Annotated in this window: 68 protein-coding genes and 2 tRNA genes (2 of these 70 running past the window's edge); 18 read left to right on the forward strand and 52 right to left on the reverse strand. The window is 67.6% G+C overall.

All coding sequences use genetic code 11. The features are described 5' to 3' along the window. Positions 1–422, forward strand: partial view of a LytR/AlgR family response regulator transcription factor gene (locus ACO0LU_RS12765; protein ID WP_424791730.1) — the 3' portion only. 400 nt of this gene lie to the left of the window's left edge; only the last 422 of its 822 coding nucleotides appear in the window; its start codon lies beyond the left edge, outside the window; the stop codon is at positions 420–422. On the opposite strand, the gene ACO0LU_RS12770 is transcribed toward ACO0LU_RS12765, so the two are convergent. Further along, on the reverse strand, positions 419–904 hold the full coding sequence (locus ACO0LU_RS12770; RefSeq protein ID WP_424791731.1) for a MerR family transcriptional regulator: 486 nt from the start codon (positions 902–904) through the stop codon (positions 419–421). The two genes, ACO0LU_RS12765 and ACO0LU_RS12770, sit on opposite strands and share 4 nt — an antisense overlap. Positions 905–1,032: 128 nt before the next feature. Here ACO0LU_RS12770 and ACO0LU_RS12775 point away from each other — a divergent pair, with 128 nt between their 5' ends. Together ACO0LU_RS12775 and ACO0LU_RS12780 are read left to right on the forward strand one after the other, a co-directional pair. Continuing rightward, a complete protein-coding gene (locus ACO0LU_RS12775) occupies positions 1,033–1,794 on the forward strand; it encodes an aldo/keto reductase (protein WP_424791732.1) in 762 nt (253 codons plus the stop codon). Continuing rightward, entirely contained in the window at positions 1,715–2,431 is a 717-nt protein-coding gene (locus tag ACO0LU_RS12780; protein WP_424791852.1) for an SDR family NAD(P)-dependent oxidoreductase, read from the forward strand. Before ACO0LU_RS12775 ends, ACO0LU_RS12780 begins: the two co-directional genes overlap by 80 nt. Before the next feature lie 524 nt (positions 2,432–2,955). Here the strand turns inward: ACO0LU_RS12780 and ACO0LU_RS12785 are convergent. Then, positions 2,956–3,031: transfer RNA gene (locus tag ACO0LU_RS12785), tRNA-His, on the reverse strand. A 103-nt stretch (positions 3,032–3,134) separates the two neighbouring features. After that, entirely contained in the window at positions 3,135–3,833 is a 699-nt protein-coding gene (orn, locus tag ACO0LU_RS12790; protein WP_424791733.1) for an oligoribonuclease, read from the reverse strand. Positions 3,834–4,034: 201 nt separating this feature from the next. On the opposite strand from orn, the gene ACO0LU_RS12795 reads away from it, so the two are divergent. The 7 genes from ACO0LU_RS12795 to ACO0LU_RS12825 are packed head-to-tail and all read left to right on the forward strand — an operon-like array spanning position 4,035 to position 10,164. Further along, a complete protein-coding gene (locus ACO0LU_RS12795) occupies positions 4,035–4,187 on the forward strand; it encodes a hypothetical protein (protein WP_424791734.1) in 153 nt (50 codons plus the stop codon). A 27-nt stretch (positions 4,188–4,214) separates the two neighbouring features. Then, positions 4,215–7,217, forward strand: coding sequence for a DUF4040 family protein (locus tag ACO0LU_RS12800; RefSeq protein WP_424791735.1), 3,003 nt, complete (start codon positions 4,215–4,217; stop codon positions 7,215–7,217). After that, complete coding sequence (locus ACO0LU_RS12805; protein WP_424791736.1) at positions 7,214–7,645, forward strand: sodium:proton antiporter; 432 nt, start codon at positions 7,214–7,216, stop codon at positions 7,643–7,645. The genes ACO0LU_RS12800 and ACO0LU_RS12805 overlap by 4 nt, the downstream gene beginning before the upstream one ends. Next, positions 7,642–9,204: a monovalent cation/H+ antiporter subunit D family protein gene (locus tag ACO0LU_RS12810; protein WP_424791737.1), complete on the forward strand. Its 1,563-nt coding sequence runs from the start codon at positions 7,642–7,644 to the stop codon at positions 9,202–9,204. Before ACO0LU_RS12805 ends, ACO0LU_RS12810 begins: the two co-directional genes overlap by 4 nt. Further along, positions 9,201–9,560 (forward strand): Na+/H+ antiporter subunit E, encoded by a 360-nt coding sequence (locus ACO0LU_RS12815; RefSeq protein ID WP_424791738.1) that lies wholly within the window; start codon positions 9,201–9,203, stop codon positions 9,558–9,560. Before ACO0LU_RS12810 ends, ACO0LU_RS12815 begins: the two co-directional genes overlap by 4 nt. After that, complete coding sequence (locus ACO0LU_RS12820) at positions 9,557–9,814, forward strand: monovalent cation/H+ antiporter complex subunit F (RefSeq protein ID WP_424791739.1); 258 nt, start codon at positions 9,557–9,559, stop codon at positions 9,812–9,814. Before ACO0LU_RS12815 ends, ACO0LU_RS12820 begins: the two co-directional genes overlap by 4 nt. Beyond that, a complete protein-coding gene (locus ACO0LU_RS12825; RefSeq protein ID WP_424791740.1) occupies positions 9,811–10,164 on the forward strand; it encodes a cation:proton antiporter in 354 nt (117 codons plus the stop codon). The genes ACO0LU_RS12820 and ACO0LU_RS12825 overlap by 4 nt, the downstream gene beginning before the upstream one ends. A gap of 42 nt (positions 10,165–10,206) precedes the next feature. Here the strand turns inward: ACO0LU_RS12825 and ACO0LU_RS12830 are convergent, their stop codons facing one another. Together ACO0LU_RS12830 and ACO0LU_RS12835 are read right to left on the reverse strand one after the other, a co-directional pair. Beyond that, positions 10,207–10,830 carry a nitroreductase family protein gene (locus ACO0LU_RS12830; RefSeq protein ID WP_424791741.1) on the reverse strand — a complete coding sequence of 208 codons (624 nt, stop codon included), beginning with the start codon at positions 10,828–10,830 and terminating at the stop codon, positions 10,207–10,209. After that, entirely contained in the window at positions 10,827–11,774 is a 948-nt protein-coding gene (locus ACO0LU_RS12835) for an NAD(P)-dependent oxidoreductase (RefSeq protein ID WP_424791742.1), read from the reverse strand. Before ACO0LU_RS12835 ends, ACO0LU_RS12830 begins: the two co-directional genes overlap by 4 nt. A 226-nt stretch (positions 11,775–12,000) precedes the next feature. Between ACO0LU_RS12835 and ACO0LU_RS12840 the strand changes: the two genes are divergently transcribed. Next, positions 12,001–12,591, forward strand: coding sequence for a DUF1697 domain-containing protein (locus ACO0LU_RS12840; protein WP_424791743.1), 591 nt, complete (start codon positions 12,001–12,003; stop codon positions 12,589–12,591). A gap of 184 nt (positions 12,592–12,775) precedes the next feature. Here the strand turns inward: ACO0LU_RS12840 and aceB are convergent, their stop codons facing one another. After that, positions 12,776–14,440 (reverse strand): malate synthase A, encoded by a 1,665-nt coding sequence (gene aceB / locus ACO0LU_RS12845; protein ID WP_424791744.1) that lies wholly within the window; start codon positions 14,438–14,440, stop codon positions 12,776–12,778. Next, a complete protein-coding gene (aceA, locus tag ACO0LU_RS12850; RefSeq protein ID WP_424791745.1) occupies positions 14,440–15,783 on the reverse strand; it encodes an isocitrate lyase in 1,344 nt (447 codons plus the stop codon). The genes aceB and aceA overlap by 1 nt, the downstream gene beginning before the upstream one ends. 135 nt (positions 15,784–15,918) lie before the next feature. On the opposite strand from aceA, the gene ACO0LU_RS12855 reads away from it, so the two are divergent. The 5 genes from ACO0LU_RS12855 (at position 15,919) to ACO0LU_RS12875 (ending at position 20,145) form a co-directional block, all read left to right on the forward strand. Beyond that, positions 15,919–17,382 carry a helix-turn-helix domain-containing protein gene (locus ACO0LU_RS12855; RefSeq protein ID WP_424791746.1) on the forward strand — a complete coding sequence of 488 codons (1,464 nt, stop codon included), beginning with the start codon at positions 15,919–15,921 and terminating at the stop codon, positions 17,380–17,382. Positions 17,383–17,494: 112 nt separating this feature from the next. Beyond that, the gene (locus tag ACO0LU_RS12860; protein WP_424791747.1) at positions 17,495–18,475 is read left to right on the forward strand and encodes an LLM class flavin-dependent oxidoreductase; all 981 of its coding nucleotides are present in this window, start codon (positions 17,495–17,497) and stop codon (positions 18,473–18,475) included. 196 nt (positions 18,476–18,671) lie between these two features. Next, the gene (locus ACO0LU_RS12865; protein WP_424791853.1) at positions 18,672–18,869 is read left to right on the forward strand and encodes a DUF3322 domain-containing protein; all 198 of its coding nucleotides are present in this window, start codon (positions 18,672–18,674) and stop codon (positions 18,867–18,869) included. A gap of 383 nt (positions 18,870–19,252) precedes the next feature. Then, complete coding sequence (locus tag ACO0LU_RS12870) at positions 19,253–20,056, forward strand: tyrosine-type recombinase/integrase (protein ID WP_424791748.1); 804 nt, start codon at positions 19,253–19,255, stop codon at positions 20,054–20,056. Between the two features lie 15 nt (positions 20,057–20,071). Then, positions 20,072–20,145 (forward strand) — tRNA-Arg (locus ACO0LU_RS12875). A gap of 1 nt (position 20,146) precedes the next feature. Here the strand turns inward: ACO0LU_RS12875 and ACO0LU_RS12880 are convergent. From ACO0LU_RS12880 to ACO0LU_RS12940, 13 genes are all read right to left on the reverse strand, one after another. Continuing rightward, positions 20,147–20,941 (reverse strand): tyrosine-type recombinase/integrase, encoded by a 795-nt coding sequence (locus ACO0LU_RS12880; protein WP_424791749.1) that lies wholly within the window; start codon positions 20,939–20,941, stop codon positions 20,147–20,149. A 314-nt stretch (positions 20,942–21,255) separates the two neighbouring features. Continuing rightward, a complete protein-coding gene (locus ACO0LU_RS12885; RefSeq protein ID WP_424791750.1) occupies positions 21,256–21,408 on the reverse strand; it encodes a hypothetical protein in 153 nt (50 codons plus the stop codon). A gap of 134 nt (positions 21,409–21,542) precedes the next feature. Next, positions 21,543–21,818: a phage holin gene (locus tag ACO0LU_RS12890; protein WP_424791751.1), complete on the reverse strand. Its 276-nt coding sequence runs from the start codon at positions 21,816–21,818 to the stop codon at positions 21,543–21,545. Between the two features lie 2 nt (positions 21,819–21,820). After that, positions 21,821–22,672 (reverse strand): peptidoglycan recognition protein family protein, encoded by an 852-nt coding sequence (locus ACO0LU_RS12895; protein ID WP_424791752.1) that lies wholly within the window; start codon positions 22,670–22,672, stop codon positions 21,821–21,823. Positions 22,673–22,690: 18 nt separating this feature from the next. Then, positions 22,691–22,999: a hypothetical protein gene (locus ACO0LU_RS12900; RefSeq protein WP_424791753.1), complete on the reverse strand. Its 309-nt coding sequence runs from the start codon at positions 22,997–22,999 to the stop codon at positions 22,691–22,693. An 8-nt stretch (positions 23,000–23,007) separates the two neighbouring features. Beyond that, complete coding sequence (locus ACO0LU_RS12905; RefSeq protein ID WP_424791754.1) at positions 23,008–23,232, reverse strand: hypothetical protein; 225 nt, start codon at positions 23,230–23,232, stop codon at positions 23,008–23,010. Further along, entirely contained in the window at positions 23,229–23,525 is a 297-nt protein-coding gene (locus ACO0LU_RS12910; protein WP_424791755.1) for a hypothetical protein, read from the reverse strand. Before ACO0LU_RS12910 ends, ACO0LU_RS12905 begins: the two co-directional genes overlap by 4 nt. Continuing rightward, a complete protein-coding gene (locus ACO0LU_RS12915) occupies positions 23,522–23,665 on the reverse strand; it encodes a hypothetical protein (RefSeq protein ID WP_424791756.1) in 144 nt (47 codons plus the stop codon). Before ACO0LU_RS12915 ends, ACO0LU_RS12910 begins: the two co-directional genes overlap by 4 nt. A gap of 1 nt (position 23,666) precedes the next feature. Further along, complete coding sequence (locus tag ACO0LU_RS12920; protein ID WP_424791757.1) at positions 23,667–24,167, reverse strand: hypothetical protein; 501 nt, start codon at positions 24,165–24,167, stop codon at positions 23,667–23,669. Then, complete coding sequence (locus ACO0LU_RS12925) at positions 24,164–24,724, reverse strand: carbohydrate-binding protein (RefSeq protein WP_424791758.1); 561 nt, start codon at positions 24,722–24,724, stop codon at positions 24,164–24,166. Before ACO0LU_RS12925 ends, ACO0LU_RS12920 begins: the two co-directional genes overlap by 4 nt. Beyond that, positions 24,721–25,875: a hypothetical protein gene (locus ACO0LU_RS12930; protein ID WP_424791759.1), complete on the reverse strand. Its 1,155-nt coding sequence runs from the start codon at positions 25,873–25,875 to the stop codon at positions 24,721–24,723. Before ACO0LU_RS12930 ends, ACO0LU_RS12925 begins: the two co-directional genes overlap by 4 nt. Continuing rightward, on the reverse strand, positions 25,872–28,346 hold the full coding sequence (locus tag ACO0LU_RS12935) for a fibronectin type III domain-containing protein (protein WP_424791760.1): 2,475 nt from the start codon (positions 28,344–28,346) through the stop codon (positions 25,872–25,874). The genes ACO0LU_RS12930 and ACO0LU_RS12935 overlap by 4 nt, the downstream gene beginning before the upstream one ends. A gap of 1,052 nt (positions 28,347–29,398) precedes the next feature. Beyond that, positions 29,399–32,338, reverse strand: a complete 2,940-nt coding sequence (locus ACO0LU_RS12940) for a tape measure protein (RefSeq protein ID WP_424791761.1) — start codon at positions 32,336–32,338, stop codon at positions 29,399–29,401. 43 nt (positions 32,339–32,381) lie between these two features. On the opposite strand from ACO0LU_RS12940, the gene ACO0LU_RS12945 reads away from it, so the two are divergent. Then, on the forward strand, positions 32,382–32,576 hold the full coding sequence (locus ACO0LU_RS12945) for a hypothetical protein (RefSeq protein WP_424791762.1): 195 nt from the start codon (positions 32,382–32,384) through the stop codon (positions 32,574–32,576). Between the two features lie 355 nt (positions 32,577–32,931). Here the strand turns inward: ACO0LU_RS12945 and ACO0LU_RS12950 are convergent, their stop codons facing one another. The 14 genes from ACO0LU_RS12950 to ACO0LU_RS13015 all read right to left on the reverse strand — a co-directional run bounded on the left by ACO0LU_RS12950 (position 32,932) and on the right by ACO0LU_RS13015 (position 42,654). Beyond that, entirely contained in the window at positions 32,932–33,564 is a 633-nt protein-coding gene (locus tag ACO0LU_RS12950; RefSeq protein ID WP_424791763.1) for a hypothetical protein, read from the reverse strand. Positions 33,565–33,672: 108 nt separating this feature from the next. Continuing rightward, positions 33,673–34,197, reverse strand: a complete 525-nt coding sequence (locus ACO0LU_RS12955; RefSeq protein ID WP_424791764.1) for a hypothetical protein — start codon at positions 34,195–34,197, stop codon at positions 33,673–33,675. A 3-nt stretch (positions 34,198–34,200) separates the two neighbouring features. After that, the gene (locus ACO0LU_RS12960; RefSeq protein ID WP_424791765.1) at positions 34,201–34,368 is read right to left on the reverse strand and encodes a hypothetical protein; all 168 of its coding nucleotides are present in this window, start codon (positions 34,366–34,368) and stop codon (positions 34,201–34,203) included. 69 nt (positions 34,369–34,437) lie between these two features. Continuing rightward, the gene (locus ACO0LU_RS12965) at positions 34,438–34,866 is read right to left on the reverse strand and encodes a hypothetical protein (protein WP_424791766.1); all 429 of its coding nucleotides are present in this window, start codon (positions 34,864–34,866) and stop codon (positions 34,438–34,440) included. Continuing rightward, a complete protein-coding gene (locus ACO0LU_RS12970) occupies positions 34,863–35,255 on the reverse strand; it encodes a hypothetical protein (protein ID WP_424791767.1) in 393 nt (130 codons plus the stop codon). The genes ACO0LU_RS12965 and ACO0LU_RS12970 overlap by 4 nt, the downstream gene beginning before the upstream one ends. After that, the gene (locus tag ACO0LU_RS12975; RefSeq protein ID WP_424791768.1) at positions 35,243–35,692 is read right to left on the reverse strand and encodes a DUF6093 family protein; all 450 of its coding nucleotides are present in this window, start codon (positions 35,690–35,692) and stop codon (positions 35,243–35,245) included. The genes ACO0LU_RS12970 and ACO0LU_RS12975 overlap by 13 nt, the downstream gene beginning before the upstream one ends. Further along, positions 35,677–36,078 (reverse strand): Gp19/Gp15/Gp42 family protein, encoded by a 402-nt coding sequence (locus tag ACO0LU_RS12980; protein ID WP_424791769.1) that lies wholly within the window; start codon positions 36,076–36,078, stop codon positions 35,677–35,679. The genes ACO0LU_RS12975 and ACO0LU_RS12980 overlap by 16 nt, the downstream gene beginning before the upstream one ends. Before the next feature lie 20 nt (positions 36,079–36,098). Next, positions 36,099–36,425, reverse strand: coding sequence for a hypothetical protein (locus ACO0LU_RS12985; RefSeq protein ID WP_424791770.1), 327 nt, complete (start codon positions 36,423–36,425; stop codon positions 36,099–36,101). Positions 36,426–36,442: 17 nt separating this feature from the next. Continuing rightward, a complete protein-coding gene (locus ACO0LU_RS12990) occupies positions 36,443–37,354 on the reverse strand; it encodes a major capsid protein (RefSeq protein WP_424791771.1) in 912 nt (303 codons plus the stop codon). A gap of 50 nt (positions 37,355–37,404) precedes the next feature. Further along, positions 37,405–38,025 (reverse strand): hypothetical protein, encoded by a 621-nt coding sequence (locus ACO0LU_RS12995; protein WP_424791772.1) that lies wholly within the window; start codon positions 38,023–38,025, stop codon positions 37,405–37,407. Positions 38,026–38,086: 61 nt separating this feature from the next. Then, complete coding sequence (locus tag ACO0LU_RS13000) at positions 38,087–39,046, reverse strand: hypothetical protein (RefSeq protein ID WP_424791773.1); 960 nt, start codon at positions 39,044–39,046, stop codon at positions 38,087–38,089. A 3-nt stretch (positions 39,047–39,049) separates the two neighbouring features. Beyond that, complete coding sequence (locus tag ACO0LU_RS13005) at positions 39,050–40,561, reverse strand: phage portal protein (protein ID WP_424791774.1); 1,512 nt, start codon at positions 40,559–40,561, stop codon at positions 39,050–39,052. A gap of 22 nt (positions 40,562–40,583) precedes the next feature. Next, complete coding sequence (locus tag ACO0LU_RS13010; RefSeq protein ID WP_424791775.1) at positions 40,584–42,200, reverse strand: hypothetical protein; 1,617 nt, start codon at positions 42,198–42,200, stop codon at positions 40,584–40,586. Beyond that, positions 42,193–42,654, reverse strand: coding sequence for a hypothetical protein (locus ACO0LU_RS13015; protein WP_424791776.1), 462 nt, complete (start codon positions 42,652–42,654; stop codon positions 42,193–42,195). The genes ACO0LU_RS13010 and ACO0LU_RS13015 overlap by 8 nt, the downstream gene beginning before the upstream one ends. Positions 42,655–43,494: 840 nt before the next feature. On the opposite strand from ACO0LU_RS13015, the gene ACO0LU_RS13020 reads away from it, so the two are divergent. Then, complete coding sequence (locus ACO0LU_RS13020) at positions 43,495–43,704, forward strand: hypothetical protein (protein WP_424791777.1); 210 nt, start codon at positions 43,495–43,497, stop codon at positions 43,702–43,704. Positions 43,705–43,946: 242 nt separating this feature from the next. On the opposite strand, the gene ACO0LU_RS13025 is transcribed toward ACO0LU_RS13020, so the two are convergent. The 18 genes from ACO0LU_RS13025 to ACO0LU_RS13110 all read right to left on the reverse strand — a co-directional run. Then, a complete protein-coding gene (locus tag ACO0LU_RS13025) occupies positions 43,947–44,915 on the reverse strand; it encodes a hypothetical protein (protein WP_424791778.1) in 969 nt (322 codons plus the stop codon). Continuing rightward, positions 44,912–45,178, reverse strand: a complete 267-nt coding sequence (locus tag ACO0LU_RS13030) for a hypothetical protein (RefSeq protein WP_424791779.1) — start codon at positions 45,176–45,178, stop codon at positions 44,912–44,914. The genes ACO0LU_RS13025 and ACO0LU_RS13030 overlap by 4 nt, the downstream gene beginning before the upstream one ends. Continuing rightward, complete coding sequence (locus tag ACO0LU_RS13035; RefSeq protein ID WP_424791780.1) at positions 45,171–45,470, reverse strand: hypothetical protein; 300 nt, start codon at positions 45,468–45,470, stop codon at positions 45,171–45,173. The genes ACO0LU_RS13030 and ACO0LU_RS13035 overlap by 8 nt, the downstream gene beginning before the upstream one ends. Before the next feature lie 89 nt (positions 45,471–45,559). Beyond that, positions 45,560–45,793, reverse strand: coding sequence for a hypothetical protein (locus tag ACO0LU_RS13040; RefSeq protein WP_424791781.1), 234 nt, complete (start codon positions 45,791–45,793; stop codon positions 45,560–45,562). Continuing rightward, the gene (locus ACO0LU_RS13045) at positions 45,790–46,041 is read right to left on the reverse strand and encodes a hypothetical protein (RefSeq protein WP_424791782.1); all 252 of its coding nucleotides are present in this window, start codon (positions 46,039–46,041) and stop codon (positions 45,790–45,792) included. The genes ACO0LU_RS13040 and ACO0LU_RS13045 overlap by 4 nt, the downstream gene beginning before the upstream one ends. Before the next feature lie 331 nt (positions 46,042–46,372). Then, complete coding sequence (locus ACO0LU_RS13050; protein ID WP_424791783.1) at positions 46,373–46,552, reverse strand: hypothetical protein; 180 nt, start codon at positions 46,550–46,552, stop codon at positions 46,373–46,375. Continuing rightward, the gene (locus tag ACO0LU_RS13055) at positions 46,549–46,971 is read right to left on the reverse strand and encodes a hypothetical protein (RefSeq protein ID WP_424791784.1); all 423 of its coding nucleotides are present in this window, start codon (positions 46,969–46,971) and stop codon (positions 46,549–46,551) included. Before ACO0LU_RS13055 ends, ACO0LU_RS13050 begins: the two co-directional genes overlap by 4 nt. 169 nt (positions 46,972–47,140) lie before the next feature. Further along, the gene (locus ACO0LU_RS13060; protein WP_424791785.1) at positions 47,141–47,518 is read right to left on the reverse strand and encodes a hypothetical protein; all 378 of its coding nucleotides are present in this window, start codon (positions 47,516–47,518) and stop codon (positions 47,141–47,143) included. After that, on the reverse strand, positions 47,511–47,930 hold the full coding sequence (locus ACO0LU_RS13065; RefSeq protein ID WP_424791786.1) for a hypothetical protein: 420 nt from the start codon (positions 47,928–47,930) through the stop codon (positions 47,511–47,513). The genes ACO0LU_RS13060 and ACO0LU_RS13065 overlap by 8 nt, the downstream gene beginning before the upstream one ends. Next, on the reverse strand, positions 47,923–49,209 hold the full coding sequence (locus tag ACO0LU_RS13070; RefSeq protein ID WP_424791787.1) for an AAA family ATPase: 1,287 nt from the start codon (positions 49,207–49,209) through the stop codon (positions 47,923–47,925). The genes ACO0LU_RS13065 and ACO0LU_RS13070 overlap by 8 nt, the downstream gene beginning before the upstream one ends. Next, positions 49,206–50,099 carry a hypothetical protein gene (locus ACO0LU_RS13075; RefSeq protein WP_424791788.1) on the reverse strand — a complete coding sequence of 298 codons (894 nt, stop codon included), beginning with the start codon at positions 50,097–50,099 and terminating at the stop codon, positions 49,206–49,208. Before ACO0LU_RS13075 ends, ACO0LU_RS13070 begins: the two co-directional genes overlap by 4 nt. Then, positions 50,100–50,279: a hypothetical protein gene (locus ACO0LU_RS13080; RefSeq protein WP_424791789.1), complete on the reverse strand. Its 180-nt coding sequence runs from the start codon at positions 50,277–50,279 to the stop codon at positions 50,100–50,102. Positions 50,280–50,425: 146 nt separating this feature from the next. After that, positions 50,426–50,632: a hypothetical protein gene (locus tag ACO0LU_RS13085; protein WP_424791790.1), complete on the reverse strand. Its 207-nt coding sequence runs from the start codon at positions 50,630–50,632 to the stop codon at positions 50,426–50,428. Next, positions 50,629–50,781: a hypothetical protein gene (locus ACO0LU_RS13090; protein ID WP_424791791.1), complete on the reverse strand. Its 153-nt coding sequence runs from the start codon at positions 50,779–50,781 to the stop codon at positions 50,629–50,631. The genes ACO0LU_RS13085 and ACO0LU_RS13090 overlap by 4 nt, the downstream gene beginning before the upstream one ends. 58 nt (positions 50,782–50,839) lie before the next feature. Further along, positions 50,840–51,109, reverse strand: coding sequence for a hypothetical protein (locus ACO0LU_RS13095; RefSeq protein WP_424791792.1), 270 nt, complete (start codon positions 51,107–51,109; stop codon positions 50,840–50,842). Beyond that, positions 51,106–51,402, reverse strand: a complete 297-nt coding sequence (locus tag ACO0LU_RS13100) for a hypothetical protein (RefSeq protein ID WP_424791793.1) — start codon at positions 51,400–51,402, stop codon at positions 51,106–51,108. The genes ACO0LU_RS13095 and ACO0LU_RS13100 overlap by 4 nt, the downstream gene beginning before the upstream one ends. 3 nt (positions 51,403–51,405) lie before the next feature. Further along, positions 51,406–51,696, reverse strand: a complete 291-nt coding sequence (locus ACO0LU_RS13105; RefSeq protein ID WP_424791794.1) for a hypothetical protein — start codon at positions 51,694–51,696, stop codon at positions 51,406–51,408. A 43-nt stretch (positions 51,697–51,739) separates the two neighbouring features. Then, positions 51,740–52,623, reverse strand: the end of a protein-coding gene (locus tag ACO0LU_RS13110; protein WP_424791795.1) for a DNA methyltransferase. It continues 1,642 nt past the right edge of the window; 884 of the gene's 2,526 nt are visible here — the last part of the coding sequence; its start codon lies off the right edge, out of view; it ends in the stop codon at positions 51,740–51,742.

The following is a 52,623-nucleotide window of genomic DNA, read 5'->3' on the forward strand; positions in this document are numbered from 1 at the left end:
ACGACGGCGCAGCGGCCTCTCCGCAGCGGCACCGGGAGGGGGTGGCCGCCCGGGCGCCGAGCCGGGAGGGACCGCCACCCGTGACGCCGGACCTGGTGCGGATCCCGGTGCAGAAGGACGGTCGTACGGTGCTGGTGAGTGGGGATGCGATCGTCTACGCCGCCGCATCCCGCGGGTACTCCTCGCTCAAGTTGGTCGAGGAGAGCGTGCTTGTGTCCTTCTCCCTCAATGAACTGGAGCGTCGGCTGCAGGGGCACTTCCTGCGGGTGCACCGGTCCTACCTGGTGAATCTTCGCTATGTGCGCGAACTGGTACCGGACTTCCGGGGGAGCCTGGTGCTGTTGATGAGCGATCGCCAGCGCAGCCGGGTGGAGGTCTCGCGCCGACAAGCACGCGAGTTGCGCCAGCGATTGGGGATCTAGGATCCTCCGGTACCGGTACGGTCCCGGGCCCGCAGGTCATCGAGTGGTGGCAGCAGATCCGTCACGGCGGGCCACTGGGCAGGTGGCTCCGGGATCTCCCGGCCCTGCTCCGCGGCGGTGTAGGCGGAGACCTTCCAGTCGATCACGCCGAGGTCGCCCTGAAGTTGGGAGATCTGGTCCACCACTCGCGCGCGGTGGGCGCGGAGGATCTCGATGCGCCCGGCCCGGTCGGTGTCAGTTCGTACCAGGGAGACGAAGTCCCGTACCTGGCTGACCGGCATCCCGGTGCGACGCAGGCGGATCACCACATCCAACAGCCCCAGGGCGGCGGCGTCGAAGGCACGGTGGCCCCCTGCGGTGCGGGGTAGGTCGCCGAGCAGACCGCTGCGATCGTAGAAGCGCAACGTCTCCACCGGTATCCCGGTGCGCTGGGCCACCTCGCCGATCGACTCCCGCTCCAGGGGGGCGTGCATCTCGCTCATGCACTCATCGTGCTACCTGAAGTGCACTCCAGGTCAAGGTCTCCTCGAGCGGGGTTCGGACCGGTTCACGATGGATCGCAAAAAGATGCTTGACCTTGAGTGCGCTCCAGATTGCACAGTTATCCGCCATGGACACCACGACGATGAACTCTCCACTGGTATTCGGCGCGATGCTTTTGGGTACCCGAATCGATCAGGAGCGGTCCTTTGCACTGCTGGATCGTTTCGTGGAGCGCGGCGGACAATGGGTCGATACCGCGAACTGCTACACGTTCTGGCTCAGCGGCGCCGGTGCCGGCGGGGCCAGTGAGGAGATGCTGGGCAGTTGGCTGAGCGCGCACCCGGGCCTGCGGGACCAGATCCGCCTGTCCACGAAGGTGGGCGCCGAACCGCTGTGGCCCGGTTCGTGGCCGCAGCAGCGTGAAGGCCTCTCCCGGCGCGCGATCCTGCAGGGGTTGGAGACGAGCCTGCAGCGGCTGGGGGTGGCGGAGGTGGACATGTTCTGGCTTCACCAGGAGGACCGCAGCACCCCGATGGCAGAGACTGTCGAGGCTCTCGGCGAGCTGACCTCGACCGGGAAGGTGAGGCGGGTGGGTGCCTCAAACCATCCGGCCTGGCGGGTGGAGCAGGCCCGTGGCCTCGCCCGTGCCGGCGGCACTGATGCCTCGCAGGAGGTTCAGTACTGCCAGCCGGGACGGTCGGGAATAATGGGCCGGGCACGAGCAGCAAGGGGAGAGCGCGATGACAGTGTCAGGCCTGAGGGGAAAGGTTGCGCTGGTCCACGGTGCAGCTGGATCGGTGGGAAGCGCAGTGGCCCGGGCCTTCGCTGCCTCCGGTGCGTCCGTCCACCTCACCGGGCGCACCGCAGCGAAGGTAGCCGCGGTTGCTGAATCCATCGCAGCCACCGGCGGACGAGCGCGCGCTCATGGCTTGGACGTCACGGATTCGGGTGCGGTTGAACGACTTACCCGAGACGTGCTCGCTGCCCACGGTCGGATCGATGTGCTCTACAACGCGGTGACGTACCAGGAGGCGCAGGGAACGCCGCTGCACGCTCTCGACGTCGGCGCCCTCGAGCGCACCCTGGTCACGCTCGCCAGGGCACACATGAACACGGTGCGCTGCGTCGTCCCGACCATGATCGACCGTGGATCCGGAGTGATCCAGACCACGGTGGGGCACGGGCCGCCATTCCCCCTGATGGGCTCGACGGCGATCGCGTGGCACACAGTGGAGGGCCTGTACCGCCAGTTCGCCGTCGAACTGGGGGAGTTCGGCATCCGCGTGCAATGGTTCCGCACGGGCGGATTCCGGGAGTCCATCCTGCAGGCGCGCGATTACGGCAGTAGTTACACCGGCGAAGCCGAGGCCTCCAAGGTGCTCACCGAACTCGAGCGCGGGACCATGCTGGGCCGTCTCCCGTCGGTCGAGGAGGCGGGTGCCTTCGCGGTCTTCGCGGCCGGCGAGTCCGGCGCGTCTCTCACCTCGGCGGCGATCAACCTGACCGCGGGGGCGGTCTCGGACTGAGGATGGCGAACGGCGTCGCCGGGTTGTGACGCCGTCATGCGCCGCTGGCCTCAGGCCCTCCCTGATCAATGTGGTGGCCGACGCGGGGGGCTGGATGGTGCGTAATGCTCGCGGGCGAACGCTGAGACGCAGCGAGCCCCGGCGCCGAAACGCTGGGGCTCGCATTGGGGTGACCGAGAAGCACGTCATCCGTGTGCAGACCTTGCGGAAGCGACTCCAGAAGGCCGGCATCAACACGCATGCCCGGGTCCGACTGCTGAGTTCAGCTCAAGTGGAAACTGCTCGAAGCGCCATCGCCGACGGCGCCGGCCTTCGCGCGGATGAATGTCTCGCACACCACGCTGCTGCGCAACCTGAAGCAGGGGCAGAGTTGAACGGATCACCATTGCGCACTACTTGCGGACGCTCAAACCCCATCCCAAGCGCGCGGGATCACCATCGCGCACCACCAAGAGAAATCATCCCTGAACAGGTGCTTCAGGGAAACACTTTGCCCCCGGCTCGGAAGCCGGGGGCAAAGTTGCTGGGGTGAGTGACGGGACTTGAACCCGCGACATCCGCGACCACAACGCGGCGCTCTACCAGCTGAGCTACACCCACCAAGGTGCCGAGGATCACCCGGCGCCGACCAGTGTACCCAACCGCAATCGATGAACGCCCCCGCCAAGGCGCTACCGCAGCGTTGGCTTCATCACCCTCCGGTTCACTCGCCAGCGGGGGATACCGGCTCCCGCACACCGGCTCGCGGGCTCAGGCCGGTCAGCCCGGTCAGGGTGGAGGACTCCGTGACGGCCTTGGCCGCTGCCTTGGCGGCGACGGAGTCCGGTCCGGGGTGGTCCGGGAAGAGGATGGCGCGGTAGTAGCGCAACTCGTCGATGCTCTCGGCGATGTCGGCCAGGGCGCGGTGGCCACCATCCTTGGCCGGGGCGTTGAAGTAAGCACGGGGGTACCAACGCCGGGCGAGTTCCTTGATCGAGGACACGTCGATGATCCGGTAGTGCAGGTGCGCGGTCAGTTCTGGCATGTCCCGATCGAGGAATACCTTGTCCGTGCCCACCGAGTTCCCGGCCAGCGGTGCCTTGCGAGTCTCGGGTACGAAGGTGCGCACGTATTCCAGCACCTGTTCCTGGGCCTGGGCCAGTGTGAGGCCCTCGTTGAGCAGGTCCAGCAGCCCCGACTCGGTGTGCATCTGCACCACCACCTCGGGCATGTTCTCCAAGGCCTTGGGCGGGGGTTTGATCACCAGGTCCAGGCCCACGTCCAATGCGGTCAACTCCGAGTCGGTGACGATCACCGCGATCTCCACCAGCGCGTCGTTGACCGGATCAAGACCGGTCATCTCGCAATCGATCCACACGATCGGATCCTTGACCACCGTCGGGGTGTCCTTGCGTTCACTCACGCCGGCCACCCTATCGTCGCGCCCTGTCACAAGCACCGCGGCACCGATGGCCTCTCTCCGAATACCTCCGCGCCCGCAGCGGTGGGGTGCACGCCGTCGTCGTCCATCCCATCGGCGAACCGGTCCCCGGCACGTAGCCCGGCGGCGGCACCAGGGCGGGGGTTCGCTCAGCCACCCCGCCGCGGCAGCTATCATCGAACGATGCGCTCCGTGACCACCCCTGCCGGAACGGGTTTCAACCCGGTGCATCGGACGCTCCCGCCGGGGGTGGGCACCAACGGTCAGGTCTGCACCTGGGGCGCCCAACTCGCAGGAGCCGCACCACCCGAGTGGTGGACATTGAGCCGCGGCTAGGAGCGCCCAACCGGGCCCGAAGGCCGCTTGCGAACCCACAACGAACCGAGTGAGGTCCTGGTGTTGGTGACGATCCTGGCCGGCGCGGCCCTGCTGGCGCTGGTGGCGCCGTTCGCCGGCCGCGCCCTGGGCGCGGGCGCCGGCTGGCTGCTGGGCGCCGGGCTGGCCGGACTGAGCGCGGCGGTCGCGGCACTGGCCCCCCAGGTGTTCGGTGGGTCGCCGGTGGTGCAGACCGTGCCCTGGATGCCCACCCTGGATGTGCACCTGATGCTGCGCCTTGACGGGCTCTCGCTGGTATTCGCGCTGCTGGTGCTGGGGATCGGCGCGATCGTGCTTGCCTACAGCGCTCGCTACCTGGGTAGGGGGCCCCATGCCGGCTTCTACGGTTGGATGAGCGCCTTCGCCGCCGCGATGCTGGCGCTGGTGCTGGCCGACGACGTAGTCGTGATGTTCGTGGCGTGGGAGATCACCACCCTGTGTTCGTTCTTCCTGATCGCACGCTCCGGCCCGAGCGCACGCGAGCCCGCCATCCGCACCTTGCTGGTGACCGTGGCCGGCGGCTTGTCCCTGCTGGCCGCGGTGGTGGTGATGGTCGTGGCCACCGGCACCACGAGGCTCAGCGCGATCCTCGCCGATGGGATCTGGGCCGAGCATGGCGTCCTGACCACCACGGTGTTGGTGCTGGTGGTGCTGGCGGCGTTCACCAAGTCCGCCCAGTTCCCCTTCCACGCATGGTTGCCCGATGCGATGGCCGCAATCACCCCGGTCAGCGCGTACCTACACGCCGCCGCGATGGTCAAGGCGGGGATCTACCTGCTGTTGCGCTTCTCCGCCGCCTTCGCCCAGGTGCCCATCTGGAACGTGCTGCTGATCAGCGCGGGACTGACCACCGCCGTGCTGGGGGCGGTGGTGGCGTTGCGCCAGCACGATCTGAAGGAACTGGCCGCCTACTCCACGGTGAGCCAACTGGGTCTGCTGGTGGCCGTGATCGGGGTGGGCACGCGGGAGGCGATGGTGGCCGGTGTCGTGCACACCGTTGCCCACGCACTGTTCAAGGGGTCGCTGTTCATGCTGATCGGTGTGGTGGACCGCCAGGCCGGCAGCCGGGACCTGCGCCGCATCGGCGGGGTAGTGCGCGCGATGCCGCTCACCGCGGTCGCGTTGGTGGCCACGGTGGCCTCGATGGCCGGCATCCCGCCGCTGCTGGGATTCGTCTCCAAGGAGAACCTGTACGAGGCGTTCCTCAGCGTCGAGGGACCCTGGGGCCCGGTGTTGGCCGGGGTGGCCGTGGTGGCCTCGGTGTTCACGGTGGCCTACTCCGGACGGATCCTGTGGGGGCTGCTGGCTCGGCCGGCCTCCCCGGCCTCACGCTCCGACTCGGTGGCGGCCGCTGCGAATGATGCAGCCGCGCCGGCCGGTTCCGCCGGGGGCGCCGAGCCACGTTCTGAGAGGAAGCCGCGTGAGGCCGCGGTGCCGTTCTGGCTGATGGCCGCCCTGCCCGGCCTGGCCGGGTTGGTGCTGGGTGTGGCCCCGTTCCTGCTGGACACCCTGGTCGCTACCGCCGCCGGGGCTGCCGCGGGTACCGGTATCGAGGTGGACCTGGCCCTGTGGCACGGGCTGAACGTGGCGCTGGTCCTCTCGGCGATCGCGGTCGGATTCGGTGCCGTGGCGATCCGGGCCCGAGGGCGTATCGACGTGATCATGCGGGCCCGCAGTTTCCCGTTCTCGGCGCTGGGCGTGGTGGACGCCACCCGGCGGGGCATCATCAGCCTGGGGGTGCGTGCCGGTGCCCCGACGGCTTCCAACGCCCCGGCCCGGCACCTGGCCGTCCCGATGGTGATGATCGTGCTGATCGCGGTGGTGGGCCTGGCCCGGTTCGCCGGGTTGCCGCAGGTGGTCGGCGTCCGCAGCCAGCCGCTGGACTGGCTGCTGGTCATCCTGATCCTGGGCGGTGTGGTTGGTGCGGTGCTGGCCCCCACCCGGGTGGGGGCGATCGTGGTCACCGGTGTGGTGGGGTTCTCTACCACGCTGTGGTACTACGTCCTGGGCGCGGCCGATGTGGCGCTGACCCAGTTGCTGGTGGAGATCCTGACCGTGCTGGTGATGGTGCTCGTGCTGCGCCGCCTGCCGGAACGGTTCCGGCCGGCATCCAGCAGGCGCCGCGTCGGTGCGGGCGCCCTGGCGCTGGCGGCCGGGGCGGCCACCACGGTGGGGGTGCTGGCCCTGACCGGACGCCGCCCGCTGTCCCCGGCCGGGGAGTTCTACCTCGGGCAAGGAGAGGACCTCTCCGGGGGGCAGAACGTGGTGAACACGATCCTGGTGGACTTCCGCGCCCTGGATACCCTGGGCGAACTCACGGTGCTCGGTGTGGCCGGGGTGACGGTGGCCGCGATCCTGGCCGCCCGGGACCCGCTAGCAACCCAGCGGTCGGACCCACCGTTGCGCCACGGCGGCGGTCTGGCCGACTCAGCCCACAACACCATCTTCATCCGCACCCTGCAGAAGTGGGTCGGTCCCGCCGTCGTCGTGTTGTCGGTGCTGTTCCTGGTCCGGGGGCACAACCTGCCCGGTGGCGGGTTCATCTCCGCCCTGATCGGCGGGGCGGGGTTCGGGCTGAGCTACCTTGCTGCCCCGCGGGACAAGCAGTTCCGCCTGCCATCGATGGCGCTGATTGGCTCCGGCGTGCTGGTCGGGACCGGGATCGGGCTGGTGGGCCTGGCCGACGGCTCCTTCCTGCGGCCGCTGCACGCCTACCTCTTCGACGTGCACCTGACCACCGCGCTGGTCTTCGACGTCGGTGTCTATCTCGCCGTCATCGGCGTGGTGCTCGCCTCGATCAACCTGCTCGGCTCCGAGAGCCCGCCCACCAGAGCGTCCGAGCCCACTACCGGGCCGCAGGACCCGCCCCGCGGAGCCGCTATGGAACCCGGGTCCGCGGTAGCCACCGGGAGCGCGCGCTCCGGCCGCCCGGAGGCAGGGAACGGTGGCGAACCCGCACCTGTCGCCGCCGGGGAGGTGGATCGGTCATGACGTTGGCCCTGACTGCCGGCCTGCTGATCGCCGGAGCGGTGTACCTGATCCTGCAACGGGAGATGTTCCGGGTGATCCTCGGCTTCATCCTGTTCTCCCACGGGGCGAACCTGATCCTGTTCGCCGCCGGTGGCACCAGCCAGCGTGCCGAACCCATCGGCGGGGACCTGGACCCGGCGACCGTGGCCGACCCACTCCCGCAGGCGTTCGTCCTCACCGCGATCGTGATCGCCTTCTCCATCACCATCGTGATGCTGATGCTGGCCGTAGCCGGACGCCGGGCGGACGACACCCACGACTCCATCCCCGATGATGCCGACGACGACGGCAGTGCCGAGGATGCCGACGACGGGGACACCGGGCGCGCCGGGGCCGACGCGGGGGCTGACCCCGGCGGCGCACCCGCCCAGGGGGTGCAGCCGCGATGATGACGACGCTACTGACGCTCTTCGTTGCGGTACCACTGCTCGCCGGAGGCATCCTCATCGCACTGCCGCACCGCGTGCGGCTGCACCAGGTGACCCTGCTGGTGAGCCTGGCGGGATTGACCGGCTTCGCGGTCGCGGTCGTGGCCGCTACCTCCGGCGGCGCCGTGCTCGCCCACGGGGTCGCCGGCTGGCCGTTCGGCATCTCGATCCCGTTCGTGGCCGATGCGTTCTCAGCGCTGATGCTGACCGTCACCGGGCTGTTGGCATTGGTCTGCTCCTGGTTCGCGCTGCTCACCCAGGTGGGACGCTCGAAGTTCCTTGCCCCCATGGTGCTGGTGCTGGTGGCCGGGGTGAACGGTGCGCTACTGACCGGGGACCTGTTCAACCTGTTCGTGTTCATCGAGGTCATGCTGCTGCCCTCCTACGCCCTGTTCGTGCTGGCGGCGCCGGGGCGCGGGGGGCTGCGCCAGATCTCCGGGGCCCGGCTGTATGTGACGGTCAACCTGCTCACCTCCACCGTGTTGCTGGCCGCGGTCGCACTGATCTACGGGGTGGCCGGGACGGTCACGATGGCCGAACTGGCCGGCCTGGCCGCCGAGAACGGGACCGTGGCGATCGGGGCGACCGTGGCCCTGCTCGCCCTGTCGATCAAGGCGGCGGTGGTGCCGGTGCACGGGTGGCTGGCCCGGGCCTACCCCGCCACGCCGCCGGCGATCAACGCCCTGTTCTCCGGACTGCACACCAAGGTGGCGATCTATGCGATCTACCGGATCTACGCGGTCCTGTTCGACGGCGACGAGCGCTATCTGTGGGTCGGGGTGGTGGCCTTCACCCTAACCATGGTCATCGGGGTGATGGGCGCGGTGGGGGAGACCCGGGGCCGCACCGTGCTGGCGTTCCACATGGTCAGCCAGATCGGCTACATCCTCATGGGCGTGGCCCTGTTCGGACCGCTCGGGCTGACCGCGGGCATCTTCTACCTGCTGCACCACATGATCGTGAAGGCCTCACTGTTCCTGTCCGTCGGTGCGGTGGAGGCGACCTACGGCACCGACCGTCTCGGGCAGGTCGGTGGGGTGGCCAGGCGCGACCCAGTGCTCGCGGTGGCGTTCTTCATCGCGGCGCTGTCCCTGGCCGGACTGCCCCCGTTCTCCGGATTCGTGGCCAAGTACAGCCTTATCCTGGCCTCCATCGATGCCGGGCAGGTGGCCGCGGCCGTTGCGATGGTCGTGGTCAGCCTGGTCACGTTGCTGTCGATGCTGAAGATCTGGTCGGGCATGTTCTGGGGCAAGGCCGACGACGACGGGCCTGCCCGGGTGGGCGCTGCACCTGGCCCTGAGGTGCCTGAGCCGGCCACCGCCGGTGGTGGGACGGCGACGAAGACGCGTTCCGCCGTCGTCGGTCGTGTCGGGCTGCGCCTGACGCTGCCCGCACTCGCGTTGGCTGCGGTGACCTCGGCACTCGGTGTGGGTGGGGAGGCGCTGCTGTCGTTGGCGGAGGTGGCCGCGGGCAACCTGTCCGACACCTCCGCCTATGTGGAGGCGGTGCGGGACTCATGAGTTGGTTGACCTGGCCGGTGCGCGTCGTGGTGTTCTTGTTCTGGTTCGCGTGGGCGGTGATCACCGCCAACCTGGCGGTGGTGCGCGACGTGGTCACCCCCGGGCAGGGCTCCACCCCCGGCGTGGTGGAGTTGCGTACCCGTTGCGGGTCGAACCTGGAGGTCACCCTGCTCGGGGTGATCATCACCCTGACTCCGGGCACGCTGACGATGGGAACGCACATCGCCGGTGACGGCACCCGCATGCTGTACGTGCACGGGATGTACAACACCTCGGCCGAGGATCTTGCCGGGGACCTTGAGCACATGGAGTCCTGGTTGTTGTGGGCGATGCGGCGCAAGGGGATGGGTACATGATCGGGCTGGATGTGGCCATCGTGGTCCTGGTGGCGGTGGCGCTGGCCGCCACGATCAGGATGCTGCAGGGACCGAGCAACGCCGACCGGGCGGTGGCGGCGGACCTGCTGATGTTCTCCGTGCTGGGCCTGATCGCCCTGATCGGGGTGCGCTCGGGCTCGATCGCCACCTTCGACCTGCTGCTGATCGCCTCGCTCGTCGGCTTTCTCTCGGCGCTGTCCCTGGCCCGTGCCCTGACCCGGGGGAGGCGATGACCGTGTGGGAGGTTATCGGGCAGGTGCTCATCCTGGCCGGCACCGTGCTGTTCGCGGTGGCCGGTATCGGAATGTTCCGGTTCTTCGACGTCTACACCAGGATCTCGGCGGTCGGCACCGCCGCGGGGCTTGGCGTGGCGCTGGTCGTGGTCGGGGCCCTGTGTCTGCAGCCAGGGCTGTCCAACACGGTGAAGGTGGCCGCGATCGTGGTCTTCCAACTCACCACCTCGGCGGTGGCCACCTCGGCGATCGCAAGGGCCGCCTACCTGTCCCGGGCACCCCTGCGGCGGCTCAGTTTCGACCAGTTGACGCCCACCGAACCGGACACCCCGGCGGGCGAGGAGGACTGATCGCCCCCTCACAGGGCAATCGGGCCCACCGGCGCCATGTGCTCACTCGGCCAGGTGACCCAGCGGCATGATGCCCAGGACGGTGTGGCCGGTGGGCAGCAGCGGTGCGGCCGCATCCGCCATCGCGGGCGCATCCAGCCCGCCGATGAACACGGTGCCATGCCCGGTGGCCGAGGCCCACAGGTAGAGGTTCTGGGCGATCAGACCCGCCTCGAGCCAGGCGAACCGCTCGCCCTGGCCGCCCCCGAGCTCGGCGAAGTAGCCCTCGGCATGCTCGGTATGTGTGCTGAGTAGCACCAGCATCGGGCAGGGGGCGAGCCAAGGGGCATCCACGGTGGCCCCTGCGAGCCGTTCGCGGTGATCACCGGCTGTGCGCATCGTGAGGCGGTGCACCGCGCCGTCGTACTCGTAGGCCCCGGGGGCCAGACCGCGTACCCGCCCGATGATCGCCGTCACTGCCACCAGGTACTGCCCGCGTGCGCTGGCGTGTGCGGCGCCTGTGACCCTGCTGGCGGCGTGCCGCAGTGCGCCGCCGACGTCCGCGATCCCCAGCGCGGCCTCCGGGAAGGACTTCACCGACCTCCGGCGGGCCAGGAGCGGGGTCAACGGGGTCTCGGGTCCGCAGGGGAGGGGGACGCTGAGCGTTCCGGCATCAGTCCCGGTCACGATTCGGTCCCCACCCGCGCGTTCGGGGCGTTGTTGTACCCGGTGCGGAACAGTTCGAAGACCACCGCGTGGTCCTGCTCGCCCCAGCCGCGCCGTTCGACCTCGAGGAAGAGTTGGGTGAGGAGCGCGGTCATCGGGCTGGGGGCGGCCTCGGCCATGAACGTCTGCATCGCGTAGCGCAGATCCTTGAGTTGGTTGGCGGCACTACCGCCCAGGGAGTAGTCGCCGGTGAGGAACTTCTCCTGTTTGAGTTCGAGCACGGCACTGTTGGCCAGCCCGCCGGAGAGAATGCTCACGGCGTCTTCGAGGTCCAGACCACCACGCTCGGCCATCGCCAGCGCCTCGGACGTCGCGGCCAGCGCTCCGGCCACGATCACCTGGTTACACAACTTCATCAGCGAGCCCGCCCCGAGCTCCCCCATCCGCAGCACGGTGCCACCGACCGTCTCCAGTACGGGCCGGACGGCCTCGGTGTCCGCTTCGGAACCGCCCATCATGATGCTCATGGTTGCCTCACGTGCGCCCATGTCGCCGCCGCTCATCGGGGCATCGACCACCCCGACGTCGTACTCGGCCAGATCCGCGGCCAACGCCCGGACCTCACCCGGGGAGGTGGTGCTCATCACGACCAGGCGCGGACGGTCCAACCCCGCCAGGCCGGCCAGCAGCCCTTCCGGCCCGAACAGCAGCGTGCGCAGTTGGGTCACGTCCGGCAGCACCGACAGCACCACGGGCGCGGCCGCGTCATGGGGTGTTCGTGCCCGGGTGGCGCCGACGGATTCCAGGTCCGATGCCGGTCCGGGCGAGCGGTTCCAGACCGTGACGCCGTAACCGGCGCCCACCAGGTTGCGCGCCACCGGCGCCCCCATGACACCCAGCCCCATCACCGCCACCGAGGCTTGGCCGGCCCCCGATCGTGCTGCTCCGGTGGGCGTGGTACTCATCGATGTTCTCCCGGCTGACGGTCAGGGCACTGGCTCATTCCCCCATTGTGCCCGGGCCACGGCGATCGTCACTGGCGCCGGCTCGGCGGCTCACACATCGCCTGACCGCTCTCAGAGCCGGTGCAGCCCGAACCGGAAGCCGACCCGGGAGTATCAGCGAGGACCTGCGTTCACGCAGCGGCAAGGGTCCGTGCCCCGCACGCCGGAAGGGGAGTAGTTTGGGCCGGTGACGTCCTACTGCGCGCTGTTGCGCGGGATCGGCCCGAGCGATCCGAACATGCGCAATGACCGGCTCCGCGGGGTGTTCACCCGGCTGGGCTTCGCGGACGTGGCCTCGGTGATCTCCAGCGGCAACATCCTCTTCCGCACCGACGAACCCCACGACGCCGCTCTGCTGGAGGACCGTATCCAAGCCGCGCTGCAGCAGGACCTGGGCATCGAGGGGGGAACGATTCTGCGTACCCGCGCCGAACTGCAGGCCCTGGTTGACCTGGACCCGTTCGCCGGATTCACCCACGGCAAGTCCACCTACCTGACGGTCACCTTCTGTAAGCACCCACTGGACCCGGCATCCGAGCCCTTCCCCGAGCCGGACCTGCCCGGCGCGCGCGTGCTCGGCTACGACGACGATGCCCGGGCAGTCCTGGCTATCACCGACACCACCGGGGTGAAGACCCCGGATTTGATGAGTTGGCTACAGCGCCGCCTGGGCACCGGCATCACCACGCGCACCTGGCTGACTGTCACCCGGATCCTGAACAAGCTGCCGCAGGAGGACTCCAGGCCCGCAGGTGTGGGCCCTCCGCGCGGTACCTAGTGGGGCGCTGGGGGGTCCGGGGATAATGGGGACAGGGTAGGGAAAGTCGGGCCCATTCGATCCACAGGTGCTCCCACGCCTGGGTGCCGGGGTCCTCCTCGAGATCAGACCCAGGGCGCGGCCGTCGGCCCCGGCCGAGGCAGGCGGTGGCCGACGGCGTGGCTCGCCCGGGCGAGCTCGGTGCTCACAGGTAGCGGGCGTAACCGCGCAGGGTGAAGAACTCCTCGAACTCCTCGCCCAGTGCCACCTCCCGGAAGAGTTCGATGGCATCGTCGAGACGGGTGGACGATCCGTCACCACCGCCGCCGGCGATCTCGCGGGAGATCCGGGCGGCTTCGTTGCCCATGATGCGCTCCACCAGCTCGGTGGTGACATCCAGGCCCTCCTCCAGACGCACGCCCTGGTTCACCCATTGCCACACCTGGGTGCGGGCGATCTCCACGGTGGCCGCGTCCTCCATCAGGTGGTCGATCGCGACCGCGCCCTGGCCCTGAAGCCAGGCCTGCAGGTACCGCAACGACACGGCGATGTTGGAGCGCAACCCCTCGTAGGTCACGGCGCTGCCGGCGGTATGAAACTCCAGCAGGTCACCCGGGTCGAGGAAGTCCTCGCGCTGCCGCTCGAGCTGGTGGTCCCGGCCGCGCAGCGCCGGGCCAAAGGCGTCCCGTGCGGTGTCAACCAGCCCCGGGTGGGCCACCCAACCGCCGTCGAAGCCGTCCTCGGCGTCGCGGGCCTTGTCCGCGCGGACCCGCTGCAGCGCCGAGAGCGCCGCGGGCCGGTCGGTGCGGCTGGGCAGGTAGGCGCTCATGCCACCGATCGCGTGGGCGCCACGCTTGTGACAAATGGCGACCATGCGCTCGCAGTAGGCCCGCATGAACGGCGTGGTCATCGTGACCGCTGCGCGGTCGGGCAGGACGGCCTCGCGGCCCCTGCTGCGCAAGGTCTTGATGATGGAGAAGATGTAGTCCCACCGTCCGGCGTTCAGCCCGGCGGAGTGCTCGCGCAGTTCATACAGGATCTCTTCCATCTCCAGTGCCGCCGGCAGGGTCTCCACCAGCACGGTGGCGCGCACCGTGCCACGGGGGATGCCGTAACGGTCCTGGAGGAACAAGAAGATCTCGTTCCACAGCCGCGCCTCCAGGTGCGACTCCAGTTTTGGCAGGTAGAAGTAGGGGCCCTGGCCGCGCTCGATCAGAGCCTGGGCGCAGTGGTGGAAGTACAGCCCGATGTCGACCAGTGCCGCTGCGGGGTGCTCGCCGTCGATGAGCAGGTTCTTCTCGGGCAGGTGCCATCCGCGCGGGCGCATCATCACGGTGGGCGGGTTCGGCCCCACCCGGTAGTCCTTGCCGTCGGCGTTGGTGAAGTCCAACTCGCCGGTGGTGAACCGGATCAGGTTCAGCTGTGCCTGCATCAGGTTCGACCAGGTGGGGGAGGTAGCGTCCTCCAGGTCCGCCATCCAGACATCGGCCCCGGAGTTCAGGGCGTTGATCGCCATGGAACGACTCACCGGTCCGGTGATCTCCACCGTGCGGCGGTACAGCCCCGGTGCCGGCGGGGCAACGTGCCAGGTGGGGTCCTCGCGGACCGTGCGGGTCTGCTCCAGCAGGCCGAGCGCCTCCCCGGCCGCGATGCGCTCCTGGCGCTCCGCCCTGGCCTTCAGCAAGGTCCGACGACGACGGTCGAACCGGCGGTGCAACCACGCCACCGTGTCCAGGGCCCCGGTGGTGAGGACGGTCCCGGCCTCGGGCACCGACGGTCCGGTGATCTGCACCGACGGCGTGGCCGGGCTGGCGCCGGGGTGTGCGGCCGACGGCGTCTGGGTGGTGGGCGACATCGTGGGGGTGCTCATCAGAATTGCTCCTCTTCGGTCGAGCCGGACAGCGCCAGCGTCTGGGAGGTGGGGTTGAGTGCGGTGGAGACCCGGTCGAAGTAGCCGGTGCCGACCTCGGCCTGGTGCTTGACGCCGGTGTACCCGCGCTCGGCGGCGGCGAACTCGGCCTGCTGCAGCGCCGCGTAGGCGCTCATCCCGGTGCGGGCGTAACCGTGGGCGAGTTCGAACATGGAGTGGTTCAGGGCGTGGAACCCGGCCAGGGTGATGAACTGGAAGGAGTAGCCCATCGCACCCAGTTCGCGCTGGAAGGCGGCGATCTCAGCATCGTCCAGGGCAGCCTTCCAGTTGAACGACGGCGAGCAGTTGTAGGCCAGCATGGTGCCCGGGTGCTCGGCCTGGATGGCCTCGGCGTACCTGCGCGCGAAGCCCAGGTCCGGGGTTCCGGTCTCCACCCACAGCAGGTCCGCGTAGGGGGCGTAGGCCAGCCCGCGAGCGATCGCCGTCTCCTCACCGGCACGGGTGTGGAAGAAGCCCTCTGCGGTGCGCTCTCCGGTGAGGAAGGGCTGATCGCGCTCGTCCACGTCGGAGGTGATCAACGTGGCCGCCAGGGCGTCGGTGCGGGCGATCACCAGGGTGGGCACGTCGGCGATGTCCGCGGCCAGCCGCGCGGCGCCGAGGGTGCGGATGTGCTGGGCGGTGGGCACCAGCACCTTCCCGCCCAGGTGGCCGCACTTCTTCTCACTGGCCAGTTGGTCCTCGAAGTGCACTCCGGCCGCACCGGCGGCGATCATCGACTTCATCAGTTCGAAGGCGTTCAGGGGGCCGCCGAAGCCGGCTTCGGCGTCGGCGACGATGGGGGCCAGGAAGTGCTGGCTCTCCTCGCCCTCGGCGTGGGCGATCTGCCCGGACCGCAGCAGCGCGTTGTTGAGGCGGCGCACCACTGCCGGAACGGAGTTGGCCGGGTACAGGGACTGGTCCGGGTAGGTCTGCCCGGCCAGGTTGGCGTCGGCGGCGACCTGCCACCCGGACAGGTAGATCGCCTTCAGCCCGGCCTTGACCATCTGCACTGCCTGGTTGCCGGTCAGGGCGCCCAGGGCGTTGATGTAGTCGCTGGTGTGCAGCAGGTCCCACAGCCGCTCCGCCCCGAGCCGGGCCAGGGTGTGCTCCTCGACCACCGGCCCGCGCAGGGCGATGACGTCCTCGGCGGTGTGCTCGCGGCGCACGTCGGCCCAGCGGGGCTCGGTGGCCCACCGATGGCGCAACTCCTGGGCGGGGTTCGCTCCTGCTCCGTCCGGCTGGGGGGCACCGTTCGTGTCCGTCAGGTCGGTGCCGGTGCGGTGATCGCTCGCGGTGATGGTCATCGTCGTCTCCTTGGATTCGGTGCGGACTGCCTTATCGGGGCCGGACTGGCCATGACCCGAGCCTGGACAAGATTGCGCCGTACTTCTACGCCAATGTGGGTGAAAGAACTGCGGTTCTTTCGCTATGGTGAGGAAATGTCTCTCACATCTGCGACCAGAGCGGGAAACACCGTCCTGACCGTCGGGCGCCGCATCCGGCACTTCCGCACCGCGGCCGGCTTGACGCTGGATCAGGTGGCCGCCCAGGTCGGCGTGGCCGCCAGCCAGTTGTCGCTGATCGAGAACGGGCACCGCGAGCCGCGCCTGACGCTGCTGCACGCCCTGGCCGAGGCCCTGGGCACCACGGTGGCCGACCTGCTCGATGAGTCACCACCGAGCCGGCGGGACGCCCTGGAGATCGAACTGGACGCTGCCCAGCGCGGGTCGCTGTACCGGGCGCTGGCCCTGCCCACCGTGCGGCCCGGGCGCAAGCTCCCGATGGAGGCCCTGGAGGCGCTGGTGGGTTTGCACGGGGAACTGGCTCGCCGATCCAACGAGGCCAGTGCCACGCCGGAGGAGGCCCGCCGCGCCAACACCGAACTACGCCGCGACATGCGCGTGCGGGACAACTACCTGTCCGAGATCGAGGATGCGGCCGAGGCGCTGCTGGCGGCGGTGGGCTACACCGCTGGTCCGGTGACCCACCGCACCGTGGAGCGGATGGCCGACCACCTCGGGTTCACGTTGCACTACGCCAGGGACCTACCGTCGTCGACCCGCAGCGTCACGGACCTGGAGAATCGCAGGATCTACCTGCCCCCGCAGTCCATCCCCGGCGGGCACGGGCTGCGCTCCCTGGCGCTGCAGGCCCTGGCCCACCGCGTGCTGGAGCACACCCGGCCGAGTACGTATGCCCACTTCCTGCGCCAGCGTCAGGAGATCACCTACTTCGCCGCGGCCGTGCTGATGCCGCGCCACCGCGCGGTGGAGTTCCTGACCTCGGCCAAGAAGGAGCGGGAGTTGTCCATCGAGGATCTGCGCGACGCCTTCGGGGTGACCCATGAGGGTGCGGCGCACCGGTTCACGAACCTGGCCACCTCCCAGTTGGGTATTCGGGTGCACTTCGTCCGGGTGGGGCGGGACGGGACCCTGTACAAGGGGTATGAGAACGACGACGTCACCTTCCCCACCGATGTGACCGGAGCGATCGAGGGGCAACTGGTGTGCCGGCACTGGACGTCCCGGACCGTGTTCGATCACGCCGACCGGCCGGGGGAGTTCCACCAGTACACCGACACCCCCTCCGGCACGTTCTGGTGCACCGCCCAGATCGGCACCGGCACCGGCGGTGACTTTTCGATCACCATCGGTGTGCCCTTCGCGGACGCCAAGTGGTTCCGGGGCCGGGATGCCACCTCCAGGTCGGTCTCGCGCTGTCCGGACCTGAGTTGCTGTCGTGAGCCCGAGCCTGCTTTGGCCAAGCGGTGGCAGGCCGCGTCCTGGCCGAGTGCCAAACTGCATACCCACATCATGCAGGCCCTGCCGGGCGGGACGTTCCCGGGTGTGGATGACTCCGAGGTCTACGCCTTCCTGCAGACACACGCTCCCGACCAGGGGTGATCGGACCCGTCCGCACGAGCCCGGGGGCGCGGTGGGATGAAAGCCGGGACTCGATCGGTTGTCCCCATTGGCGGTGCCAGTCGGCACCGTCTCGTTGCGTGAAAGGTGCCCGATGTCGCTGCCGCTGTCCATCCTTGACCTTGCCTCCGTTGCCCGGGACCAGAGCGTTGCCGAGTCACTGGCCGGAACCGTGGCGCTGGCCCGGAAGTCGGAGGAGACCGGCTACCAGCGGGTGTGGTACGCCGAGCACCACAACATGGCATCGATCGCGTCCTCGGCCACCTCGGTGCTCATCGCCCACGTCGCGGCCCACACCAACACCATCCGGCTCGGCTCGGGTGGCATCATGCTGCCCAACCACGCCCCGCTGCTGATCGCCGAGCAGTTCGGCACCCTGGAGACCCTCCACCCGGGCCGGATCGACCTCGGTCTGGGCCGTGCCCCGGGCACCGACCAGAACACCTTGCGTGCGCTGCGCCGCGACCCCGCCTCAGCCGAGTCTTTCCCCTCCGACGTGCTGGAACTGCAGGCCTACCTGCGCGGGCAGAGCCGGATTCCGGGCGTGGACGCCTACCCCGGCAAGGGCACCGACGTGCCCCTCTACATCCTGGGCTCATCGCTGTTCGGTGCCGAACTGGCCGCCGTCCTCGGCCTGCCCTATGCCTTCGCCTCGCACTTCGCCCCGGGGGCCCTGCACGAGGCGATCGCGCTGTACCGCAGCCAGTTCACGCCATCGGAGCAACTGGGCGAGCCGTATGTGATCGCCGCCTACAACGTGATCGCCGCGGATGATCAGGCCGACGCCGAGCGTCAGCTCCAGGAAGTTATGCGCAGCCGGGTGGCGCTGCTGCTGGCCCCGGGGACGCAGTTCACCGACGAGCAGGCCGATGCGCTGCTGAAGTCACCGAAGGCCCAGCATCTGCACCAGATGATGACCTACAGCGCCGTCGGCACCCCGGACGTGGTGGGGGAGAAGGTGGCCGAGTTCGCCGAGCAGACCGGGGCCGATGAGTTGATGATCGCCCACCAGGGGCCGCGGGTGGATGAGCGGTTGCGGTCGGTCGAACTGTTGGCGGACGTGTACTTGGGCTGACCTCCGGCGGGTCTGGAACCGATGAAGCAGCGGCAACGGCCTCCCGGAGTTACTTCTCGGTGGTCGAGCAGATTCGGTTTCGATGAACTGCTGCGCACCAGCCCGCCGGGCGCGGTCCGTGAGTGGGTGATCGCGAAGCCCCTCGGGGCAGTACCGCATCCCAGGAACGGTCCAGATGCTTGCCGCCTAACACTGGCTGGACACCGCGACGAAGTCGAGCCGGTACCTACGTCAGATCGACGCACCCGGCGTGAACACGAAGTTCGTGGAAGCACGTCGCGGTGCGCTGGCCAAATCAAGCAGGCATGTAGCCTACCTGCACGGTCTGGGGTTAGCCACCAAGACCGGTGTGTGCGGACGCGGGTCGCCAGCAGCATCCGCCCGCGCCCGGTGAATGAACTGAGTTCGGCTGCCCTACACGCCTGAGGGGTGCCGAACCGACCCAAGGCTGCCAACCAGGAACTGGCGATGTTGCGGCTATGGGTCGATGGACCGCGGAGGAATCCGACGGTCTCCGCGTCGAGAACGCCCAATCGTGCGAGGTGCTGTTCGATCCTGGCGTCAACCGCGACGCCCTCACACGCGGAGGCAAATTAAGGTGCGAGCCCCAACCCTGGATTCGGCGGGCCAAAGTTGGAGCCGGGTGCGTTGGGTGCCCCCGGCAGGACTCGAACCTGCAACCTACGGGTTGGCAGGTTCACACCGCCCGGGCGTGGGTTCCAAGATTGGTGGCAGCATGACGGCGCGTCGGCCCCGTCCCGCGGGTGATGGTGGGATATGGATTTCAACGACGCGATCAGCAAGTGGGCCGTGGCGCTTCGTGGCGCCGGCCGGCCGAGGACCACCATCCGCACCCGCACCCAGCACCTGCACCAACTAGCAGGCGCCCATACCGGGGAAGGTCCGTGGTCATTGACGACCGCGGACCTTCTTGCGTGGTGCGGATCCCAGGACTGGGCACCGGAAACGCGACACTCGGTCAGGTCGTCCCTGCGAGGGTTCTACGCGTGGGGGCACGCCGCCGGGCACACCACCCACAATCCAGCGGCGGGGCTACCGTCGATCCCGCGCCGCCCGCCTGCTCCGAACCCGTTACCCGAGGCGGCGTTGGCGTCGGCGTTGTTGGCGGCGCCGGTGCGTGAGCAGTTGATGATCCACCTCGCCGCCAGGTGTGGGCTGCGGCGGGGCGAGGTTGCCCAGGTCCACACCGGCGACGTGGTGACGGACTTGCTGGGGCACAGTCTGATCGTGCGGGGCAAGGGTGGGCGTCGGCGCACTGTGCCGTTGCCGGATGACCTGGCCGACCTGGTCCTGACCCGGGGGCCGGGGTACATTTTTCCCGGTCAGCACGACGGGCACATATCAGCGCAATGGGTCGGTGACCTGATCGGCCGTCTGTTGCCGGCGGGGTGGACGATGCACACGCTTCGGCACCGGTTCGCCACCAGGGCTTACGCGTTCGACAGGGACGTGCTCACGGTGCAAGCGTTGCTCGGGCACGCTAATCCTGGGACCACGCAACGGTATGTGCGACTTCCCGATGATGCGTTGCGGCGGACGGTGGCCGCGGTGTCGGCGTAGGATCGTGCGGATTGGGCCCCTGTAACTCAGTTGGATAGAGTACTGGTCTTCTAAACCAGCCGTCGCAGGTTCGAGTCCTGCCAGGGGCGCTCACCGGGACGCCGCGGCCGCAATCCGGTGCAGGGCATCGTCGGACAGCGCGGCGTAGTGTTTCGCGGTCTCCACACTCGCCCAGCCCACGGCGCGGGCCACGGCGTAGATGTCACCGGTGTCTGCTATGCCTTGGGTGACGTACCGGGCGCGCAGTTTGTGGAAGGTGGCGTCGATACCGAGCCGGTCAAGGTGGCGGTTGACGCGTCGCTGTAGCGTGTCCGCGCCATACGTTGGCCCTCCGGCGGTGACGACGTTGCCGGTTGCTGCGGGCAGGATCTCATCGAGCAGCCGGGGTGAGATTCCCGCTAGGCGTTCCTTGCGACCCTTGCCGCGCACGTACAGTAGCCGCTTGTCCAGGTCCACGTCGGCCCAGTCCAGGGATGCGGCCTCGGAGACGCGCAGGCCACCGTAGGCGCCCAGGGCGAGGGCTCGGCGCAGGTCGGGCGCCTCCCGTTCGTCGCAGGCGTCCAGGGCGCGTTGCAGGTCGGTGCGCCCAATGGGGCGGGGGAAGGCGTTATCAACGGCAGGGGCGTCCAGGCGCCGGGTTGGGTCGTCGGGCCGGTGATCGAACCGGGTTGCCCACTTGTAGAAGGCGCGCAGGCAGGCCAGTTCGTTCTGCCGGGTGGCCGGTGCCATGTGGTAGCGGGTTGCCCACCACGTCTCGATGTCTTCGATGGTGGCGCTGAGCGGTTCGGTGAGTTGGTCCAGGACGGCGCGGTACCTGGCGATGGTATGAGGCGAACGGTTGCGGTCATGCTGCGCCCAGTGCAGGAACTCGGTGACGGCGTTCATGGGTGGTGCTCCAATCCGTATAAGCGTACTTATGGGTCAGTGGTGGTGAAAGAAAGCGCCCCGCCCACCGGTGAAGGCGGACGGGGCAGGGTCAGGCTACGCGGGTGTGTGGCGGGGCGCGTTATGAGCGACTTATGGCACCGAGTGGGCGTGGCTCACAAGTATGTCATTCCAGCCACGGGAAAGTTATGCCACCACCGTCTCGCGGCTTGCGGTCATAACTTCCGCGGGTCAGTCCAGGTCGTCCCCCGTGCAGCAGGTCAGCGCGCCTGCCCACGTGCGCCACTCGCGGTCGCACTGCGGGCAAGGGAACATCACGGCTTCCTCGCGGTGGGGATGAGCCCGCGACTCAATGCCACCACCACGGGGTCGCGGCCGGTGTGGCGGGCCAGGTCGAGGACCATGCCCCACATCAGGGCCAAGAGGTCATCCCGGTCGCGGTCGCAGTGCGCCAGGGGGTGCATCATTCCCACCAGCAGCATTCCGACGCCGCCAGGCGTGCACCCTGGCCGGTGTACTCATACCCACACTCGGGGCACACGACCACCACCTCCCGGTCGTCTACCTGGATGCGGGGGTCCAGCGGGCGGCGCATGGCACACTACCCGCCCATCTCGTCCGGTGAGTGACGCCGCGCCTCGTCCGCACCCTTGGCTACGGCAACCTCGGCCTGCAGCGGCTCCACGGTCTTGCGGGGCCGGTAGGCGGTGGCGGTGGCCGTGCCGAGAAGAGCGGCGGCCAGTGCGCCCCACAGCGCGATCTGCTCTTCTGCGATCAGGCCGTAGGCGCCGGCCAGGGCGAGCGCGGCCAGGGTCACCGGGTACAGCCAGTCACGAAGGCGGGCGGGGATGATGGGGTTGTCGGTTGCTTTGGGCATAGTCAGTCTCCCTTGATGGTCACGGTGGTGTCGATGGAGTCGATCGCTTCGGCCACGCCGTCGCGGGCGGCCTTGCGCACACCGTCGAGCAGCTTGGCCTCGTTGAACGGCTCGCCCTTGCCCATCGCGACGATGGCGCCCACGAGTCCGGCTTGCGCGGCTTCGACTTCGGCGACCTTGCGGTAGGTGGACACGGCGAACCCGCGCATGTCGGTGGTGGTCATCTGGGTCGGGTGGGTGTGGGTCCAGATACGGCGGATGTCGTCGTCGGTGAGGGGCACGTCTTCCTCTTCCTGTGCTGGTGGTGTGGGTACTGGGGTGCCGCGCATGAGGCCCGCCACGGTGGTGCGCACGGTGTTCATGTTGATCCCGGTCGGGTCGATCTTGCGTCCGGCGGGGCGGGCGGCTTCCTTGTGGCCGATGACGGCGATGGCGGGGTTCCACCCGAACTCGGCGCATAGTGCGGCAGTAAGAGCGTGGTAGGCGTCGAGCTGCACCTTGGGCCATACCTGCCCGGTGCCGGTGTTCTCGGCCTCAATGCCGATCGAGCGGGGGTTGGTGTAGCGGGCGTGGCTTACTCGCCCGGCGTGGTAGCAGAGCCCGGCTGCGATGACGTACACGCGCCCGGAGCGCCCCAGCCCATATTGCGCCAGCGGTCCGGGCAGTCCGCCGTGACCGTCGCGGACGACACGCAGCGAGGGGTAGTCACCAGTGGCGGCGCCTGCGGTGTGGTGCCACATGACGGACTGTGCGGCGGACATAGGGCCGTGGCCTCGGGTGCGCCATCCGGCGACCTCGATCACATCCAGGCCGGCGGCGCGGGCGACTCTGGCTAGTCCTGTGTAGTACGGCATGGGTGCCCTCGCTTCTGGTCAGGTTTCGGCTCGGCGCTGCCGGCGCCGTCGTTCCCGGCGCAGCAGTGCCACCCGCTCCCACGCCACCCAGCACAACCAGGCGAGCACGGCCAGCGTCACGGCCTGCATCACGACCAGCGGAATGGGCACCACGCGGGCGAGTAGTGATACCCCGAGTAGGGCGATCATGGAGTCCGCGGTGCGGATCAGGTGGCGCCCGCCCTTGTTGTGGCCGCTGAGGCGCCACGGTTTGTACAGGAAGCGGAACGTGAGCCACCCGGCCAGGGCTACGGCGATGAGGATGTTGCCGGCGATGAGGAAGGCCATAGGTGGGTTCACCCTTCTCGAAGTAGGTCGAGGAAGAGGTCCCCGAGGTGGTTGACGACCTGTTCGTGGTGCGCCTCGTCGCTCACGACGGCGGCTTTGCCGGTCAGGGCCCGCACCACCGGCCAGCGGGCACGGGTTGCCTGTAGGTCGGAGTCGGCCTTGACTAGCGCCTCGGTGGCTTCGGCCATGCCCTGGTTGGGTTCGGCCCGGTGTCGCGGTCGTCGTGGGGTCATTCATCTGCCTTATCGCGCAGTGCCCGCAGGATCGATACGGACAGTTCCCCGAGGTCGTTGGACTTTGCTACAGCGGTCGCGAGTTCGCTGACTTGCCGGTTCGCTTCGCGGACGTTCTCCTGGGACACCTCCGCAGCCTCGCGCCACCGGTCCCGTTCCCGCAGCGCTTCAAGCAGGTGGCGTTCGGGGATGATCTTGCCGCGGTACAGCATCAGCATCGGCACCGCGACAGCCAAGATCAGCAGCCCACCCAGACCCAAGTCAGCGATACCGAGCGAGACCCCTTCGATCATGGGCTACTCCTCAAGGTCGCGGGAGGGTTGACCAGTGCGTACAGGCCTGCCATGAGCAGCAGCAGGTACACGGTGGCGTGGGCGACGGCGACGATGCGGGGTTCGTTGACCTTCAGCCACAGGGCGCGCAGGGGGGTCATATCAGGGCTCCATTTGCGTTGCGGTCCACCAGACGAGGTGCTCACCCACGTCGGTTCCGGTCAGGCGCCGCGATCCGATGCTGGCCGAAGTGGTGCCACGGGATGAGACGTAAGCGGCGTAGTTGCTGTTTTGGGAGGTCGCGACGACGAACGGGTTCTGTGTGAACCGCCCCGCCGGGAAGTTCACTGAGGCGCTGGAGGTGGCACTGCTTGAGGGTGGGATGGTGACCGCGCCCGCGGCCACCGCGAACGGTTGCCGCCTAATGTTCATGCGCGCCACGATGAGGTGAGAGGTGCCGTATCGCAGGACGCGGACCCGGTCACCAGGGCCGACCGTCACGCCGACGTCGGGTGATGCGGCGAGTGATTGTGCTTCCCCGTCGATCCTTATGCGCACGGGGTCCACACTGGTGACGGTGGCGGGGAAGATCGACATCTGGCGGGCCTGTAGCCGGTTGATCGCTGACCACAGGGGCGCGAGTTTCTCGTGCAGGAGGCTCATAGCCGGTTCCACATGTAGCCGTCGTGTGGCGCCCAGGCGGTCTGTGAGGTGTGCGCGTAGGCCACTTCCCACAGGTCGCCGTCGTAGGTCACTACGACACCTACGGCGTACTCCACGCCATCGGGTGACCACTCGGGGTAATCGTCCGGGTCCGGTTCGACCGGCTCAACATTCTCTTCGATGAGTTCCCAGGCTTCGGGCACCACGCTGGGGGAGTGGGCCACAGGGTGCTCAGCGATCACCTTGTACAGGTCACCCTCGTAGACGCGGGTGGCGCCGGGTGGCACGGCGTCGAGGTAGCCCGCGGGCTCTTTCCAGGCCATGCCGTCGCGCACGCCCTCGGCGGCTTGCAGGTCTGCCAGGGCAGCACTCACAGCCCTTTTGGACGACTCCCGTCGCTGCCTACGCCGGTGCTCGGCGGACACCTTCTCAGCCTCGGCGGCCACTTCCTCATCCGTCCAGCCCTCATAGTCCGGGTCCGGGTCGGCCACCACCGGCGCCTCCGGTTCGGGCGTGTGGTCGGCTGGGCGGTAGGTGGTCACGTCGATACCCCTCACTGTTTGACCTCTCTCAGGGTGGCGTTCACCAGGTCCACGCCGGTATCCGACGCTGCGTCCCAGGACCAGGTGTAGGACTGGAGCACGCACAGCGCGTCAATCGAGTGCTCGGGCACGCGCAGTCTCACGGCGGCGTTGAGGTCCAGCGGCAGCCAGTCGTGGGCGATCTGGTACGTGGACGTGACGGCCGACAGTTCCAGCAGGCGGCGGGCGGCGATCTGGCCCAGCACGTCTACACTGGTGGCGTCCTGGTCGTGCTCGGTGTGCGTGATGACCCTGCCGCGTCCGGGGATCGAGTAGGGGTCGTCGGGGTTGTTGTTCTCCGCGACGGCGTGCGGGGCGGGCAGTTCTTCCCCGTCGGCGTCGGTTTCGGGTTTGCCGACGAGGATGACCCGGTTGGGTACCTGCCAGTCGTCGGCGTCGTGGGAGTACTCGGCCCCGAAGATGGTGTTGTTCTCGCCGGACTCGAAGACGTGTTCGACGCCGCGCTGGTCGGGGGGAATGTACCGGTCGATGCGCCATGTGCCGTCACGGTCCACCCAGATGGAGAAGAAGTTCCCGGCGTCCAAGAGTCCGCGCCGGTCCTCGGTGCCGTTGATCACCTGCAACTTGGTGGTCCCCGGCTCGAACACCATCGGGTTCTGCAACTCACCCCCGCCATCCTCCGGTGCGGCGATCCTGGTTTCGCCCACGGATTCCAGAACCTCGGTGACGGCGGCGACGATGGTGGTGCCCTTGTCGAACGTCCACGTTTCGGCGATTTCTTCCTGGGCGAGGAGGGCCATCTTGTCGTATAGGTCCCCCGCGCCGCTGGCCCCGAACTGGTCGAAGTCGGTGCCCGGCGAGGTGGGCAGGAACTCGCCCAGCGCCTCGTCGTGATCGTGTCCTTGCTCGCACACGTACAGGTACCGCAACCGGATGCGGTGCCGGTGCCAGTCGATGGCGCCCGGGTCGTCCACCTCGATGCTGCCGGAGGATCGGATCGCGTTGTGGATCGAATACTCCACGTTGCCGGACCGCACCTTGCCGAGTGGGCGCAGGTACCGGCCGCGGGTATCCAGCAGGTCGGCCACCACCTGCTGCCGGGTGCGGGTTCCTTGGAGGCATGGGCGGCCGGCGGTGACCTGCGCGGGAAACACGGTGGCGGTCATTCGGGCACATCCTCGCCCGGGTCGTCGTCTTCGTCGCCGTGGGACTGGTCGCGGGCCTCGGTCGCCAACCCCTCGGGCTGATCGACCTCTTCCATGGACCAGGACACCTCGCCGGTGATGCCTCGGTAGGAGTCGTCCATCATGCCCATGGACGCGAACCAGCGGGCACCCAACGGGTCGCGGTAGCAGATGACGCCGCCGGTGCGTTGTAGCGTGTCGATATCTTCGGGGCGTGATGCGCCGTCCTCGTACAGTTGCTCGCGGGCGTTGACGCTGATGGACCAGGTGCGGTGCTCAGCGGTCCCGGAGCGCTCCTGTGCCCTCGGGTTGCCGGCGTATCTGCGCACACTCTTCGCCAGGCCTTGGGAGCCGGAGCGGGTGGCGTTGGCACGCACACGCACCACGTCGGAGAAGTCGGTGCCACCGTTCAAATACACCCAGCCGTGGTTACCGCCAGGGCCATGTGTCGGCACCACCAACTCGTGCTCGTCGGAGTGCATCGCGGAACCGATCACACTCACGCTGGTGGCCCGGTAGTGGTTCACCCGCCGGTCACCAGGCGCCGGAATCGGGTCCGATATGGCCGTGTCCGGTGGCACCCCGTCCGCGATCAGCAGCCACGGCCCGTCATCGATAGCCCGCCACAGTTGCACTGACTCGGTTTCCAGGCTGGTGATCGTGGCCGTCGTCGGGGAATCGTGGGGCTGGCCGTCCCATGCGTAGGTGGCTAACGACCCGTCCTGGCCTGGCCCACGCGGGTAGTCGCCGTCAAAGTACGGGCCGGTGAACATGCCGCCCTCGACGATGGCTGCACGTAGGTACCGGCCCACGGTGTCGGCGGGGATCGTGGCGTCGGTGCGGTCCCAATATTGCGCGGACTCGCCCGTCTCGGCGTCGAGCAGCACCAGGGTGAGCGTCTCGGGTAGCGCCTCGGTGGGCACGGTCGCACTCACGCCAGCGGGCACATACACCGCGTCATGGTCAATGGACCACCACAGCCCGTCACCAGTCCACCCGACCGGTGCCAGTGCGGTCACCGCGTCGGCGTACGCCTCCCCTGCCGCCACCACATCGGGATCGATGATCTCGTGCCATCCGGCGTCACGTGCGGGCCGGTGGGAGGTGGATGCTTGCGGGGTACCGTCCCATTCCCAGCCGGGGGAGTCGCCGTCGCCCAGCCAAGGGCCGGGGTCCTCACCATTGAAGGCGACCTGCACGCGGCGGACCTCAAGCGAAGGCGACGAGAACGACGTGCCCGACTGAATGAGGATCCGAACGTGTTCGGCGCCAGCGTCGAGAGAGTGTTGGGTGGTGACAAAGTGCCACTGCCCATCGGCGGGGAACCCCTGAACATTGCCCGTGCCGGTGCCGCTGTCAACGTACCGAGTAAAGTGCACCGCGGCATCCGACTCGCCGGGACGCACCTCGGTGCTGCGGACCTGCACGCGCCACTGCACGGTGGAGGCGTCGCCCGGCACTGGGGCACCGCTCTCGTTGGGCATCCGCACCTGCCCGCCATTGAGCACCACATGAGACGCGGAGACGTACTCAACCGGCCCGCTGCCCACTTCGTCCCATCCGTAGAAGCCGAGGACGGGGTTCTCCAACCGCTCCCACTCCGGGGTCCACACCCGGCCCACACCCGTGTCAGGGTCAACCCACACCACCGACGTATCACCCGGCTCCGTAGCGGACCACTGCACCGGAGCATCGGTGTACGCGGCCAGGGCGTCGAGGAGGGCTTGGCGGGCGGCAAGCGGGTCAGCCTCGGCATCGGGGTCAGCCGGGCGGCCGCGAGGGTTCGTCACCACGTTCACGTACTCATACGGCTCATGCGGCGGCGCGGTCTGCACATCCACCACAGCCGCACCCAGGTCACGGTCAAACGCAACCCCGATCTGCGGCGGTGGGGGTGGCAGGTAGGACACCGGGAAGGTGACCTCGTCCGGTTCGGCAGACCACAGCCCCTCACCGGAGCGAACCTCAACCCGGATCGTGTAGGTGGCGTCATCGGATAGGCCGCGCACCAGGAACTCGTCCCGGTCATCACTGCCGGACTCCTCGGTGACGACGTTGCTGCCACGCAGCAGCGTCAACCGCCACCCAGCCTGCCCACTGATCTCACCCTCGTCACCATCGCCCTGATCCGGGCCGGAATAACCCCAAGTGACCAGAACGCTGCTGGTGTCGATCTCGGTGCCGTCCACCGGCTCATTGATCGCCACCGTGGGCCGGGACGTAGGCGACTGGAAATTCGACGCCGAATACGGGCCAGGGTCCGGGTGCACACCCCACGTGCGCACCTGCCACTCAAACACGTCCCCCGGCTCATAGGTGCCGCCGGGCAAAGTCCATCGCGACGTGGCAGAGGCAACCGCACTCACCGTCGTCCAGTCGCCGCCCTGCAGCCGGTGGCGGACCTGGAAACGCTCCTGCCCGCTACCGTCCGTGGGGACATGCAGCCACGACAACACCCGATCCTCACCCGCGTCCCACACCGTGGGCGGGCCCAAGTTTGTTGGCGCGGACGGTGGCGCAGCAAGTTGCACCACGTTCGAGGTTCCCCACCCGGACTGGGCGCTACCCCAGTCTGTGACAATGCGGCGCACCCGGTACTGATGCGTCACCGTCATATCCGGGTCGGAATGCACCCACACTGTCTGGTGGCCATTCGCCGTCAAGTTCGCGGCCAGCGTCCACGAACCGCCGCTCTCCCGGCGCTCCACGACCTGCCGCACCTGCGACGCCGGAATGCGCACACCACCAGACCACGACACCCGGATACCACCAGCAACCGGCGTCGCAGACACAGAGGGGGTGGGCGGCGTCGTGTTCAGGCGCCCCATGTCCAACCACGGGCCGTTGCCAGCGGTGTTATTCGCCCGCACCCGGTAGTGGTAGTGGTAGTTCCCCGCCACGGTGTCGGTGTAGGAGGTGACCGTGCGCCCCAAGTTCGCCCGCCGTGTCCACGACGAAAACGAGCCATTCGCCTGGATGTGACGCCGCTCAAGGTGAATCGACTGATACGGAGCCGCCGTGGTCGAGTTATTCGTCCACTCCAACAGCGCACGGGTGTAGTTCTGCTGCGGATACACGAACGCACCCGACTGCTGCGCCGGCGGATTAATCCCACGCGCCGGCACCGACACCGACCCCGACACCGACGCCGTGGAACCGCCAACGATCGTCACACCGGACAGGGACGCGTTGAACGACCGTGACACGCTCGACCCGTACTGCCGCGACACACTGATCGTCTCGTCATACACAAGCGTCCGGTTACTGCTGGACCACGACGACGACGAACCGTGGCTGATGCTCACACTCGTGCTACGCGACGGCCACGACCCCGACACGCTAAACGAGTTCGAAGAGTCAGACGCAGACCGGCGCGTCGCCGCCCAAATCCGCAACCGCAACGTGGCGGACGCGGACGACAGCGACCGGTCAACCCGCCACTCCAGGCGCAAACCATTCTGGCCGGACAGGACCGCCGTGCCCAGTGTCGTAGACCCGAGACCCATCAGCGACCACCACCAGTCAAAGCGCGACCGGAGCGGCGGGTGCCGGACATGGAGGCGGCTATGCGCCCGTCGATCCGGCCCTCAAGGCCGTTACCAAGATCCAGCGTTCCCACGATCCGCACGCCTTCCATAGAGGGAGAAGAAACCCGCACCACCGGAGCCACGGACGGCCGCGCCGCATACGCCGGAGTTCCACCCCCAGCGAACCCACGCACGCCGGACCTAGCCCACGCACGCATCTGCTCCATCGCCGCGTGACCGCCCGCGCCACGAACCTCCGCCGCGCTCCACACGTGCTCGTTGTGGGACAGCCGGGCGGCAATCGAGTCCGACGTCTCCGAGCCGGGGCCGAAGACGGGGCCACCAGAGGCGCGCATCAACTCCGCGCCGACCTGGACGCGCTGGTTGTTCAACTGGCGGATGCGGGCCTGGGCGGCGGCGATGTTGGCGGTCACGTTCACGCTGTACGTCTGGCGGCTCGCCCAAGCGCCAAGGCCACGAACAGTGCCGCGGGCCGGGCCGTCGTTAGCGTCGAGCAGTGTGCGGGTTGTGGTGCGCTCCCACCTGCCCGTCTCGCGGTTGAAGACCTGCACAGCCCGGTTCTCGTTCAGGTCCAGCAGCGTCTCGGTGGTAGTGCGCTCCCACGCCCCGGTCTGCTCGTTGAAGATCTTGACCGCCGGGCCAGGGTCGGCGCTGAGCATGGTGTCTGTGGTAGTGCCTTCCCAGTCGCCCATCAACGCCAGGGCCTCGGCAATGGCCGGGCGGGGGTCCACGTCCAGGTTCGTGTCAGTTGTGGTGTTCGAGAAGTTGTCCACCAGCGCTTCAAAGCCGGACCGGGCGGGCATGTCATCAATGTCCACACCCGGACGGCGCGCACTCTCTACCCCGTCCGCGAACGCTTCCCCACCCTGCTCGCCCCGGTCGCGAGCAAGGCCGGCCAACTCCACGAACTCGTCGTCCGTCATCGATACCAGCAGGGCCGCGGCCTCGGCTGAGTCCATGCCGCCCGCGATCAGGGCGTCAACCATCTCGTCAGCGGCGTCCCACATGTGCCGGGGGAGCAGGTCCCGCGCCCGCTCAGTGGCGCCGATGATGTTGGACTCCCAGTTGTTGTGGGCGTCGATCTGCGCGCTCAGTGCGGCGATCCAGTCCTGCGCCGATGCGGTGGCATCCTCGGAGAATTCCTTGGCCGCCGCCGACGCTGAGTCATAGGCGTCCATCACGTCACCGAAGGACTGGCTGGCGCCGATCGCCATCTCACGCCACGCCTCGCGCAGTTCGCGAGCGGCCTCCTGGTTCTCGATCCAACCCTGGCGCATCTCTGCCAGCGCCGCGTCGGCTTCGCTGATGCCGCCACGAGCCATCTCTGCGGCATCGTCCAGCGCCATCAGGGCACCCGTGGCCTGCGGCATCAGTTCACTTAGTTGTTCAGCGGAAAGCCCCAGACCCTCCAAGAGCACTCGCACCATATCCCCGTGCCCCGAGTCCACCAGGTGGGCCAGCGCGGCGTCGGTCTCAGCGACCGCGACCTCGGTGTCCTTCATCCAACTTGGGATGCCAAACGATCCGAAGAATGCTGATATCGAGCCCGCCAGGCTCGGGTTAGCCAACCGCTCCAAGGCCTCGCCGAGATTGTTTGACTCGATGGTCACTCGGTCGAATCCCCACGTAGCCATCTGGGAGAAGATTTGGTCCATCTGAAGGTTGGCCAGGTCGTCGCCAGCGTGGTAGATGCGCTGCATCGATCGCGCAATATCTTCCATGTCCCGAGGAATCCCAGGATCATGCACGGCTGCGGAGAGAGCGCCAACCGCCGCGGTAACGCCAGCGATGACCACCCCCACGCCCGCCAGCCGGGCGATGGCGCCAGTGAACCCGCCGATCGCTCTCGACCAGACAGGGAATGACCTCGCAAGGGTCTCTAGGGAGGTCCGGAACTCCACAATCCGCGGGACCGCCAACAGCAGCGACCCCGCAGTTAGAGTCGCGACACCACCGAGCCCGGTAAGCGCCGCTCCGGTTTGGATCAACCCGTCAGGCAGGCGCATGAAGAGACGCATGGCATCGGCCAGGCTGTTCAGCCAGGTGATGAGCGCGCCGCCGCCCTCGGGGTCCACCAGCGGGGCAGCGATCGTGGCCGACAGGTCACGCCATGCAGCCTTCACTCGGTCAACAGCACCCTCGAAGGTCTCCCGGACGTTCGCGGCGGCGCCGCCGAAGTTCTCATTCAGGCCGGCGACAAGCGGGTCCCAGATCTGCTCAACCGGGATGCCACCCGGCTTCATTGCCATGTTGCGGATCTCCTGACCGGAGACACCCATCTGCTCGCCCAAGATCGTCGCCATGTCGATGCCGTACTGGCCGACCTGGTTGAGCGTTTGTCCAGTCAGGCGCCCTTGCGACTGCATCTGCGCAAGCGCGTAGACGATGCTCTCGATGTCAGAGTTCGACCCGCCGACCGCAGCGACGGCATCCTGCACTCCATCGAGGATGGGGATGACGCGACCGGCCTCGACGCCGAAGCCGATCAGTTGCTGTTGGGCGGTGATCCACACCTGGCGGGCGAACGGGCTCGTGGAGGCGAAGTGGTCCAGGCGGTCCATTTGCGCCGCCGCTGCCTCGGCGGAACCGAGCATGGTCGTGAGACCAGCCGTGGCCGTCTGTCGCAAGGTGTTGTACTGGATCCCGGTGTGAAGGACGGCGGCGCCAAGGCCGGTCACGGCCGCGCCGACACCAACCAAGGTGGAGCCGACCGTGGTCCACTCCTGGCGCTGGAGGCGGGCCGACTGTGCCACCCGGCCTGCAAAGGTGTCCGCTGCCCGCTCACCCTCGCCGGACTTCTTGACCACTTGGTCCAGCGACGAGGCAGCAGACGAGATCTCACGGTTGAAGTCGGTGACCTCGGCCCGGAGGCGAACCGCTATTGAGCGAGTGGACACGGAATCACCCCCGTCCGGCGTCGAAGTAAGGCAAACTCAAGGCATGGACACACAGAAGAAGCAGCGAAAGGGCGGGGCAGAGAAGGCGATCGCATCCGGGATTGGGGCGCTGATCGCCATCAGCGGCACCATCGCCGCCGTCAGCAACATCGAAACCGCAGCACTCGGGATCTTCGTCGCCTTATTGGGGTTCGGCGTGTTGATCTATGCGCAGTTCTCCGGACGCATGGACCGCTAACCAGCCCGCGCCTTGCCGACCTTCCCCCTGCCCCGCCGCTTCCGTGGCGGTTTCGGGTTGCGCCACACATAGGCCAACTCGCCCGGTTGCGGCTTGTGGTCATCGCCGGGGTGGTTCGCGGCGCACGCCTGGCACGTCACCGTCTTACGCTCGTACCGGCCATGATTGGCCTCGTCGTGGGCCTCGTCCATGTGCTGCCCGCATCCGCCCGGACACAGCCCCTCCTCGTACAGTTCCAGGGCCGTGGTGAGCAGGAAATCGACTTCCGGGTCGCGAGGTAGGCCAAGGTGCGCGCACGGGTACGCCCCGTATTTCCTGCCCGTGCGCAGCACCGTAAGCCAGTACGGGTGATGCCTCAGCGCCCGTGAGAGAAATCCGGCCTCACCGGAGCCTTCGCCGCCACGGTGTTGGCGCGTTGAGCGGCTGAGTAGATCGCATCCACCGCCGGCTCGTTCGCCTCCATCAGCGCTTCCAAGCCGCCGGCCGTCACGCCCTTGGGGTACACCACCTGGTCAGCGAGTTGGTGCAGCATGACCGTGCGGGCGAAGTCCTCACGCTCGCGATCGCTCGCCTTCTTGCCGGGCCGGGTCACGCCCAGTTTCTCTAGCCGCTTCTCGATCTGGCGGCGCCGGGCCGTGGAGCGACCCTCCACAATGAACAGTCGCCGGGAGGCCTCGAACTCGACCTTTGCCTCTTCATACTCAGCCACTAGTTCGTCGGTGTCCTGCCCGGTGCGCTCGGCGTCCTCGATCCGCATCACCAGCATGTCCATGCGGGCCAGCAGATCGGGGCGTGAGGCCACCCTTACGGCATGGCGGTTCGGGCGGGCGCCCTGTACGAACTCGTCGAAGTCGAAGTCTTCGGGGGTGAGGTCGGCGGGGATGTCCAGGATCTCCGGTTCGTCCGGGTCCGGTGCCGCCTGGCCCAGGGCCTCGTCCTCGATGGGTTCGGCCTTCGCTTTGCGGGAGCCGAGGGTTTCGTCAGTCATGTCAGGTCCAATCGTCAGATGCGGTCAGGTCCAGGCGGTCAGGTCCGGTTGGTGACCCCGGCGGGGCGGGGGACCTGACCCCAGCCCGCCCCGCCAGGGCGTCATTGGTCAGACGCCGACCGCCGCCACGTTGAAGTACGTCTCGAAGTCTTGAACCCCGAGCGGCACAACAACCTTGATGAACCCGTCGTTCGGGTCAGACGGCTCACGCGGCACATCGGTCTGCACGACCCCGCCCCAGCGAACCTCATCGTCGTCCTGCCAGTCCTCATCCGGGTCCGGACCCTTCCGCACGAACAGGCCCACACGAGTGCCCGGCTCCCGCACGGCAGCGAAGGTCGTCTCGCTGGACGACTCCGCATCAGGGCGGCCAGTCTCGTCCAGGTCACGCAACACGGTCACCGAGGCGTTCGCGTTGCGGCCGGCGAAGTTCGGCCACTGCCCCTTGCTGCCCAGCGGGGTGTCATTGTGCGTGGTCGAATCCGTAGCCGTGGCCTGGAAGTCGGTCTTCAAGATGTCGTTGTGGATGTCGAGCCCGGCGTTCAGGTCTGCGGCCGTGACGGTCAGCAGATCCTCGGGCGGGTCGAGCACGAGCGTCACCTTCTGCGACGCATCAGCGGCTGTGTAGGCCATCGGTCAGTTCTCCTTCTTCTTCTCGGCCCCGCCGGTAGCCGCCGGGGTGTCCACCTTTTTGGTGGGTGGGGTCTTGCGGAACGGCCGGCCGAGCACCTTGTGCCCGAGCCAGTGCTCAGGGATGCGGACCTTCTTGCCGTCCCTGCTGCGATACGCAGTGGTGTGCGCCATGTCAGCCCTCCTCGGGCATCTCGGTGAACCCCAGCGCCAGGCGGCACAGGGGACAGATAGAAACGGGGCTCAGCCGGCCCGTTGCGGGGTAGAGAGCAGGTGGAAAGCGTCAACACCAAAGATCGGGTGCTGACCCGTCGCAGTCACCCGCACATCACGGTCCTGGTCGGTCATCTCATGCCGCAGAAACTTGACCGTCGCCTTCCTGTCAGGCACCACCAGGCGCCGCGGGCCACGACCAGGTGACAGCACCTCACGCACCGCACCCAACAGCCCCAGCGCAGACGCCGGAGACGTGCCCACAGACCGCACCTGCAAGTCATGGTCGATGGAATCCAACCGCTCATTCAACGGCCGCTCACCAGGCCGCCCATACCCCGGCGAGATCAGCACATACGGGTACCGAATACTGTTCGGCTTCGGCACCGAAATGATGTATACGGTGAATCCGCGCTCAGACTCAATGAGAGCCTTCATCGCGTTCAGGTGCGCCATCATGGGCCAAGCGCCAACTCTGCCGCGAGGTCAGCCAACGCATCGGCGAACTTCGGCGCCTCACGCTCCAACGCGGCTGTTGGGTCTTCCACCGTCCCGGCTCCGAGGGAATCCCCGAAATATGCGATATTGGCGAGCGAGCCAGGGGAGCCCTTCTCTGGGCCGATCTCAGCCTCATACGCCCCACCAGGGGACCGCATGTCATACGAGATCCCGCGAGCCACCGGGGCGAAGTGCCGAGACTTACGCATCTCCGCTTGCAGGTCGTTCTTGATCTGCACCGCCCCGCGCTCCACCACCGGGCGCACATGCCGCGACAGCCGCGAGTCGATCCGGCGCATATCCTCAGCCAGAGCCCGCACCTCACTGGCGTCGATGCTCACCCTTCCCACGGCGGCACCTCCAACCCCACGTTCAACTCCGCATGAATCCGATACGCCGTCGCATGCGACTTATACGGCGCCTGCACCGTCAGCCGATACGACTGACCCACCAGCAGCGGGTCACGCGACTCCAGCACCGTCACCACGTCCTCAGGCATCACCCGAGTGGCACCCACGGGGATATCCACCCGAAGACGGTTGATGATCTGCGTCAACCCCGCAGACTCACGCTCCTGCTCAAACGCCTCATAGGTCTGCACCTTGCATTTGCCGAAGTGCGGAGCCAGGCGGGGGTCGTAGATCACGATCAATCCCGGCTCATCCTCGAACGTCTCCGGGTCCGTGACCCCGTTTCCCACTGGCCGGCGGATCACACACTGGTCGGTCATCAGCCGCTCGGCCGCGATCCGGCCCGAGTACAGGGCCGCGCTCACCGACGAGGCCACAGCGCCCTCCGGTCAGGCTCGAAGCCTGGGCGAGTGGAGAACCCGCCAGCGCCGGCGTGGGGCAGCAGCATCCCCCACTCGGACTCGGTAAGGAACAGGTCACCGCGGGCTGCATCCTCGGTCAGCCCGTAGGAGTAGTCATCGATCCGTTCGTTCTGCTTGCCGGTCGGGTTGAGCGCCTTGCGCACCACGGCGTTCGTGGTGACCATGGCGACGATCTCAACCGTGGGAGGGCCGGCCGCGATCCGCTCGTCAAGGTCGGGGATGCGGGATCGGATGATCGCCTCAACGTCACCGATCCAGGCGTTGACTTGCTTGATCTCGTCAGGGTCGGCGATGGGGCGGCCAAGCCGGTCCGCAACGTCGGTTAGATTCGCGAAAGACATGACCGCCCCACCCCCTCTACTCAGCCCGCCGGGGGCGTGTCAGACACCGCGGTCTCGCCGGTGTCGTAGTTGTGCGTCACGTAGACGGTGGTGCCGTCCGGGCCGACGCGCTCGTAAGTCTCCGAACGCGTCCCGGTCGGGGTGTTGTCCGGCACTTCGCCGGACTTCACCACCGCGTTGACCGTCTGGTGCCCATCCGCGGCCGCTGCGGCCTTGTCTGGGCGCGCACTGGATGCGCGTTCCTTCGGGTCGTAGGTGTCCGCCGGGGCGTCCCCGGGGTCGGTGGGCTGCGGCTTGGTCACATCGTTCGACAGCCGCGTGGTCTTGGGCGCTTTGGTGCGTGCCATGGTTACCCCTCCCGTTCTCAGTTGGTGGTCACGCCGCGCAGGCGTGCGGCGGCCTTACCGCCCTGGACAACGAACCCGGTGTAGAAGTCGATTCGGGTGCGCACTGCGGGCTTCTCGTCGAGTTCACCCAGGTAGTACGCCTGGAGCCCACCGTTGGTGATACCCAGGACGCCGGACACGCCGATGCCCGAAGCGAACTTCACGGCGTACAAGTCGCCGCCGTTGGTCGGGTCAACGCCGAGGATGGCGCGACCAGACCAGTGCTCGCCCGGATCGATGAAGGGCACACCGTTCCAGGTGAACTCCCGCTTGCCCGTGATCTCGGAGTTGATGTACTCCGCGCCGCCAACCTTCCGGCCCAGCGACTTCAGGCGCGAGATGATCGTGCCAGGGCCGTAGACCACATCGGGAGCACCGCCGGTGACCTGGCCGAACAGGGCATCCAGTTCGTCTAGGAACGCCTCTTCGGTGGCAGGCGCGACGGAGTCGATGACCTGCCCGCCGATGAGTCGCTTGCGCAATCCATCGAACGACTTCGGGTCAACCTCAACGTCTCCGTTGAACATGGTGTCCACGTAGGTGGCCTGCGCGGACTCCAGTTTCATGCGGACTTGATCGGCCATGAGTACCCCTCGCGAGGACTGCATGGTCTTCTCGATGAACTGGTCCACGTCGGCGTCGCCACCGAGGATCACCAGACGTTCGGTGTCCTGGTTGATCACGCCGGTGGACTCCACGTACGCCTCGTTGACGGTACGGAACGCGGTGCCCGGGAGCACCTTGTCCTTGTCGTAGGCGTAGGCGTTGCCCTCGATGTTCTCGAAGGGCAGGCGGTCCCACACCTGGGACACTTCTACAGCAGTTTCCAGCGCGCCCCGGCGGACGGGAGACGTCTCCAGGGCGGCTGCCTGTGCGAGGGTGACGGCCATGGCCGATCACACTCCTTTCATTGTTGGTGCCGCCCCGGATGGGTCGGCGGTTACTTACGGGTGTTGCTCATGGCGTCATCGAACGCCTGGGCCATGCGGGGAACGCCGGGCAGCGCCTCGGCGCGGACGGGTTCGCCCCGGGCGCCTTGGGTGAGATCCGGCTTCGGAATGCCCGAACCCTGGCCACCGTCCTCGCTGGGAGCGAGTCGCTTGGCTAGGACTTCCATCGCCTCGGCATCCTTCGCGGTGCCAAGAAGTTCGAGGTCTTGCTCGTCGGTGATCTTGTGCTGGTTCGCCAGCCGCAACAGCGCGGACTCGTGCCGCATCGTCGCAACTTGATCCTGCAACTCAGACAAGAGGTCTTTTCCGTCGTCGGCAGGTTCGGGCTTCACGCCGAACGCCTCAGCAATGGAGGACTTGAACGTGTCGAGTTCAGCCTTCAACTGCTGCCGCTCAGCGCGCTCTCTGGCCAGGTCGGACAACACGGACTGCTTGGAATGTTCGGACTTGAACCCGTTGCCAGTCGCGTCCGCGTGAGGCTCAGGTTCACCCGGCTCGCCTTCGGGCTTCGGGGGCTCGGTGGGCTTCGGGGTGGTTTGCTGCGCCTGTTGTTGCCTGGGCTGTGGCGTCCACCCGGAGGTGGCCGGGGTGAGCGAACGTAGGTTGTGCATGGTGGCGATCTCCCTCTCGGAGTCATAACCCAGCGACCTCGCGCCACTGGGAGTCTGTGTGTCAGCGCCAGATGTAGCCGTACTGGCGCAGCAAGTCCTGCATCCGGTCCACGTTGCCGTCGGCGATCTCGACAATGGATTCGGGCATTAAGCGGGGCGTGCCACCGGATCGGCGGCCGTATATGCCGCTGCGCGTGGCGCCTTCGGTGGTGGTGCGCAAATGTCCGGGTTGCGCCTTGGACATTCCCCGGCGAGCATTGACAACCTGCGTGGGATCGGCGCCCGCTCGGATCGCCTCGGCACCGGCCTTGGTGAAGATCCGCTCCTGCTCAGCCTTGGACAGTTCCTCGAAGTACTCTTCGGGACTGACTGCATACCCTTCCGCTTTCGCCGCCAGGTCGGACATGTCGGGACTCACTGGCAGGTGAGTGCACAGGCAGCCGGGGTGGCGCTCGAATGCTTGCCGTGATGAGTAGGTGCGGCCGGCGAGGATCGCGCACCTGGCGCATGCCCCGGGTTGGATCGCCCGGACGAACGAGATCCCACCGCGGGTTGCTCCGCCGACAACTTCGCCGGCTCTGATGGTGTCAGCGAGCAGCGTTGTGGTCGCCATGGTGATCCACGCCAACCCAGCGGCCCTGGCCTGCTGCGGCGTCAATCCGGACCCAACTGCGCTCTTGGTGCGAGTCACCGCCCCATACATCAGCCCCTCGGCGGTGCGCCCGTCCCCAGCCACACCGACCAGCGAGTTCGGGTTGACCCTGCCAACCGGCGCCGGTGGTGGCCGGGTGAACGCCTGGTCCATGTAGTCCGGGATGAACTCCCCAGCCAACTCGGCCACCTGATGCTGCGTGGCGCCAGTGGTGGTCAGGATCGCCGTCCCCACGGACTCCCACGACGCGTCGAAGTCGTCCCCCGTGCGCCGCCACTGCCTGCGCACCTCGGCGACCGCGCCGCGGGCCATGCGTCGCTGCTCTCGCACGTAAGCGGCGTAGGGTGCCGGCAGATTCTGGGCCGGCACGGACTACTCGCTATCGCGGCGAATCGTGATCGGCTGCACGCCCGGGCGGAACCGGATGCCCGCCAACCCCGCCTGCTGCGCGGCGTCCTCTGGCTCAACGCCGGCACGATACAGGGCGGCCATCGCATCGGCGCGCTTCTTGACCTCATCCGGGTCCAGCGCAGACACGGCCCCTGTGTCCTCGCCGCGGTGCAGGAAGGATAGGTCTACGGCGGACTCCTGGGCGACTTCCTCGGCCAGGTACTGCCGCTCCTTAGCCTTCCTGGGTTCGGTCCAGCCCATCTCGTCCCACATGCCTTCGCGGGAGATATCCCGGGTGGCGCGCAGTTTCGCTAGCGCATCCACCCGCTGGGCGATCGTCGGGGTGCCGGGGTCGAAGTAGTCAACCCGCACCCGGTTACCTTCGACCCACTCACCGGTGGCGAACCGCAGGGCTAAGGCGCCGATCCAACCGAGCACCATTCCCTCCGCTTCGTTCTTATCCTCCACGCCGTTGATCAACTCGATCTCGTCAGCGCGGACCGTGCCTTCGGCGGGCGGGTTGGTGGTGTTGATGCCGAAGTAGCGCGCTGGGAACCCGTAGGACAGGGCCGCTTGGCCGCCGTAGATGTTCAGTGCGGTCTCGAAGTTCTTCAAGTCCGCGGCCCGGAACTGTCCCCACTTGGCGTCCTTGTCGGTGAGCATGTTGATGACGTCGTAGTACGCCTCGAACATCGAGATCGGCTTGCCGTTCTCATCAACGAAGTCACCGGACTGCACACCGGTGGCCCACTTGCCAGGCACACCGTGGCCCTCCTGGGCGAACTGCAGGTTCGTGAGCGACCGGGCCACCGCATCGGTTAGGTCAATAACGTCGGTCAGTTCCGACTCGCCCTCAAACCCCGCACCGGACAGTCGCTCGTTGAGGTGCATCACCACGGGCACGGAACCGAGGCCGTGGGAGTCGCGGTCCTGCTCGCGCCACTTGCCACTCTCGTCTTTCTCGATCCAGACCGTCTCTTCCGGCAGATACAGCGTGACGTTCGTCGGCCCCATGCCAAACGCGTCCTTGCCGAAGAACCGGGCCGCGGCCGTCATCGTCTCGGTGCGGGTGTCCACCAACGCTTCCATCTCACGGGGGGACTCCACGCGCACCAGCGGCAACTCAGGGTTGTGTTCGTTGGCGCCCACCGACATGTAGGCACGCCCCGAGATCAGCGCATCGCGCCGGAACATCTTAGTGTGCGCCGTCAGGTTCGACGCATCCCAGATCGCCCGCAACCGGGGGTCCGCCTGTTCTTCCCCAGGAAGGATGAGTGCCCGCACCTTCTGCCGGCCAGCAATGGTCCGGACAACGACCCGAGGCCAGTTCGCGAACACCGTGAACCTGCGCATGTTCGGTGGGATCGCCATGCCCAGGTGCTCCAGCGTCTGCCGCAACCGGTAGTACCGGTAATGCCGCTCATCCTCCCAGTACCGGGCGTCCAGTTCCGCCTTCAACTGCTCCACTATCTGAATCTCGGAGGGTGTCAGCATGCGGTTCCCTCCATTCAGTGGGTCAGCGGGGCAGCCTGAAGTACTTGGGTCCGGTGTCAACGCCCCAGCCCAGGGCGCGCATGTCGGATGCGGCTTCGTGAGCCAAGATGTCGGCCATGAGAATGTCGATCTTCTGATGCTCAGATGGCTTGCCGAGCATGTACTTATCGCCCGGCTTGGCGACCTTCCGGGCGTTCAGCGCGTGAGTCTTAGCGGTCTCGTCACCGTCGTGCGTGGTCAGCCCTTCGGCGGTGTCCTCCAGGAACCGGGACAGCGCATCGAACATGCGGGGCGGGGAGTTCGTGTGCCACAACGCCACCACGTCATCACCGTGTGCCAGCGCCCACTCGTCGGCCTGCGTCTCCCAGTGCCGAGGGTCCACATAGAACCGGCCCACCTTGAACCGGACGAACATCTCCGCAACGGCAGCGTTCACCTCACCCCGAGGGATGCGCCCATTCCACTCATCCGGATTCCAGAACGCCGGCCGCGCATCCGGCCCATAGGTCGGGGTGAACCGGTACCCGTCGCGAGTCTCCAACCGCAGCGCCGTCCAGTCGCCCGACCGAGAGCCGTCGAACCCCATCGCCACCGCAGTGCCATCCGGCACCGACTGCGGCGCCGTGGTCTCATCCCACAGCGCCTCCGGCATGTACGAACCCAAGCCCTGCACCAGCATGTTCCCGTAGAACCGCTGCGCCTGTGCCGGGTCCGTCGTCACGATCTCCGCCGCCTCGGCCTCGATCGCGTTCAGGTCCGCCCACGGCGAACCCGCATACACGTAGGCCAGGATCTTGCGGCGGTCACGCTTCAGTGTGAAGTCCAGACCGTTCGGCGGCTTGCGGTAGAAGCGGAAGATATCCCCGGCCCGCGACTGGTAGGTCTGCTGCGCGGCGCTGTTGTCCATCGGATCCCACGGGTTCGTGATCTCCAACCCGCGGCCACCCATGCCCGCCAACCCGCGGCGCATCGTCTGCCACACCTTCAGCAACTTGCCCACGTACAGCCCGGACTCATCCGCCAAGGCGAAGTGGATCGGGTTACCCAACTTGCTGTTCGGGGCAGATGTAATCGGGTCGATCCGCCCGTTGTTCGGTGTCCGGATGAACCCTTCACGGACCTTCATCTGCTCACTGAGCGGGCCGCGTCGGATCATCTCCTGCAACGGGCGGTAGACGTTATCGGTCTGATCCTCAGCCGTGGCAAGCAACTGGATCGTGGACATCGGCCGCGGAATACCCATCGGCTCGCCCGGCTCATACACGTAGGACCAGCCGCACGAGCACCCGTGGTCCTCACACCGGTAAACCTCGCCACCCTCAGCCCAGCCGGCGAAGATGCACGGCCCGACAGCCTCAAACACGGTGATCGACGCACCCCACGGCGACTTACCCGTCTTCTGCGGACCAACCACCAGCCCGCGCCGGTTGGCGAACATCGGCGCACCAGCCGGTCGGGAAGGGGTGAACTTCGCATCCCGCTTCACCCGGTAGAAGTTGACCGTGCACCACAACTGCCAGCCGTCGTGAATGAACGGGTCGCCCATGGACCAGCCATCAGCGACCTTGCAGTGCGCCTCGATCCAGTCCGCGCACAAAAAACCAAGGCTCGGGAAGTCCACCACCCACTCGTCAGCCACCGGGAACAACCTTCATCCGGTCACGAGACGACTGGCGCGGCTTACCCTCCTCCGGCTTCTCGGCGGCACGCTCGGCAACCTCATCGGTGGCGACCTTCCAGCCCATCTCAGCCAAACCAGCAGTCGTCATCCCGATCTGGTCAGCGAACCGATGCAGGGACGACTTGTCAGCAGCCGTGGCCTCGTCACTCTCGCAGATCACGAACGTGCGCACCCACATCGCAATCGTGTGAATCCGCCACATCTCAGAGGGCATCGACCAGGCGCACGCCTGCGGCGTGGACCACGCCCACTCCCACAGCGCCTGCTCGCGGTCAGCGACGAGTGCCGTCATCTCGTCATCGACAACCTGGAACCTGCGCTTGTCCTCGTGCTCCCAGCGCAGCACGCGCCGAGGCATCAACGGAAACTCCGGCGCCGCACCGTCGTAACCCTCGGCCGGCAACGCCGTCAACGAGTAGCCACGGCGGTCAGAACGGCCAGACTCCTCGTCCGCCTTCGGGCCGGACCTGTTACGCCTGCCTCCACTGGTCATGGTGATCAACTCCAAGTTGGCATCGCGCCAACATCGGGGGTCGGCGGGCATCGCGCCCAGCCGGCGAATATCAGGTGAGAACTTGGGGAACCCTTTGCCGAACCGGGGGGCGAAAGGGTTTGAACCCTCCGCACCATTTTCTCCCCTCCCCGGCGGTCAGGGGCGGGGGCGGGTCGGGGTCACCCCCCACCCCTCGATTGACCTCCGCTTTACCTTCGGCGTCGGTTCGGGTCGGTCGCTGCCCGCCCACCTTCGGCGGTGTTGCAGGCTACGGTTTGTGGTCCGATCCAGCGCGTTCGCTCTTCGTTGTGCCCGAGTTGCCACGCTGTTCCGGTGATTCGTTGTCCGCATCCGTCTGCGCAGTAGATCGCTTCGCCTGCGTCGATGCGGGCTTGCCACCTGGCCCTCTCCCTACGGTGGGGGGCGCCGTACCCCCGTGCGGTGGGGGTGCCCCTGCGGGCCTCGTAGGCGCGGGCGTGGGCGGGGCAGTAGCGGGTGCCTGGTGGTAGTAGGTGGGGGCAGGGGGCGGTGGTGCCGTTGGGGTGGGTGGTGGTTCCGGGGCACCGGTGGCGGGCTGCCATGGATGTGTTCACCTGCCCTGTGTGCGTGTGCTGGGTGTGCGCGTGGCCCCGTGTGGGGGCGTGGCCTGCGGGGGTGCCACCTATGGGGCTCCCGCGTCCTGGGTGGGGTGGCGCCCCAGCGGTAGGTCGGTGACCCGTTTCGCCCATATGCTGCCCGTGGGGTCGCTACCGTGGTGCGATGGTCAACGATGATTACGTTTCGAAGGATCGCGTTCGTGAGGTTATCGAGGCGATTGAGGCTGAGTTGCGCGACATTCCTCGCCGGAGCAAGGCTGCGGGGGACCGTGGTGTCGGATTGGACGTGGAGGCTGGCGTCTACGCGGTAGCGCTTACCGTGCTCCGTGGCCTGCTGTCTGATGGCCCTGTGGAGATCCCACCGATTCAATAGCCCTGTCCCGGAGGTGCTCCACTTCGGCGATCATGCCTCGCAGTTTGGCGATCTCGTCGGCGGTGAGTTGGTCGGTGGGGGGCATCGTTGGCTCCTGGGTGTTGTCCTGGGCATGAAAAAGCCCCGGCGGTAGGCCCTATGGCCAGTGCCGGGGCGGTGGTGGCGCATCGTGCCACCGGACTACTTGGGGTCGCGAAAAGCCCGCGAACGTTGGAACTCACGTTAGCACCCCCCATCACGACTCAGCCAGCCTTTCGCCCCGGCCGCGTGTCGTCGGCCCTGCGCTGCACCAACGCCGCCAGGTCCCCGACGCGGTACAACGCCAGCCCGCGCACGTCGTGACCCCTCTCTGGCATCATCCTGGGTTCCCCAGCCTCAGCCCGCTCGTGGTCGCGCATCAGCCACCAGCGCCACGTCGGGGCGGGCACCTCGGGGAACACCAGCCGGCGCGCGTCCTCCAGCGTCAGCAGGTGATCGGGTCGGGCCTCTGGCAGCGTCCGGAGGCTCTGGCGATTCATGGTCATCCACCAGTCACGATCGCCCCAGGTGACCCCGCATCCGGTGCAGCGCAGCACGTCCGATAGGCCACGGTGCTCCGGCTCGGTGCCCGTGCGGGGCTGCCAGTGCTCGTCTGCCCAGTCGCGCACCACTTGGCCGCCGCAGTGCACGCAGGGGCCGTTCTGGCGCTGTGGTAACAGTCCTGCGACCTTGCGGGCACCGTGACGCAACTGGCGCACCTCGCTGCGATAGTCCTCCCACGCACTGGCCTCAGGGTTGTGCGCGGCCCACATCAGTGCACCCTTGATGACCTCGCCAGCATGATCGTGGTCGTCCAGCGTGCGACTAGTGCCCTCTGCGAACATCTCTGCCCAGGACCACAGCACCTCGATTACGTCCAGTGGGTGAGCGATGCCGTCCCGAGGCCCATCGCCACCACCGTCTGACGGGTCACGGTCATACCGGATCGCCGGGACGAGGGAGCGGGGCTGGTGCTGCCAGTGCCCCAGCGCGTCAGCAATGTCGTCCACCACCCGCCGCTCGTAGTCCAGGCACCCGTCGCAGATCAGCAACGCGGTCCCGGTGGCGTGCAGCCCGCGCTTGGTGTCGGTGACGATGCACGACGCGGAGACGGCCTCGCACTCGCCGCACGCCCAGCGCTCAGTCTCGATGGCTTCGGGCCGGTGGGTCCATTCGTGGCGGTGGTGGCTCAATGGTCCTCCTGGGTGGTGAAGATGGGGCCGGGCACGACGACGGCGTACTCGGCTTCCCATCCGGTCACAGAGTGGGAGTCGCCTTCGCTGATGGTGGAGTCGGAGATGTAACCGGTCGGGCGAGCAGGCTGCAGTCGCACGACGTGGTAGTCGGTGGGGGGCAGGCCGGCGGCGTCTGCGATCCGCTCAGCAGCGGGGTCGAGTTCGGGGACGGTGGGGGCGATCGCGATGAACTGGGCGAGGGGTTGGCGTTGGTCACTCACTGATGTCCTCCTGGCGGTGCGCTCGGATACGGTCTGCCATCTCGGGCCAGTCGGTGGCCTCGAATGCGCCGATGAGGCTGCGGGCTTGGAGGTCGCGCCAGGCTGTGCGTTCTGCCTCGGCCTCGTCAGGTGGGAGTTGCGCCCAGGCTTGCCTGAGGTGGTAGCCGATGGTCTGTTTCTCGGCTTCGCGGTAGGCGGCGAACTCTGCGATGGGGACTGTGCAGTAGGCGCATTTGGTATTGAGGGGTGGCGAGGTTGTGTGGCAGATGGGGCAGGTGCGCTCGTCACTCACTGGCTTCCTCCTGGTCGCGCTTCCTCTTGCAGATCTCCACGAGCGAGAGCACCGGGTGGTGTTTCCGGCACCGCTCGCACCAGTACGGGTCAGTCATCGTCGTCTCCCCAGTCGTAGGCGTCGGCGTCGCGGGCGACTTCGATTAGCCCGCGGCGGGTGATCCAGTCCATGCCTTCGGAGTAGGCGATTTGGATTGCGGTGCCGTCGTGGTCGGTGTGGACTTTGAGGATGACGAGGACGTCTGAGACGAGTTGGTCGGGGCCGAGGGTGGCGACTACGCCTCGGGCGTCGATGAGGTCGCCGATCGGTCTCTGGTCGCTCACCTGGCCTCCTGGTGCTGTAGCAGGTGCGCGTGGACGTCCGTGGGGTCGAGTCTGGCCACCACCACGCGCTCGGTGACGATGGCGATGGGGACGGTCTGCCGGCAGTCGGGGCAGGTCCACTCGGCGTGCGCGGTGGGTGGGGTGTCGTCGGGGCTGGGGTCAGGGTTGCGGCGCCACGTGAGCATCCCGAACATCGCCGGGATGCAGATGGCTAGCGTGGCCCAGAGGAGCCATTGCGAAGCGCTCACCACCCCACCTCCGTCATCGGTTCCGCAACCGGCGTGGGCATCGGGCCGAGGTCGGTGGTGCGGAACTTGACCTTGTGCGTGCCGGCGAGCGACTGCCGCAGCGCGTAGTCCATTGCGTGTCTCCAGGTTTCTTTCTGTGCCACGTGGATCGTGTGGAGCGCCTCTGCGACCCATACCCAGCCGGGGTCTGGGTCTGCCGGCTTGCGCGACACCCGCCATTTGCGATTTGCGGGGACAGAATCACACGGGTGTAACTCAGTGGCGGGTCGGGGGTCCCGTTCGCCCCTGGCCCGGTTTCTGTCACTCCTGGCGGGGGTTTTGGTCGTGTCGGTCATCGCTTCTCTCCCGGTCGGTAATCGCTGTGGTCCATCGGGCAGGTGCGCCGGTCCGGGTGGCAGTCCGGGCAGTGCGGCAGCAGGCACACCTCGCACGACTGGCACCCCTCGTGACCTTCGTTGCGGGCGAGGGCCTCTCGTCTCCGGCGGGCCTTGCGGCGGGTCTTGGCGCTCATTGCTCCTCCTTCGGGTAGGCCTTGGGTTCGCTGAGCCATGCGTCCAGGTCGTCCCGGAGCGACCGGGCGGCCTCCTCATCCAGCACAATCGAGGCGTTCACCTTCTCCACCGACGGGCGAGCGGTGCCGTCGCCCCAGAAGTTGAGCGCACACTCGGCGTGCAGGTCGAGGCGCACCCACGGGCCCTTATGGTCGTAGGCCCCATCGGACGGGTCCTCAGCGGTGAGCCAGTGGCCCGGCACGCACCACCCGGGCATCTCAGCCAGCCCGATCATGGCGGGAAGTTCGGCCTCACCGGTGAGGTTGGGGTAGTGGTTGGACCACCCCTCGGCGTAGGTCAGGACGTGGCCGCGTTCGGGCTGCGGCCGTTCGTCCAGGTAGTCGGTGCCGATGTGGCACAGGGTTGCCCAAATGCTCATGGTGTCTCCTCCAGGTGGTTGGTGTCGCAGTTGGGGCAGGCGGCGACGGCGTAGTCGGGGTCTCCCGGCTTGCCTACTCGCCGTAGGTCGCGGATGCGGCGCTGGTCGCAGCAGTGGCATTTCCGGGAGCGTTGGGCGATTGGTCGCTGGGTAGGTAGCGGCCCAGGCATCAGAACCTCACTTCCTGGTCGGTCAGCACCAGCCGGATGGTGTGGTGCCCTCTCGGTGCCTTGCCGGTCTCGCGGCGGTAGTCGGGGCCGATTACGTGGTCGGAGTTGTCATCTGGGATCACCCCGGCGTCCTTGATCCCGTCGATGCAAGCCTTCACCGAGGGGGCGGCGTTCTCGGGGTCCGCTTTGGCTGCGGTGGGGTAGCCGATGAACGCGGTGATGTGCACCCGCTGGAACCTGGGCAGGCGCTCGGTGCGGGCGCTCCATGCTGCGAGTTCGCGGACGTAGGCGGTGCGCCGGGCTTTCGCTGCCCAGTGGTGGCGCTGGTTCGCGGACAGCCACCAAGTGTTGGCGATGGAGATCGTCAACTCAGCCACCCCGCACCTCCTCGTACGTGGCGCCATCGAGGATGCGTCGGAGGTCCTCGGCCATGCCCTGCGGGACGCCGAGCACGGAGCCTGCCCACCACTCCTGGAGTAGCCCCACCTGCTCGATGACTATCTGAGCGGCGTGGGCTTCGGTGGCGTAGGTCCGCTCGTAGTGCTCTTCGGCGGCAATGGCCATGAGCGCCACCGGGTAGCCAGGCTTGCTGAGCAGGCCGCCGGTGATGTGGTCGAGCAAGCAGGACAGCCGCCACCCGAGATCGTCATACTGGGCGTCCTTCTCGACCACCTCCTGCTCCAGCGCCACGGCGATGTTCCGGGCGCGGTCGGTGGCGGCTTCGGCTTCCAGTGCCCGCCGCTTGTAGCGGTTCTTCTCCTGGCGAGCCTTTTCTATGCGGTCAGTCACGGTGGCCTCCTGCGGCTCTGGTGCGGGTGTCGGTTTCGCGGCGGTTGTTCTTGAGGCGTAGCCAGTCCATGGCCGTGCCGTCTTCCATCCAGGGCCAGTCCCCGCCCATGCGCAGGGTCCGGGGGATCTGCCGGCCACGGATGCGGGACCCTCGCCAGCGCCACAGTTGCGCCAGCGTCCCGGTGTCGTCGTCAGGGTCCGGCCCCAGCCCGACGCCGAACTCCGGCCAACCGAGTTGCATGGACGATCCGCGGGGGCGCAGGTTGCGGCGGGAGTCGTGACCGCCGGCGTGGGGTGCGTGGGCTTCCATGAGCATCGCTGGGCCGTCCGGGCGGTCCCTGATGGAGTCCAGGGCTGCGATGACCGGGGCGGCGTCCTTGTCGTTGTTCATGCCCTCGGGGCTGAGCTTGTACAGGGGTCCGATGGCCAGGGCTCCGGGTTGGTAGTCGTCGATGAGCCCGTGGACGGTGGCAAGGTCGCGCTCTTTGGTGATGTCCAGTCGGCCGGTGCAGTGCAGTCGGATCGCACCGGCGGGGTTGCGGGCACCGAACCGTGCTGCCTGGTGGACCATGGCGCGGGTCTCCCACTTCCACTGGTCCTCGTCGTTCTCGGTGTCCACCACAAGCACGTCCACCGGGGCGATCTCATCGAACGTGAACGGGTGGATCCCGGCGGCGGCGCAGATGAGGATCTGGCGGAACAGGGTGGTCTTGCCGTAGCCCTCTTCGCCGGTGAGGATGAACCGGTCCCGGCGGGAGAGCACGTCGGGGATGACCCATTCCACGGCCTCGTCGGGGCGGGCGAGGATGTCCGCCAAAGTCGGGGCCTCGGCGGCCTGTGCGTAGTCGGAGGCGATGCTGTCGAACTCGTGGCGCACCGCAGTCATCTTCTCCGCGGCCGTCATCTCCGCTGAGCCGGAGAGTTGCACAACCCGCTCCCCGGCGGCTCGGATGCGGCGCGACTGCCCGGCGTCGGCTACTTGGCGGGCGTAGTAGTCCACGTTCGAGGCCGTGGGTGCGGCGTCGATGAGTTGGTGGAGTTCCATGTGGGTGCGGATGTTCCGGGACAGAACCGCGTCGGCTTTGACTGCGGGCCACAGGGTGAGGGAGTCGATCTTCTCCCCGGCGGCGACCTTGCCCACGATGAGGGAGTACAGCCCGCCCAGGACGGGTGACTGGAAGTCTCCGGGCGCGACGTGCTGGGCAGCCTCCCGGGCCTTGGTCGGGGCGGCGAGTAGGGCGCCGATGATCGCCTTCTCGGTTTCCACGATGTCACTCATGCGTTGTCCAGCCACGAATTGGTGCCGCGCTGTTGCGGCGCACCTTCGGCGGCCTTGGATAGCCAGGTGCGGAACGCGGCGTCCCAGTTGCGTGCCCGACGGTCGTGGGTGTCAGCGTGGTTGCGGAAGCGGATCGCCTGAGCGTCGATGTCAATGCCGTGCTGGTTAGCGAACTCGTGATGCTTGGCGGTCGGCACCCAGGAGGCTGGCAGTGGTCGCTCTGGTCGTCTCCTGCTGGCCTTCGCTGCGTCGTCGTCGTCCGGTTCGTCGGCCGGAAGGCCGTGGAGATAAGGAGCAGGAGCAGGAGCAGGAGTAGGGGGTACCGAAACCGATCCCGAAACCTTGCCGTGCGTTTGGGCCAAACCGACCCCAAACCCATGGGCAAACCCATGCCCAAACGGGTCTTCGGGGGTGGGTAGTTCTTTGGCCGAAACCGAGGGGTGGGTTAGGACCTCTTGCACCCGCTTGTCGTCCCAGCAGGCGAGGTCCGGGTGCTCACTCTGCTCCCGCTTGAACTGATGGACGACAACCTCCCGCAGCGTCGAAGACGCGACTGAGGCGTAGGCGGTGACGGCCGATATGGCCATGCGCGGCTGCTTCATGAGCCCGTCCCAGCGGATCCAGGACCGGATCAGCACCTCCTCGGTTTCGGCGTCGATGACCAGGAAGTGGCGTGCGACGAGGCAGTCGGCGGCGGCCTGGATCGCCTCCTTGGTCCAGCCCGCAGCCAGCCCGGTGAGCCGTGCCGGGCGCCAGTCGTGGACCCCGCAGTAGGTCAGGTCCGGCGAGGTCCACAGGGCGAGGTACAGGTGCTGTGCGGGCGGCGGGAGTTTGCGGAAGCTGGGGTCGCCCCAGATGGTGACGTTGACCCGGGCGTGGTCGCGTGCCATTCAGCCATCACCCGCCACCGGGTCGCGCCCGTCGAGCACGTCGCGGATGTTGCCGAGTGCCCGCTCTACGTGGTCCTCTGCGTCGGCGACGGTGACGTGCCCGGCGATGGACTGGATGAGCAGAAGTTGCTGGATCGGCGCCAGGGCTGGGTATGCGGGGGTAGGCTGAGGTGCAGCCATCACGGACTCCTTGTCAGTCGTGTTGGTCAGGCTCCGATCGGTGTTTCCACCACCGCTCGGGGCCGTCTTTATTTGTCCCTCTATCGTACCGCGTTTCCTTTGGATTCCCGCGGACCGTCGGCCTTTATCCACAGCCTTATGCACAGTCACGCGGCCACCTCATCTGCGTCTACTACGCCCACCTCGGCGATGAGTGCCGGCCGGTCCCCGTTCTGGAATTGCCACGTTGGCTTGCCGGTGGCGTGCAGCCCGTTGATTATCAGGGTGACCATCAGCGATTCGCGGGCTTCGGCTTTGATGGCTTCGAGGGTCTGTTCCTGGTCCTCGATGGGCCAGGTGATGCGCAGGTTCACGTCGCGACCTCCAGTCGGGCCGCGCTGAGGTGCACTGTGCGTCCGTCGTCGAGGCGGATGACGCAGATGCGGCCGTAGGGGTTGTTTTCGGTGCGGATGATGTGTCCGGTGTGGCCGGTTGGTGTGGTGACGACGGTGCCGGGGGTCATGGGGTGCCGCCGTGGTCTCTGGCGATGCGGGCGGCGTAGTAGGGGCACTCAGCGCTCATCAGTCGGCCCTCTCGGTGTAGGTGGTGGCGAGGTTGCGTAACGCGGCCTGCGCCTCCTCGATTGCCAGGCTGTAGACCTCGCGGTGCACCTGGGGCCATCTGGCGGTGCCTTCGCGCTGCGGGCCTTCGGTGGCCCCTGATAAACGGTCCGCCGCATCGGTGAGTGCCCGTGCCTGCGCCTCGCGGATGACCGGCATTGCGTCGAGTTGCTCGGCGGTGGTCAGGGTGTCCCCCGCTTGCGGGACGGTCGGGCGGTCGGCGGCGGTCATTGGGCCACCTCCTCGGGGCTGAGGAAGTCAGCGAGGCGACGGAGCTGTTCGGCGATGTTCGTCCGCGTGCGCTCATCCGGGAGCGCGTCAGCGATGTAGTAGTAGTGCAAGTTCTCGCTGAGGTGGCCGAGCGCGTCAGCTTCGGCCTCCCAGCCGAGCAGGAACCGGGCCTGCCGCTCACTGTCGGTGCGGATGAAGTGCTCACCGAGCGCGGCCCAGTTGAACTCGATCTCGGTCTTGACGTTGGCGAGGCGGTGGTCGTAGCGGGTGCGGATGTCGATCTCGTCGTCCATTGGTCAGTTCTCCTTGGTGGTGTCGGTGGGGGCCGCGAGAGCAGCACGGACTTCCCTGGCGGCGGTGGCCCAGCAGTAGCGGGCGTTCTCGTCTCGGATGCGGTACTCGTCCAGTTCGCGCTGCCACTCGTCGGCGAGCGCTTCGACGGCGGCGAGGCGGGCGCGGAGGGCGCGGAGGGCGCGGACCTCGGTGATGAGGGCGTCTTCGTCCAGCGCCTCGCACAGACGGCAGATGTGGTCCTCGTCGGGGTCGTGGCTGCTGTACTCGCCGTGGCGGCTGATGCATGCGCTCATTTGTCCTCCAGGGCGTCGGTGATCTGGTCGTCCCGGTGCTGGGTCATGACGCAACCTCCAGGTCGAACAGAGTTGGCATGTCGCGTTGGCGCTCCTCGGCTTGGAGGTGCTTCACGCCGTCGAGGAAGTAGCCGGTGTTCAGTTCGGCCCCACGGCCGCGGCGACCGAGTTTCAGGGCCCGTAGCGGCACGGTCATCAGCCCGCTGAAGGGGTCGTAGACCTCATCGCCGGGGTTGGTGTAGCGGGTGATGAGCCGGTCCACGATGTCGAACTGCAGTGGGCAGACGTGCATCTGGACGTTGCGGCGCTTCTGCTCACCGTTGAGGGTGAGCATCCGGTTCACGTCGTGCCAGACCTCGGGGTGCCAGGAGCCGGGTGCCAGGGACATGAACGTGGCCGGCAGCGCCCCGCGACCTTCCAGTGCCTCGCCGACCTTGATGTGGGCCTCGTAGTCGTATACCTCCCGCAGCGTCTGTTCGGTGAACAGCCGGGAACGGTCCTCCACGGGCAGGGCGGCCAGTTCGTCCGGGGTCAGGTGCCTGTTACCGGATGAGCGCCAGAAGGCGTGCGCATCGACCTGCCAGCGGGCACGGGTGTAGTCGGCCTTGTCCTTGACCACCGGCACGTCTGCGTAGCCCTTGGTGCGGTCTGTCTGGGGCTTGTGGAACAGCAGCACGTACTCGGGGGACCCGACGCCCATCTTCGTGCCGTCCTTGGCGTTCTCGGACCACCCCAGCCGGTAGGTCTGGTTGTTCTCCCGCACCACATCGGTCACGACGGTGATCATTCCCATGTAGTCGAACCCGTGCTTAATGCCGTGGTAAATCGCTTCGGCGTGGAACGGTGACACGGTGGGGATGCCTGCGCCGGTGACGTTGCCGAAGTTGATGCGGTCCTTGACGTGGCAGGCGTAGATGCGGCCCGGTT

Source organism: Pseudactinotalea sp. Z1748 (assembly GCF_049725185.1).
Classification (GTDB): Bacteria; Actinomycetota; Actinomycetes; order Actinomycetales; family Beutenbergiaceae; genus CALKWS01.

Excerpts from the sequence above, each read along its gene's own strand:
- ACO0LU_RS12775 (WP_424791732.1), top strand. The coding sequence starts at position 1,033 with ATGGACACCACGACGATGAACTCTCCACTGGTATTCGGCGCGATGCTT.
- ACO0LU_RS13070 (WP_424791787.1), bottom strand. The coding sequence starts at position 49,209 with ATGAGTGACATCGTGGAAACCGAGAAGGCGATCATCGGCGCCCTACTC.
- ACO0LU_RS12825 (WP_424791740.1), top strand. The coding sequence starts at position 9,811 with ATGACCGTGTGGGAGGTTATCGGGCAGGTGCTCATCCTGGCCGGCACC.
- ACO0LU_RS12985 (WP_424791770.1), bottom strand. The coding sequence starts at position 36,425 with ATGGCACGCACCAAAGCGCCCAAGACCACGCGGCTGTCGAACGATGTG.
- ACO0LU_RS12885 (WP_424791750.1), bottom strand. The coding sequence starts at position 21,408 with ATGATGCACCCCCTGGCGCACTGCGACCGCGACCGGGATGACCTCTTG.
- ACO0LU_RS13050 (WP_424791783.1), bottom strand. The coding sequence starts at position 46,552 with ATGAGCGCCAAGACCCGCCGCAAGGCCCGCCGGAGACGAGAGGCCCTC.
- ACO0LU_RS12930 (WP_424791759.1), bottom strand. The coding sequence starts at position 25,875 with ATGACCGCCACCGTGTTTCCCGCGCAGGTCACCGCCGGCCGCCCATGC.
- ACO0LU_RS12880 (WP_424791749.1), bottom strand. The coding sequence starts at position 20,941 with ATGAACGCCGTCACCGAGTTCCTGCACTGGGCGCAGCATGACCGCAAC.
- ACO0LU_RS12915 (WP_424791756.1), bottom strand. The coding sequence starts at position 23,665 with ATGACCCCCCTGCGCGCCCTGTGGCTGAAGGTCAACGAACCCCGCATC.
- ACO0LU_RS12835 (WP_424791742.1), bottom strand. The coding sequence starts at position 11,774 with ATGAGTACCACGCCCACCGGAGCAGCACGATCGGGGGCCGGCCAAGCC.
- ACO0LU_RS12810 (WP_424791737.1), top strand. The coding sequence starts at position 7,642 with ATGATGACGACGCTACTGACGCTCTTCGTTGCGGTACCACTGCTCGCC.
- ACO0LU_RS13075 (WP_424791788.1), bottom strand. The coding sequence starts at position 50,099 with ATGGCACGCGACCACGCCCGGGTCAACGTCACCATCTGGGGCGACCCC.
- ACO0LU_RS12805 (WP_424791736.1), top strand. The coding sequence starts at position 7,214 with ATGACGTTGGCCCTGACTGCCGGCCTGCTGATCGCCGGAGCGGTGTAC.
- ACO0LU_RS12920 (WP_424791757.1), bottom strand. The coding sequence starts at position 24,167 with ATGAGCCTCCTGCACGAGAAACTCGCGCCCCTGTGGTCAGCGATCAAC.
- ACO0LU_RS12955 (WP_424791764.1), bottom strand. The coding sequence starts at position 34,197 with ATGGCCTACACAGCCGCTGATGCGTCGCAGAAGGTGACGCTCGTGCTC.
- ACO0LU_RS12900 (WP_424791753.1), bottom strand. The coding sequence starts at position 22,999 with ATGGCCTTCCTCATCGCCGGCAACATCCTCATCGCCGTAGCCCTGGCC.
- ACO0LU_RS12795 (WP_424791734.1), top strand. The coding sequence starts at position 4,035 with ATGCGCTCCGTGACCACCCCTGCCGGAACGGGTTTCAACCCGGTGCAT.
- aceA (WP_424791745.1), bottom strand. The coding sequence starts at position 15,783 with ATGACCATCACCGCGAGCGATCACCGCACCGGCACCGACCTGACGGAC.
- ACO0LU_RS12960 (WP_424791765.1), bottom strand. The coding sequence starts at position 34,368 with ATGGCGCACACCACTGCGTATCGCAGCAGGGACGGCAAGAAGGTCCGC.
- ACO0LU_RS13020 (WP_424791777.1), top strand. The coding sequence starts at position 43,495 with ATGGTCAACGATGATTACGTTTCGAAGGATCGCGTTCGTGAGGTTATC.
- ACO0LU_RS13105 (WP_424791794.1), bottom strand. The coding sequence starts at position 51,696 with ATGAGCGCATGCATCAGCCGCCACGGCGAGTACAGCAGCCACGACCCC.
- ACO0LU_RS12855 (WP_424791746.1), top strand. The coding sequence starts at position 15,919 with ATGTCTCTCACATCTGCGACCAGAGCGGGAAACACCGTCCTGACCGTC.
- ACO0LU_RS12965 (WP_424791766.1), bottom strand. The coding sequence starts at position 34,866 with ATGATGGCGCACCTGAACGCGATGAAGGCTCTCATTGAGTCTGAGCGC.
- ACO0LU_RS13055 (WP_424791784.1), bottom strand. The coding sequence starts at position 46,971 with ATGAGCATTTGGGCAACCCTGTGCCACATCGGCACCGACTACCTGGAC.
- ACO0LU_RS13095 (WP_424791792.1), bottom strand. The coding sequence starts at position 51,109 with ATGACCGCCGCCGACCGCCCGACCGTCCCGCAAGCGGGGGACACCCTG.
- ACO0LU_RS12815 (WP_424791738.1), top strand. The coding sequence starts at position 9,201 with ATGAGTTGGTTGACCTGGCCGGTGCGCGTCGTGGTGTTCTTGTTCTGG.
- ACO0LU_RS13100 (WP_424791793.1), bottom strand. The coding sequence starts at position 51,402 with ATGGACGACGAGATCGACATCCGCACCCGCTACGACCACCGCCTCGCC.
- aceB (WP_424791744.1), bottom strand. The coding sequence starts at position 14,440 with ATGAGCACCCCCACGATGTCGCCCACCACCCAGACGCCGTCGGCCGCA.
- ACO0LU_RS12890 (WP_424791751.1), bottom strand. The coding sequence starts at position 21,818 with ATGCCCAAAGCAACCGACAACCCCATCATCCCCGCCCGCCTTCGTGAC.
- ACO0LU_RS13090 (WP_424791791.1), bottom strand. The coding sequence starts at position 50,781 with ATGACCCCCGGCACCGTCGTCACCACACCAACCGGCCACACCGGACAC.
- ACO0LU_RS12910 (WP_424791755.1), bottom strand. The coding sequence starts at position 23,525 with ATGATCGAAGGGGTCTCGCTCGGTATCGCTGACTTGGGTCTGGGTGGG.
- ACO0LU_RS12995 (WP_424791772.1), bottom strand. The coding sequence starts at position 38,025 with ATGCACAACCTACGTTCGCTCACCCCGGCCACCTCCGGGTGGACGCCA.
- ACO0LU_RS12945 (WP_424791762.1), top strand. The coding sequence starts at position 32,382 with ATGGACACACAGAAGAAGCAGCGAAAGGGCGGGGCAGAGAAGGCGATC.
- ACO0LU_RS12950 (WP_424791763.1), bottom strand. The coding sequence starts at position 33,564 with ATGACTGACGAAACCCTCGGCTCCCGCAAAGCGAAGGCCGAACCCATC.
- ACO0LU_RS12990 (WP_424791771.1), bottom strand. The coding sequence starts at position 37,354 with ATGGCCGTCACCCTCGCACAGGCAGCCGCCCTGGAGACGTCTCCCGTC.
- ACO0LU_RS12770 (WP_424791731.1), bottom strand. The coding sequence starts at position 904 with ATGAGCGAGATGCACGCCCCCCTGGAGCGGGAGTCGATCGGCGAGGTG.
- ACO0LU_RS13005 (WP_424791774.1), bottom strand. The coding sequence starts at position 40,561 with ATGCTGACACCCTCCGAGATTCAGATAGTGGAGCAGTTGAAGGCGGAA.
- ACO0LU_RS12980 (WP_424791769.1), bottom strand. The coding sequence starts at position 36,078 with ATGTCTTTCGCGAATCTAACCGACGTTGCGGACCGGCTTGGCCGCCCC.
- ACO0LU_RS12905 (WP_424791754.1), bottom strand. The coding sequence starts at position 23,232 with ATGACCCCACGACGACCGCGACACCGGGCCGAACCCAACCAGGGCATG.
- ACO0LU_RS12860 (WP_424791747.1), top strand. The coding sequence starts at position 17,495 with ATGTCGCTGCCGCTGTCCATCCTTGACCTTGCCTCCGTTGCCCGGGAC.
- ACO0LU_RS13080 (WP_424791789.1), bottom strand. The coding sequence starts at position 50,279 with ATGGCTGCACCTCAGCCTACCCCCGCATACCCAGCCCTGGCGCCGATC.
- ACO0LU_RS12820 (WP_424791739.1), top strand. The coding sequence starts at position 9,557 with ATGATCGGGCTGGATGTGGCCATCGTGGTCCTGGTGGCGGTGGCGCTG.
- ACO0LU_RS12895 (WP_424791752.1), bottom strand. The coding sequence starts at position 22,672 with ATGCCGTACTACACAGGACTAGCCAGAGTCGCCCGCGCCGCCGGCCTG.
- ACO0LU_RS12870 (WP_424791748.1), top strand. The coding sequence starts at position 19,253 with ATGGATTTCAACGACGCGATCAGCAAGTGGGCCGTGGCGCTTCGTGGC.